General features: G+C 39.0%; 42 protein-coding genes (2 of these 42 running past the window's edge). 2 read left to right on the forward strand and 40 right to left on the reverse strand.

The annotated features are described in order from the left end of the window. From C4S54_RS01855 to C4S54_RS01920, 13 genes are all read right to left on the reverse strand, one after another. Positions 1-3,566: the 5' portion of a hypothetical protein gene (locus C4S54_RS01855; protein ID WP_103868001.1), read on the reverse strand. 3,778 nt of this gene lie to the left of the window's left edge; 3,566 of the gene's 7,344 nt are visible here — the first part of the coding sequence; its start codon is at positions 3,564-3,566; its stop codon lies off the left edge, out of view. A gap of 58 nt (positions 3,567-3,624) precedes the next feature. Continuing rightward, positions 3,625-4,548, reverse strand: a complete 924-nt coding sequence (locus tag C4S54_RS01860) for a hypothetical protein (protein ID WP_103868002.1) — start codon at positions 4,546-4,548, stop codon at positions 3,625-3,627. A gap of 1,001 nt (positions 4,549-5,549) precedes the next feature. Then, entirely contained in the window at positions 5,550-6,032 is a 483-nt protein-coding gene (locus C4S54_RS01870; protein WP_200821030.1) for an NUDIX hydrolase, read from the reverse strand. A 58-nt stretch (positions 6,033-6,090) separates the two neighbouring features. Beyond that, positions 6,091-7,434: an AAA family ATPase gene (locus C4S54_RS01875; protein ID WP_103868005.1), complete on the reverse strand. Its 1,344-nt coding sequence runs from the start codon at positions 7,432-7,434 to the stop codon at positions 6,091-6,093. 237 nt (positions 7,435-7,671) lie between these two features. Continuing rightward, positions 7,672-11,292 carry a putative Ig domain-containing protein gene (locus C4S54_RS01880; protein WP_103868006.1) on the reverse strand — a complete coding sequence of 1,207 codons (3,621 nt, stop codon included), beginning with the start codon at positions 11,290-11,292 and terminating at the stop codon, positions 7,672-7,674. A gap of 293 nt (positions 11,293-11,585) precedes the next feature. Then, complete coding sequence (locus C4S54_RS01885) at positions 11,586-12,383, reverse strand: class B sortase (protein ID WP_160110651.1); 798 nt, start codon at positions 12,381-12,383, stop codon at positions 11,586-11,588. Between the two features lie 12 nt (positions 12,384-12,395). Further along, positions 12,396-24,491, reverse strand: coding sequence for a Cna B-type domain-containing protein (locus tag C4S54_RS01890; protein WP_103868008.1), 12,096 nt, complete (start codon positions 24,489-24,491; stop codon positions 12,396-12,398). A gap of 246 nt (positions 24,492-24,737) precedes the next feature. Next, positions 24,738-25,532 (reverse strand): response regulator, encoded by a 795-nt coding sequence (locus C4S54_RS01895; protein WP_103868009.1) that lies wholly within the window; start codon positions 25,530-25,532, stop codon positions 24,738-24,740. Then, a complete protein-coding gene (locus C4S54_RS01900; protein ID WP_103868010.1) occupies positions 25,529-26,827 on the reverse strand; it encodes a sensor histidine kinase in 1,299 nt (432 codons plus the stop codon). Before C4S54_RS01900 ends, C4S54_RS01895 begins: the two co-directional genes overlap by 4 nt. A gap of 24 nt (positions 26,828-26,851) precedes the next feature. After that, on the reverse strand, positions 26,852-27,877 hold the full coding sequence (locus tag C4S54_RS01905; protein ID WP_103868011.1) for an NAD(P)H-dependent glycerol-3-phosphate dehydrogenase: 1,026 nt from the start codon (positions 27,875-27,877) through the stop codon (positions 26,852-26,854). Between the two features lie 25 nt (positions 27,878-27,902). Further along, positions 27,903-28,586, reverse strand: coding sequence for a glycerol-3-phosphate acyltransferase (locus C4S54_RS01910; RefSeq protein ID WP_103868012.1), 684 nt, complete (start codon positions 28,584-28,586; stop codon positions 27,903-27,905). Then, entirely contained in the window at positions 28,587-29,915 is a 1,329-nt protein-coding gene (der, locus tag C4S54_RS01915) for a ribosome biogenesis GTPase Der (protein WP_103868013.1), read from the reverse strand. A 9-nt stretch (positions 29,916-29,924) separates the two neighbouring features. Further along, complete coding sequence (locus C4S54_RS01920) at positions 29,925-31,283, reverse strand: DUF512 domain-containing protein (protein WP_103868014.1); 1,359 nt, start codon at positions 31,281-31,283, stop codon at positions 29,925-29,927. Between the two features lie 109 nt (positions 31,284-31,392). Between C4S54_RS01920 and C4S54_RS01925 the strand changes: the two genes are divergently transcribed. Continuing rightward, positions 31,393-32,592, forward strand: coding sequence for a ribose-phosphate pyrophosphokinase (locus C4S54_RS01925; RefSeq protein WP_022773593.1), 1,200 nt, complete (start codon positions 31,393-31,395; stop codon positions 32,590-32,592). 48 nt (positions 32,593-32,640) lie between these two features. Here the strand turns inward: C4S54_RS01925 and C4S54_RS01930 are convergent, their stop codons facing one another. From C4S54_RS01930 to pgeF, 3 genes are all read right to left on the reverse strand, one after another. After that, positions 32,641-35,094: a sensor histidine kinase gene (locus C4S54_RS01930; protein WP_103868015.1), complete on the reverse strand. Its 2,454-nt coding sequence runs from the start codon at positions 35,092-35,094 to the stop codon at positions 32,641-32,643. Further along, positions 35,088-35,789 carry a response regulator transcription factor gene (locus C4S54_RS01935; RefSeq protein WP_103868016.1) on the reverse strand — a complete coding sequence of 234 codons (702 nt, stop codon included), beginning with the start codon at positions 35,787-35,789 and terminating at the stop codon, positions 35,088-35,090. Before C4S54_RS01935 ends, C4S54_RS01930 begins: the two co-directional genes overlap by 7 nt. A gap of 90 nt (positions 35,790-35,879) precedes the next feature. Then, positions 35,880-36,749: a peptidoglycan editing factor PgeF gene (gene pgeF, locus C4S54_RS01940; RefSeq protein WP_103868017.1), complete on the reverse strand. Its 870-nt coding sequence runs from the start codon at positions 36,747-36,749 to the stop codon at positions 35,880-35,882. A gap of 181 nt (positions 36,750-36,930) precedes the next feature. Between pgeF and C4S54_RS01945 the strand changes: the two genes are divergently transcribed. Further along, positions 36,931-38,649, forward strand: coding sequence for a DUF6044 family protein (locus C4S54_RS01945; protein WP_103868018.1), 1,719 nt, complete (start codon positions 36,931-36,933; stop codon positions 38,647-38,649). A gap of 4 nt (positions 38,650-38,653) precedes the next feature. On the opposite strand, the gene C4S54_RS01950 is transcribed toward C4S54_RS01945, so the two are convergent. The 24 genes from C4S54_RS01950 to ilvA form a co-directional block, all read right to left on the reverse strand. Next, positions 38,654-39,016, reverse strand: a complete 363-nt coding sequence (locus C4S54_RS01950) for a YraN family protein (protein ID WP_103868019.1) — start codon at positions 39,014-39,016, stop codon at positions 38,654-38,656. Between the two features lie 27 nt (positions 39,017-39,043). Continuing rightward, complete coding sequence (locus C4S54_RS01955; protein WP_022773585.1) at positions 39,044-39,340, reverse strand: EscU/YscU/HrcU family type III secretion system export apparatus switch protein; 297 nt, start codon at positions 39,338-39,340, stop codon at positions 39,044-39,046. Between the two features lie 2 nt (positions 39,341-39,342). Beyond that, a complete protein-coding gene (gene fliK, locus C4S54_RS01960) occupies positions 39,343-41,055 on the reverse strand; it encodes a flagellar hook-length control protein FliK (RefSeq protein ID WP_103868020.1) in 1,713 nt (570 codons plus the stop codon). Beyond that, a complete protein-coding gene (locus C4S54_RS01965) occupies positions 41,052-41,813 on the reverse strand; it encodes a ribonuclease HII (RefSeq protein WP_103868021.1) in 762 nt (253 codons plus the stop codon). Before C4S54_RS01965 ends, fliK begins: the two co-directional genes overlap by 4 nt. Further along, complete coding sequence (gene lepB, locus C4S54_RS01970) at positions 41,813-42,346, reverse strand: signal peptidase I (protein ID WP_103868022.1); 534 nt, start codon at positions 42,344-42,346, stop codon at positions 41,813-41,815. The genes C4S54_RS01965 and lepB (C4S54_RS01970) overlap by 1 nt, the downstream gene beginning before the upstream one ends. Positions 42,347-42,370: 24 nt before the next feature. Continuing rightward, entirely contained in the window at positions 42,371-43,252 is an 882-nt protein-coding gene (ylqF, locus tag C4S54_RS01975; protein WP_103868023.1) for a ribosome biogenesis GTPase YlqF, read from the reverse strand. After that, a complete protein-coding gene (gene lepB / locus C4S54_RS01980) occupies positions 43,249-43,845 on the reverse strand; it encodes a signal peptidase I (RefSeq protein ID WP_103868024.1) in 597 nt (198 codons plus the stop codon). Before lepB (C4S54_RS01980) ends, ylqF begins: the two co-directional genes overlap by 4 nt. 78 nt (positions 43,846-43,923) lie before the next feature. Continuing rightward, a complete protein-coding gene (gene rplS / locus C4S54_RS01985; protein WP_022773578.1) occupies positions 43,924-44,274 on the reverse strand; it encodes a 50S ribosomal protein L19 in 351 nt (116 codons plus the stop codon). A gap of 149 nt (positions 44,275-44,423) precedes the next feature. Then, positions 44,424-44,849, reverse strand: a complete 426-nt coding sequence (locus C4S54_RS01990) for a cytidine deaminase (protein ID WP_103868025.1) — start codon at positions 44,847-44,849, stop codon at positions 44,424-44,426. An 8-nt stretch (positions 44,850-44,857) separates the two neighbouring features. Further along, positions 44,858-45,799 (reverse strand): ABC transporter permease, encoded by a 942-nt coding sequence (locus tag C4S54_RS01995; RefSeq protein ID WP_103868026.1) that lies wholly within the window; start codon positions 45,797-45,799, stop codon positions 44,858-44,860. Next, on the reverse strand, positions 45,799-46,929 hold the full coding sequence (locus C4S54_RS02000) for an ABC transporter permease (RefSeq protein WP_103868027.1): 1,131 nt from the start codon (positions 46,927-46,929) through the stop codon (positions 45,799-45,801). Before C4S54_RS02000 ends, C4S54_RS01995 begins: the two co-directional genes overlap by 1 nt. 1 nt (position 46,930) lies before the next feature. Next, positions 46,931-48,508, reverse strand: a complete 1,578-nt coding sequence (locus tag C4S54_RS02005) for an ABC transporter ATP-binding protein (protein WP_334293925.1) — start codon at positions 48,506-48,508, stop codon at positions 46,931-46,933. Between the two features lie 67 nt (positions 48,509-48,575). Beyond that, positions 48,576-49,793: a BMP family lipoprotein gene (locus C4S54_RS02010; protein WP_103868028.1), complete on the reverse strand. Its 1,218-nt coding sequence runs from the start codon at positions 49,791-49,793 to the stop codon at positions 48,576-48,578. 51 nt (positions 49,794-49,844) lie between these two features. Further along, entirely contained in the window at positions 49,845-50,621 is a 777-nt protein-coding gene (gene udp, locus C4S54_RS02015) for a uridine phosphorylase (RefSeq protein ID WP_022773570.1), read from the reverse strand. Between the two features lie 75 nt (positions 50,622-50,696). Next, positions 50,697-51,209 (reverse strand): ribosome maturation factor RimM, encoded by a 513-nt coding sequence (rimM, locus tag C4S54_RS02020; RefSeq protein ID WP_103868029.1) that lies wholly within the window; start codon positions 51,207-51,209, stop codon positions 50,697-50,699. 1 nt (position 51,210) lies between these two features. Beyond that, positions 51,211-52,029 (reverse strand): tRNA (guanosine(37)-N1)-methyltransferase TrmD, encoded by an 819-nt coding sequence (gene trmD, locus C4S54_RS02025; protein ID WP_103868030.1) that lies wholly within the window; start codon positions 52,027-52,029, stop codon positions 51,211-51,213. A gap of 91 nt (positions 52,030-52,120) precedes the next feature. Next, positions 52,121-52,348, reverse strand: a complete 228-nt coding sequence (locus C4S54_RS02030) for a KH domain-containing protein (RefSeq protein ID WP_022773567.1) — start codon at positions 52,346-52,348, stop codon at positions 52,121-52,123. 47 nt (positions 52,349-52,395) lie between these two features. After that, on the reverse strand, positions 52,396-52,638 hold the full coding sequence (gene rpsP, locus C4S54_RS02035; protein WP_022773565.1) for a 30S ribosomal protein S16: 243 nt from the start codon (positions 52,636-52,638) through the stop codon (positions 52,396-52,398). 83 nt (positions 52,639-52,721) lie between these two features. After that, positions 52,722-54,092, reverse strand: coding sequence for a signal recognition particle protein (gene ffh, locus C4S54_RS02040; RefSeq protein WP_103868031.1), 1,371 nt, complete (start codon positions 54,090-54,092; stop codon positions 52,722-52,724). Then, positions 54,092-54,442, reverse strand: coding sequence for a YlxM family DNA-binding protein (gene ylxM, locus C4S54_RS02045; protein WP_103868032.1), 351 nt, complete (start codon positions 54,440-54,442; stop codon positions 54,092-54,094). The genes ffh and ylxM overlap by 1 nt, the downstream gene beginning before the upstream one ends. Positions 54,443-54,533: 91 nt before the next feature. Then, positions 54,534-55,376 carry an AraC family transcriptional regulator gene (locus C4S54_RS02050; RefSeq protein ID WP_103868033.1) on the reverse strand — a complete coding sequence of 281 codons (843 nt, stop codon included), beginning with the start codon at positions 55,374-55,376 and terminating at the stop codon, positions 54,534-54,536. A gap of 4 nt (positions 55,377-55,380) precedes the next feature. Next, the gene (locus tag C4S54_RS02055; protein ID WP_103868034.1) at positions 55,381-56,469 is read right to left on the reverse strand and encodes a glycoside hydrolase family 25 protein; all 1,089 of its coding nucleotides are present in this window, start codon (positions 56,467-56,469) and stop codon (positions 55,381-55,383) included. Positions 56,470-56,471: 2 nt separating this feature from the next. After that, on the reverse strand, positions 56,472-57,350 hold the full coding sequence (locus C4S54_RS02060; protein WP_103868035.1) for a YitT family protein: 879 nt from the start codon (positions 57,348-57,350) through the stop codon (positions 56,472-56,474). Positions 57,351-57,353: 3 nt separating this feature from the next. Continuing rightward, on the reverse strand, positions 57,354-57,671 hold the 3' portion of the coding sequence (gene ilvA, locus C4S54_RS02065) for a threonine ammonia-lyase (RefSeq protein ID WP_022773557.1). It continues 909 nt past the right edge of the window; only the last 318 of its 1,227 coding nucleotides appear in the window; the start codon falls outside the window, past its right edge — the gene reads right to left on this strand; its stop codon occupies positions 57,354-57,356.

Below are 57,671 nucleotides of genomic sequence, written 5' to 3' on the forward strand. Positions count from 1 at the left end.
TCAATGATTTCTCCAATATGCTTCGAATTCTCTTCAAGATCAGCATCTGTTCCTTTTACTGTCTTGTTATTCTCATCACGCCCACCAATTCCTGTAATGAGCATAGTTCTGAGATTCTTTCGAATCTCATCTATTTCCTGCTGCAATGATGGATCTTCAGATTCTTTTTCCTCAAGTTTTATGAGTTTTTTGTAATTATCCCTGAAAATCTTTAATTCCTTACTCTTTCTTATTTCCTGAGTTTTAAGATTTTCCGGCTTATCAAACCATTTATTTATAAGATCCGAGTTACCATAACATTTTACGATAAACATCAGAACTTCTTCTTCGCCCATTCCCTTATCATTCACCTGATCAGTCTTTAGCAGATCATACAATCTTTTCATAACAAGGGCATGGTTAAAAAGAACTTCTGAATTTCCATAGGTATCTGTAATACCAGGAATAATCCCGCCTGCAGCACCTCTCTCTATAAGCGCGTCCTTAAGAACCTGTGGGAGGTCAAGCTCATCACAGTACTTGTCCACTCTTCCGCGCATTTTATCAATACGAGACTCATCAATAGTAATTGCCTTTTGTCCCTTACCGGTAACTCTTACAAGAGTCTTTCCCTGTCTTATCTCATTCAATACGTAATCATTGATCTTTAGGAATTTCAGTCTCTCAAGTCTTCCATTTTCTTTCTTGGTACTGATATCTTCTATAGCTTCTTGATCGTTATCAACTACTTCATAATCCATGAAAGTCTTGATGTTATTTAAAATTTCAGCTTCGTTTGGTGTACTTTGTAATCTGTTTTTCAGCTCATCAAATTTTCTGCTCACAAAGTCCTTACAGGATTTTTTATTTGTAATTTCCTGAAAATCCTCGATTCTTTCGACCTTAGCATATAATTCCTGTATGACAGAAAGTTTTAAAATTCTTGCTTCATCGCTCTTTAGTTTTTCTTTTTTAAGCTTTTTATCTATCTGCTTTGAAGTCAGCTTAATTGCACCATTTACGCTGATGCCGCCTTTTGCAGAAAGCTTAAATAATTTACTCTGAAAATCATCAAGCTGTTTTGCATAAAAATCAGAGTCTCCTTTCAGAGTCCCTTCATAAATTCCTCTTATAAACATGTGGGCATATATTTGCCTTGCAGCCCCGGATATTACATATTTTGTTTTTCCTTTATACGCGGAATCGTGTTTACCGGCCTTATTGCATCCCATTAGAAAATCAGACAGCTTCCCATCCAGAGTATCTTCAATAAAGCTTTTAAAAGATTCCTCTCCTTTCAATAACTCCGCATAAACTTCAGGAATATTGATGATAAAAGGCACAAATTCCTTATACTTTTCGCCATCATAATTCTCAAGGGCCTTCACACCCTTCTCATATATATCTCTTGCTTCTTTTATCTCTTTTTGATTATCAATATCCTTAATGCCTGCACCTAGAGCTTTTATCTGTAAAAGAGCTTCTTCAAAACTTATTACTCCAAATCTCTCAATATTTCTTCTTTTAGCTACAAGTCTCGTATCAGGGCTCATATCATCAGTAATATCTGTAAGACCTGACATGAACCACTTAAATTTTTGATAATATGACTCTAATTCGTTTTCATTAACGCCACCAGACAAAAGAACTTCTCTTAACTGGTCTTTTCGTTTTTCAAACCTGCTGTTTTCCAGTTTTTCCTGCTCTATCAGATCATCATTTTTGTTCTTGTAGGCCATACTATAGGGGCGGTATGGAAGATAAGTATTTTTCCCATCTCCCGATAGATGAACCAGAAATTTTTTATCCAGCTTATCTCCCAGATCATCTAAGCGCTTCTGCTCAATATTTATCTTCTTTAGCATATAAGGAAGCTTGCTCTCATCATCCCAACACTTATTTTCTCTGTATTCTCTAAGAGAATACTTTTTTCCATTATCTTTGCGTGAAATAATAGCATATAGCTCAAGCTTAAAATCACCACTTGCAAAAGCGGAATTACTGATTGCCTTTTCTTCGATTTCCGACCATTGACTTTTAGTAAGAAGCCGCCCTTTTTTCTCCATAAGATTTCTGGCTGCTTCTCTGTTCTTATGTATCCTTTCAGCAATCTTTTTTCCTTCAGTCTTCCAATCAGTATCATCCGCATTTAAGAAACTATTTGGTTTATGCTGAGTCAGCGCACCAAGCAAAACATCTCTATAGCTTTCCTCAAGTCCAAAGTCGTCCAAGAGCTTTCGAAGGCGCCTTTCAACTCTGTACTCATCCGGAGAAACATATTGCAGCATCTCCAAAAAAATGTCTGTCTGGGCAAGGACCTGATCCCTTGTTCCAAACACCCGTAAAGATCCAAGATGCTCATAGAGTTTTTCTCTCACCCTATCCCTTGTAGCATCAGAGCACCTCTTTTTAAGTTGCTGCTCTATATAATCATCAGTATCTTTCGTATGATCTTTAAAAGTGTCAAGCAAGTCCTTAAACTGCTCATCACTTTCTGCCGTTATCATCATCTCCATCGCTGAGTAGCGATAAGCATTTGCTGACTCTTTTGATATCTTTAGCGCTCCAAATATCACCTCACGTCTTTTATCGTATTTTTCAATAATCTCACTGCTCACTGTCTTATACTTGTCACATATCTCATCAACTTTTTTTATAAATTCCTGAGGCTTTAAGAAAAAATCCTCTTCATTTGTTTCCATCTCTATATGATCACTTAACTCTTCTCTAACCCAAGGCATACCAAGGGTAATATCTTTCCTCTTATCAAGGATCAGCGGAAAAGCAATCTTATTTGCAAGAAGACGATTATTTTTATCCTCCAAAAATGCGATTAAATTGTTCTTATCATCTTCAGTAGTAAGTTTTTTTCCTTCCACAAGTTTTGAAATATATGCAGTGTAATCATTCAGAGCCCAGTTTTCCAAAGATTTATCAAGTTGCTCCTTAGGAAGGTTTGAGTCAAGTAATCCTGTTTCTATTAGTTTATTGACATCTGCCGCCAAAGCATTGACTCCATAAGCTTTTTCAGCATCCTCCATTTCTTGCTGTGTATAGCCATTGCTCTTGTATTCGATCATACGTGCTTCTTTTTCATTGAGAGCACTTGCCTTTTCCTCAACAAGCCTTTCCATCTCATTGAAAATACTCTTTATTCTGAGGGCAATCTGATACCTTCGATCTCCCTTATCAAACATGTGATATCCGGAATGTGAAAATAAATATCTGTTGACAGCCTCTTTTGATCTATAAAACGTGTCAAAGAAAGACGCCCTGGTCTGACCAAGCTCTCTGTCATCATAAACTCCCTTTGAAGCAGCCAGTTTGATCAATTTATCAACTTCATTAGCCATCAGAGAAAAAGTCTCTGTCTTACTGCCTTTTTCATTTAGCAGTTGATCTCGCAGTTCTGACAGATTCATAAGATCATATTTAGCCTTCTTGGATCCCTGCTTATTTTTTACAGATGTTGTCTTATTAAAAGAATTAACTACATCCCAGGCCTCATCCTGATGCCTGTTATACAATTCCTCTGTAAGTTCTATATTAAAAACTTTTCGCTGATCATTTATATATTCGTTAGGCATTTTTATGTCTCCAAAATTTATATATCCAAAATTATCAAAAAGTTCTTACAGATGCAGATCAATATTCTTCAAAATCTTCATCCCATTCTTCTTCGTTATAAAATCTTGTATCAATCTCTTTGTTTTCCGGAAGCTGCTCTTTTCTCATTCCCTCATATACTTTTTCGCCTGTTTTTTTAGGAAACAATATCTGACATAAAGAAAGTGATCGGTCATCATGACGATCAATTAGAAACTCCGTTGAAAGATCATATTTAGCCTCTGCCAATAGAACAGTTTTTTTCATAATATGAATAAGTGTGTTCGGATCCTTATCATGACTGTGAAGAAGGTCCAGCTCTATTTTTCCTGATGGTTTTTCATGAACCAGAACTATTGCATATACTTCTTCATCATCCTCGTAATAACAGGAAACATCATTATCAAAATATTCTCTTGGCAGGAATGAAAGGTCATCACATATTCCGTGGCTCCCCTCAAATTCAAGTTCTGCGATCATGCTGCAAAAAAATCTGTCTTCTGCCTGAGAAAGAGGTTTTATATTATCGTATTGACCATCGCCGTGCTTTAAAAGCCTCTTTATGACTTCTGAAAGAGACACACTGATAACAGAACTTTCCTTTTCTTCCAAGGAAAACCCTGCCTTTTTAAGCGCATTTATTTCAATACCTTCAAGTGTGTTTGGAAGAGAATAATATGAATAGCCACACTCTGCTAAAAGAGCAGATTCCGTATATTCATCCATAAGAACATTAGCGCTTTCTTCATCCAACGCTTTCATAAATAAAATATGGCTCTTTATATCAAGTTCATCATCACCTTGCTTAAGCTCCCATACTATTCCAGCAGACGGGGCATCTTCCCACTCTTTAACACAAACAAAACCGCAGGTAAACTCTCTTTCAATGCATTCAGCAATATCAACTGGAATAAAATCCAAATAATCATATACATTTTCCTTAGTAAGGCCCGTTATCTGCATGAATACTCTCCTTTTTCCATTTCATTATCAAAAAAATATGCCGACTACTGGAACAAGTAATAATACGCATAGTAACTCATAATCATTATACTTTGTAATGCGATTATACATCACCGCTATATGGTTAATTTTTTCTTAATAAAGAATAAAGAAACGAAGTGATACTTTCTATATGCGTAAGTAATTGACTACGTACGCCACCATTGACTGAGCCTGAGGAGAACGCCCTGACCAAAGAGCCGACGGTGAGGATGATGGGAACAGTAGATATCTCGCACCGTCGGATTCAGCATTGTAGCGTTTTCCTCAGCCCCCGTCAACGGCAAGCACCTTCGGTGTGGCTAGTTTAAAGTGCCTCGCGCTCTGAATCCAGGAACAGTAGGGGTGGCTACTTTCAAGGATGTGCATGGCTATATGCTTGCCGCTCCCTATGTAATGAGAGCAGGGATGCTGTTTTGGGCATATAGTGCTTTTGAAAGCTTCCAGCCACCTCTGATTTTTACTATTTTGGGCATATAGCAGCTTTTTGCGAGGACAGCCACCCCTCATGAAGTTCAAATGGGCATATAGGCCGATTTCAAGACTCGGGCCACCCGTTAAAAAGGTGGCTGTGGCGGATAATTACCGTATATGCCCAATCGCCTGTGATAAAAAACATGGTGAGGGGTGGCTGCAAGCCTGGAATCAGGCTATGAGCCCAAAAAAGATTTTATTACGGGTGGCCAATCTAGTGAAAACTAGCTATATGCCCAAAGTAATACAGTTTAGAAATCGACGGTGCGAGATATCTACCGTTCCCATCATCCTCACCGTCGGCAGGGCTGGTAGAGCGTTTTCCTCAGGTTCAGTCAATGGTGGCGTACCCAGCCAATATATTTCTTTTACATATAAAAACCGCCAAGATAGACAGGCAAATACACCTGTCTATTTTGACGGTTATCCATCTCTTATTATAATTGTTTTTTATTGTATCTCTCTTACATACTTATTTTTCTCTGATTTCAACGCTCATCCGTCAAAAAATGCTTAACCACATTTACAGGATGCAGCAATTCTGTTCTGAAAAACTCCGGATAAAACTTAACCTGATCATCAGGTGCAATCCACTTAAGAAACTCTTCATGATCATCCTCGGTAAAACTGTTACACTCTGGCTCAAAGTCCTCAGGTACTTTCATGTAAAAAAAGAAAGATATCTCATATATCAGCTTTCCGAGATTATACTCTGCATCCCCATAAAAATAGTTTTCATTTATGAATCCAAGCCTGTCCACTTCCATGCGGACACCGGTCTCTTCATATACTTCTCGGATTACCGCTTCCTCAGCAGTTTCTCCGAACTTAATTCTGCCGCCTACAGAATACAAATACTCCGGTCTGATATTATTCCCGACCATTAGGAATTTTCCATCCTTCAGAATAATTGCTCCTACTCTGATATTTATAAGGCCATTATCACATGGCACTGTCATGTCCATACTCATATCCAAACACTCCCTCCAACAAACATATTTCAACTATATCTATCTTTATCATCTACTGTCAAAGAGAAAACTGCCTGAACACAGGAATAGCACCATATCTTCCTTCAAGATAAGCTTTGCTAAGCTTCTTGTCATATCTTTCCTTGAATCTGTCCAGAGAATAAATCTTGCTGGCATTGTCAGCATTTCTTTCAACGAACCATATCTCATCCCTACGGAAAAGACTCTGATCCATTATTGTATCTTCATGTGTAGTAAATACAAGTTGCATTCTTACACCATCATGAGCTTCCATGAAAAGTTTAAGAAAATGTTCTGTCAGCTTCGGATGCAAACTGCGCTCCAACTCATCAACAACAAATACAGTATCAGGTCTTTCTGTAAGGAGCATATCAATCAGATCAAACAATCTCTTTGTTCCATCTGATTCCTCAGAAAAATTAAAGTCAAAAACAGATTTGCCATGCTTAAGAACAAGAGTAGAAATCTCAGGTTCTTCTCCCTCCTTAATGCGAATATTAAAGAAACCGCCTTCAACTCTCCAGGTCATCTGAATGCTTGGAAGGTTACTCATCTGAAGCTGAGCTTTCAACTGCGAAAAGATTCCCTGAACAACCTCTGCGGGGATCATCTTGCCCATCTCATCTATGGTAATCTGCCTTGTTTTTATCTCGGTAATACCGGTATCAAAAGTCTGAATCAGTTTGCTTATGTTCTCCAATGATTCATCATTATAGTATGCTTCAGTATTTGAAATACCAATGTTTGGATTGATGACGATGATATTAGTCATGATCCAGCTGAAGGCTTCTACAAAAAATATCAGCTTGGAATTCTCAGGATATTTCTTTCCTCGGTTCATTTCAGTCAGGAATAATTGTGTATCCTGGCCTGCAAAGTCTTCTGAATAAACACTGAATCTACTCTTCTCAGCTGAAGAAAGCTTTACTTTTTCGCCAAGAATCGGTGCATTTCCTCCTTCTCTTAAGAACAATTGATGCGCACTGCCATCCTGCATCAATTCATACAGCCACTCCTCAGTAATCTTTCTTTGACTGAGTATTGCAGAAAAACCATAGGCATAAAAAGTATCACCCACAGTAAATTGAATTTCAAATACACTTTCACGATTTTTATTTTCCTGTCTGTTCCTGCAAAAATCATTTGCTGAACCAACAGGTAGTCCTTCCATCAAAGCAGCTTTAATAAAATTAAATACAACAACAAGATTAGATTTACCAGAAGCATTTGCTCCATATACAATTGCATTCTTCAACAATTGCGTCTGCTTGATTTTCACACGATGGCTCTTATTTCCCTGCATCTTACTGGAAGAAATCATTGATAATTCTTCCTTTTGATCAAACGATTTAAAGTTCTCTACAGATAATTTGATCAACATAATAAGCGCCTCCTTTCCAGGGTGTTCTTTAATTATAGGCTTTCTATTATAAAAATTCAATATTCAATTTGCTTATTCGGTGAATTTTTCTCTATATAGCCATGCAGAATACTAAAGAACGCCATTTCAGTCGCATTTTCACCCCTTCAGAAGATTAAAAAAGTGCTTGCTTACCTTTATTGGTAAGCAAGCACCTTCATCATAAAATTCATTATTATCTACTAATGTAAAAAATAATTATTTCTCTTCAGCCTTTAATCCGTACTTGTTGCCAAGATACATAAATCCGGCAAAATTGTTCTCGGTAAAGAGATCACTTGAATCTGCTCCTGCCGGGATGGTAAAGGATACGCGATTTCCTTTATATTCTCCATCAAGGAAGCTTACTTCAAGGCTTACATCAGGTCTTGCTGCAAGGGCATCAAATACCATCTTGTGGAAAGAGATCCATCTGTCGGTGGTTATCTTAACTGTCTCGCCTTGTTTTGCCTTTGTAATCTTGTCTACTGTGTTGGCATTGAATACGTAATATGCAGATAGTGGAACTCTCACAAGAATATCGTAGCACTCTGTACATTGATATCTAAGTTCACCATTTCTGTCTTCTGTAGCTTCAACTTTGTCCCACGCATATGTATGGGTATGAGGTCTTACAACCTTCTTTTCACTATCTTCTGCTGGTGCAGCGCCGTCCTCATATGCTATTGCATACATTGAGAACTTATTTGTATCTACATCCACAGCATCCCCTGAGCCTGTTCCTATTATTTCTGCTCCTGAGTCATGGAATCTGAAAATAGAAAACAGTCTTCCGGATTTTCGAAGTCCAGGTGGTATCGGGAACTTAACTTTTATTGGCGTTGATGTCTCTTTTATCTGATCTCTTGCCTTCTGGGCACCGTTTGCATCTGTAACTTCATATATAAGAGTAAGGTCAACAAAACTTCCGACTGTAAGGCCATTTGCTTCAGCCATTCCTTTAATGGTATCAACAGCTTCTTTTTCATCGTCTGATAAGTTTCCCTCGTCCTTACTGTCAGTATTAAGTATAAGTCTTACCGTATCACTTTCATCAACAGGAGTAACCCCTGATACTAATGCACGCACCTCAGCAGGATCATTCTCTACAGAAGTCTTTTCATCATAAGGCGCTGTACCCTCTTTATCAACAATTGTGTTTCCTGCCTGAACTGTAATTGATAATTCTTTTGACACACTGCCATATGAATTACTTGCTGTTACAGTAAATACGCTTGTTCCTGTGCTTGTCGGAGTTCCACTTATGACACCCGTATCTGATCCAAGTGCCAGACCATCAGGAAGTGATCCCGCTGTGATTGCCCAGGTAATAGGCTGCGCTCCATTTGCAGTAAGTGTCTGGTTATAGGCCTCTCCTTCTGTTGCTTCTGAAAGATCTGAAATAGATATCTCCGGAACAGTTTCACTTGGAGCTGAGCCCGTAACTGTTACCGTGCACTCTGCCTTATACTCAGTTGTTCCTACGGTAATAGTTGCTGTGATCTTGGCAGTTCCGGCTCCAACTGCAGTTACCTTACCTGTACTATCAACTTTTGCAACAGATTCACTATCTGATTTCCAGGTAATTGTTGCATCAGATGGTACTACAGTTGCTGTAATTGTTCCTGTTCCGCCCTCAGAAAGTTCCATTGTTGTTACGTCAAACTTAACTTCAGGCTTATCCGATATAGTAACATCTATAACTCCGGGTTCTGAATCAAGATGATCAGCATCAGCTATTGCCTTATACCATACGTGATATGTTCCTGCATCGGCCTTCTTAGGAATTGATGTACTCCAGCCAGAGGTAGGTGCTATAGTTGCACTGTCACTAATCGCATAGTTCATCGTTCCTCCGGTTACAGCTCTTTCAGGTTCATTTAAAAGAGTCTGCTCACTACCTGTAGCAATAAGCCCTGTTATAGCTGTTGGCTTCTGATCATCTGCTAAAATTATCTGCTTACTATCAACTGTTATTTCAACTGTTTTTCCTGCAGGAGCATCAGTTGTTGCCTTAATTCTTACAAGATATGTCCCGGCTTTCACAGGAGTAGCCGTATCCGAAGCAGTTACCCATGTAGCGCCATTATCTTCTGAGTATTCCATTGCAGAAGTTGTTCCATTTATCTTACCATCAGTTGTAGTTGCTGTACTTGCACCATCTGCTGAAAGACCTGTAGGAGCATCCGGTCTGGCTACAAGTGATACTGCAACCCAGTCACCTGCTGCAACATCATCTGTCTCTGCCCTTCTTACATAGATCTTTGGTGCATCACCATTTAACTGCTCAGTAATGCTTGCTGGAAGAGTAGTCTCTTTATCTGTACCATTTAATGAAATATCAAATCCGGTACCTGGGGTTACCTTTTCAGCAGTATAGTCAATAGTTATCCCTGCCTTTGCCTCATCTTCTGTTAAAGAATCTGCTGCTTTTTTGACTATTGTATATCCCACAGATGCAGTCACTGTTCCACTTTCGCTTGTAGATGTCTTTACACCTGTAAGTTCAAGCTCAGCAACATAATCACCTGCATTTGTAGGAGCTGCTGCAAGGGCATCTCCTGTTTTAGTATAAGTTGTTTCACTCTTTGTTGCTTTGTAGTACTTAATACCATTTTCACTAACAGACTTTCCTGTCGCAGAATTGAAATCGCTAAGCCCGGTTAAAGTAGCTGCTGCACTCTCAGTTCCACCATAGGTTGTCCTTGCAGGTTTAACGATGGTCAGGTCAACCTTATTACCTGTAAGATCGCATTCTTCATCAGTATTAGCACAAGTTGCTGTAATGACTGCGCTGCTTGCTGAATAGGTTAAACTATGGTCATGTCCTGGGAATTTTACCTTTTTTAGACTCGAATCCAATTCCCTTGCAGTTTCAGATATATCAATAGGTGTTTTGCCTGTTGTTCCTTCCGTGTCAGTCCAGCCGACACCTTTAATTGTGTTCTTAACCGGGCGATAAACTGCTTGTGTATGACCTGATGCAACTAAACTACCTCTACTTATTTCGAACAAGGTTGTGCCAAGACTATACGTCGCAGTATCAGCCGTCGCTATGATTGTTGATGAATCTGAAATACTATAAGAGTTAGGAGATGTTATGCCATAACTTTCATTACCTCTATTACCATGAGACTCTATTATAGAGTTCTCAACAATTAACTTGGTACAATCAATTCCACTACTAGAAGAATTGGTTGATTCACCGGCAGTACTTTTAATTGTGCTATTTTGTATTGTTAATGTATTACCAGAAAGGATACCAGTACTACCATTAGGCGCATCTCCTACATTAACAGTTATAGTGACACCACTAATTGTAGCCCCGCTCAAATATAAACCTTTATTGTTATATGAGGCTCCGTTTTTTATTTCCAAACTACCTGTTCCACTAATTGTTGTAGAATTATTAAAGTAAACGCCATAATTTGCTGTTTCACTACCTGTATTATCATTTAATTCCAGTTTGTTATTACCAGTTAATTCAATATCTATATTTACAGACTGAGCAAGCAACGCGTAATGTTGTAGTAGTAAATTGCCACTTGCGCCGGGCTTACTGCAACCATTGCCCTTATATTGAAAATTATTAAGCTTTAAAACTGGTCTAGTTCCAGACTCATCAAGGATAGCTGTGCCGCTAGTTACACCAGTCGTACCGGTCGTAATAGTCTTTTTAGTTTGTGTTGTAATATCTACGCCAGCAACAAATAGCTTACCTGCTGGAATTACTGCTGCCTTTACTTTAACGCTCATACTTGGCATCAGTGTTACCACAAGTATCACAGAAAGAAATATGCCCAGTACTTTTCTGAACAGATTTGAGCTTTTTGGATTCATAAAATACCCCTTTCATTTTTTATAATAAAAAACCGCCAAAACAGACAGGCTATTACACCTGTCTATTTTGACGGTTATCCATCTCTTATCTTTTCAATTAAATCATAAAGTGTGCTGTACCGTACTGTACTGTACTGTACTGTACTGTACTGTACTGTCAACGATTGTATTTCTTTGCATCATCTGGTGCAACCCCCTAAAATACATTCCATTACATGCGACATATTTATTTTATCACATTATAACGTTCTTTGCGATTATATAATATCGTTATCACGTTCTTTTTTATTGATTTAGTATGTGTTTCTTTCTTTTACCCCATATACAACCATCCTGTTATTACTGCCTGAATATTCGCAGGTACTTAGTATGATAATATCGCTTGTATCAGGAATATACATAATATCGTACATAGACTTTTCCATTGCTTTTGTATACATTTCTTTTATTTTTTCCATGGTGATGCCGCTTAATGCTGCCTCTTCATAGTCTCCTCCGAAAACCTCATCATTATCAGCAAAATAAGCAGAAAAAACATAATAGGTAATAACTTCTTTTTCTGTATATACAACAAACTCCTGATGTTCTTTGTAGTAATCTTCACTCTTATACTGAAGAAGGGGATGGAACATGCTACCATCTTTTCTGTTGTGCCCATATACTACTGTGAGCAGATTATCAAATGCAGGGGTAAAAGAACTATCAGCAAATAAAGTACCAACACTTCCCACAGATTTATCAAATCTATGATTCAGATAAAAACTGTTATCTGTCCCCTGCACAATGGGACCATCTATCTCACCATCGCAGGCGCTTATCCAGCCTACAATATCGGGATTAATTTCCTTTAGTGCAGCAAAATCAATCGGGTTAAAAGCTTTATCATCACCCGATATTTCAACTGTGCTTATTGAGGCAGCACCTGATGATGGTGCTGCCCTATAAGCTACTTTCTTTATAGCTTCATTTTGAGTTCTGTCATTCTTATAACCGATAGCATATCTGATAAGCATACTACCGGTTACAAGCATTCCTGCAAGCAGCAAAAACAATACTACTTTCAGAATCTTTTCCAGACTGTTACTTTTCATAGGATTATCCATTTAATATTTCTTCTTTCGGATTCTTAGATAAGTCGCAAGTACAGCTGCAAATGCCAGCATAAACAAAAGGAACATCGCTGATAAGGTTCCAACAGGAGTGTCATCAGCTGTTCTGACTCCTGCCTTTTGACTGCCATCTATATGATTGTTCTGATCATCATCAACTATCTGTGCATCTGTATTTATCTTCTTCGCAGTAGATACAGGCGTGCTCTTATTATCCGATGATTCTTCCTTCCTGCTGTCGGAACTGTTATCCTCATCCTTATTGCTATCTTCAGACGAATTGGAAGAAGGCGCAGGTGTAGGATTTGGCGGAGTTGGCACAGGCAGTGGTGATGGTGTAGGCTCCGGCACAGGCGTCGGTGTTGGCATTGGTCCGGGAGTTGGCTCCGGAGTTGGTGTAGGTGTCGGTGCAGGAGTAGGCGTTGGGGTTGGATCTTGTTCAGGATCCGGTGTAGGCTCTGGATCCGGTTCAGGCTCTGGTGCCACGAATGAAACCTGAATAAGAGTCTGAACAGGCATCTCATCAATGCTGCTTGCAAGAGTCACTACAACTGAACCGCTAAGAACAGTCACATGCTTAAAGGGACTGTTTTCATCTTCCAATAGAGGACTCCATGCATTAAACAGATTCTCAGAATCTGCAGTAATATTGCCATCATCGTCCTTTGTTACAGCACCGGTATAAGGTACCTGATTTCCATTTTCATCTTCATATACATATCCGGAAATCTCAACACTATGAGCGGGATTACTTAACATATCCTCATCAGTAAGCCACCAGCTGACAGTAAGAGAATCGGAATACGTGTAGCCATTATCCTCGTCTGGTCTGAACTCAACAGACATGGCTTCTTCAATATATGGTGTTTCATCATTAACATAATCGTAGGACTTGTCACCATCTTCTATAGCTGATTCATGTTCTTTATCAACTACTACGAGCTTTTTGTATGTCTTAACTTCACCGCCGGTTACAGTGTTTCCGGAATCATCTGTAGAAGTTTCTGTCACGTTCTCAACCTTCAGATAATGTGATCCACTGTCAAAAAGACTGTTCGTAAATATTACATGGCATGGAGCAGAATCTTTATCTGCAATTATTCCTGATGCAAATCCATAATATCCGCCCTTACCCGTATCTTCTTCAATATATGTAGCTTCGGTTGAACCAGTGATAGTAACACTTCTTCCTGTAGGACTATCAGAAACAGAATATATTACTTCATCACTTCCATTATTAACCTTAGTTACTTCATACCCTACATATGATGGATTTTCAGTAACTTCAAAGGTGTATCTGGAATTGATTCCAACCAAAACTGCTACCTGTCCTGCTGCCACTCTCACAATTCCATCTGTAGATTCAAGGGCTGAGCTTCGTGTATAGGCACTCGTATCTGCAAAAGCATCATTCCTAAGCTCTGAGTCTGTAATTCCGGCCACATCAGATGCACTATACAGATAGTATTTACCATTAAACGGCACCTTATTTCCATCCGGCCTTACCAGAGACACTTCAAACTTAAAGCCGTAAGTTGTAGGATTTTCAGAAATGATCTTCTCAATAATGAGACTTCCGTCATTTTCCATTGCAGTATTGGTAATGTCTGTTGTATCACCTGTTCTTACTGCAGTTGTCTCATAATAGTTTTTAAGTATGAAGCCATCACCGTAATCATAATCTGTATCTTCAGAGACTTTATAGACAATTTCCGTAGCACTTTGCGGCGCTCCGTTTCCATAAACATATCTTGGAAGTCCCTCAAATACATAGACCCAGGTATTGTCATCATCCCTTTGCTTTGGCGTATCAAGCATTATAGGATTTTCGCCATAGGGCTTAACGACTGAAACACCGCCTAAAACTTCGCTGTTAAAAGCACCAGAGTTAGTAACCACTTCCGTATCTTCAGTTACAAAGAGCCTTATCATGGATGGTCTTATGCCGTGAGAATCAGACTCGTCTTCCCAGTGCTTTATAGCAGTAACATCTTTTGTAATAAGAGTATTTGTTATTACAGTTTTATAGGTATCTGTAGTCTCATCAAAAGAAGTTACATATCCGCTCTCATCTCCTGTTGTCTCTTGAATATACTCAGATGCTGCGGATACAAGGCTGTAACCAAGCGGAACATACGGTGTTCCAGTGGAATCAGTCTCTATAAACCTGTATTCATATTTAACAGGTGAACTGCCATTATAATCTTTGTAGAGAACAAGATCATCTACAGAGCCCTTCCAGCTATTGCCTTCATTTAATTCAACTAAAGGCGCAGTATTTACATCTGCCCATGTAGTTTCATCAGCTGCTTTCCTCTGAAGCTTTGCAAATATGCTATCAGGCCTTGTCTTATACTTATTGTTGCCATCACTCCATTTCTTTTCAACAGATGCACTTCCATGAGGAGTGTTGATAATCTGCGTCTTAAGTTCCTCTGCGCCGCTGCTCTTTACATTTATCTTATCTACCTTGTCAAAAGAGCTGCCATTATAAACATAGTATTCTGTTGTAAACGAACTACCCTCTGTCTCAGAAATGTAGTAAACAATTGTCTTTCCATCTTTATTTACAAGTGGAAGATCTTCAAATGTGCTCTTCCAGTCAGGAGTACCTGTAAGAACCCTCTGCATAGCAACTGTTCCATGCTTAACAGGTAAAAGCGCATCCGGATTATCATCACCACTTGCAAAATTACCGGAATACAGATTTACAGTCACATTATTTTTATCAGCTGTATTATTCGTGTTCCAGATTTTCTCAACAGTAAGCGGATTAGTTCTTGTAATAAGGAAGTTTGTTACACTACTTGTCTGCGCTGTGTCACTTCCACCATATACATAGCTGATGTTATCAGTAGCAGTAAATTCAGATGCCTCCTTACTCTTATCCCTTGTATAGGCATTAGGAGTCACAAGCTCAGCCAGTCTGTACTGGTATTTAACAGGACTGCTGCCATCTGAAAGTTCATACAGAGGAAGATTACTTACAGTTGCCTTCCAGCTTCCAGCCTGATTAACTACTTTCGCACTCTGTCCCTCTACATTTTCCCAAGTGCCTCCTGCTCTTCTTTGAAGTGTCAGGCTTACGCTAGCAGGGCGAAGTCCATAAGCATTATTATCATCAGACCATATCTTTGTTCCTGTGATACTTGTAAGAGGAGTATTTACAATCTTATAGGCAAAAGAGCTTGTTCCACTGCTCTTTGCTGCTGCCTTTGAAACCTTTGTAAAGCCTTCCTGAGACTCTATATAATAGGCAGTATCAAATGCAGAATTTGCTGTTTCCTCTACATAGTAAACAATCTCATTTCCGGTCTTATTGTATTTAGGAAGTCCATTAAATACATGTGTGTCATTACCGAAAATTGTAACTTCACATCCCGGAACCACAGAAAGTGTGCCCGTTGTCGAATCCGCACCTGTACTTAAATTCCTTGATAAAAGCTTTACTGTTACCTCTTCTATGTCAGAAGTGCTGTTTGTATTCCAGACCTTCTGAACTGTTAATGCCTCTGCATCAGTTCTTTTTATAAGATGGTTTGTTACAGAGCTCTTTTGCTGTGAATCAGAACTTCCATCATAGCTGTATCCGTAGTCATCTGTATCAGAAAATGCTGAAACCGATGTATCTCTTGTATATGCATTAGGAGTAGATAGCTCAGCAAGTCTATACTGATACTTAACTGGACTTGTGCCATCTGATAGTGCATACAAAGGAAGACTGGCTATACTTCCTGTCCAGCTATTTGCAGCATTTAATGTTACAGTTTTCCCGGTAATAGTAGTCCAGTCACCGCTCTCTGTTTTACTCTGAAGAGTCAGAACAAGACTTGCAGGCCTTATTCCATATTTATTATTTTCATCATCCCAGACTTTGCTTCCTGTAACATTAGTAAGAGGAGTATTAACTACAACAACTCTGAAATCATCTGTGATATCGCTTGATGTATATTTAAGCGCATCTGTTGCTGTTCCTGTAGGCCAGGTTTCTCCGGTGCCTGACAGGTATTGAGTTTTGAAATTGCCGGTTGTTGTCTCTTTTACATAGTATCTTATAAGCTTACCGTCTTTATTAAACTTAGGAAGATCAGCATACTCGTACTCTGCGCCGTTACTTAATGTTATCTCTGCGATATTTGATATCTGCGTAGGTGCAGCCGTGGACGGGTCACCTCCCGTATAGTTATTACTAAAAAGAGCTACCTTTACATTACTTATTGTTGCATCTGAAGGGGCTGCATTCCAACGCTTCAATACCCTGATCGACTTATCCATAGGTACAAGTGTATTAGTCACTGTAGTAGTAAAGTTTCCATTTGTATCTTTACTTCTAGAATGAACTATAGAATATGACCCGCCGCTTGATTCCGGAAATGTGCCGGCAGTATCGGTACTACCTATTTTTGTTTCTACAACACGGTAGAGATAAGTATCACTCTCTCCAGTTCCATGGAATTTAGGAAGATTATTAAAGGTCTTACTCCATGTATCAGTGCCGGAAACAAGTTCCGAATTTGTTATTTCCTTTGTTGTTACATCTTCCCAAGTCGTTCCATTATCCTTTGAATTCTGGATTTTCACATAAATACGTGTTGGTCTAAGACCATATTTATCACTATCATCATCCCACTCTTTATTAACAGTAAGACTGACAACAGCCCTTGATGTATCAAGCTGATTAACAAGCTTCTTAGTTGGGGATGTTCCCTTGATGCTTGTTATATCTGATGGGTTGTATACCTGATAGTTACCTGCTGTTACAGTTGTACAATACCTATCACTATCTGTTTCTGTTGTGCCGTTTTTAGTCCATGTGGTAGTTTGAGCTTCATCAGCAGGCGAACTTACCTCAATAATTTTACCTGCCTTATCTACTATTCCAACTTCACGGATCCTGTACTCATAGTTTGCCCCACACGATCCATTGCTATTGGCAGTAACAGGCAGGCCGGTTAATGTTTTGGCCCACTTTGAAGATGAGCTAAGTGAATATGGACTATTATTATCATTATTATTGTACTTAGTCCAGTTTGAACTACCAGCAAGGCGATAATATACATCAAAAGTAATGGAACCTTCTCTCATTCCATAGTCGTTGCTGTAATCATCCCACATCTTTTGAATGCTAAAGGAACCCTTTAAAGAGTTCTTTAGACTACCAAGTGTAAGAATACTATCCGAGGCATTGTTACTATCCGAGGCATTGTTAGCCTTTGAATAAACTAAATCCTTGACCGTTTTATAATTTGCCTTAACAAAATCTGAATTAAGTGTCTCTTTTACGTAATATGTATAAAGATTACCATTGACAGAGTAAATCGGAGCAACGATAGGGTTACCATATTTATCCTTAAAGCTAATAGTATAAGTCCAGGTTGTTCCATCCTCTGAGGCAGTCTTTTTTATATTGTAATCAGAAGCTGTAAAATTAATTGTATCCGGATTTTCCTTTCCTGACTGTGTATTTGCAATGGCATATACTTCAAAAGAAAGTGCATCCTGAGTATCTGATACTTTAGGAAGCATTTCTTTCCATGTTGTTCCATCAAAGTTTTTAGCTTCCCATACTTTTGTAAACTGTATCTTATCAAAGCCTGTTGGATTATAGGTATTCTTAAATGTCTCTGTCTTTAAATTAGCTTCAGATGTACTTGCAAGGCTGACTCCGGAATTAGCAAATGCAACTCCCACGTATCCATTTCCGCTTATGGCAGTATTTCCAGTGGTGGCTATTCCATCTCCACCGCCTATTAATGTTACCGCATATCCCGGCATATCATCAGTAAGCTCCACTGCATAATATGCATAGAGCTTTCCGCTCGGGGCAAAAATAGGATAGTTTTCCCAGGTGATTGTTTCCTGTTCAGAGGCATCTGCATTATATGCAATCTGCTTGGTATCAAGAAGTTCAAGTGCGTCGCTATCAAGACCTGCAAAGCCAGCAGCTGCTGCTTTTGAAGATCCTTTATCTGCCTCATTAGCATCATCTGCATAGCTTCCGCTTGCATCTGTATGTCCATATCCATGGCCATCGGATTCCAGCTCTTTTCTATAGAGCCTGAAGGTTGCCTTTGCAACAACTTTCTGGTAAGTCTGCTTTTGTATATCCCAGTCTTTTATGATCTTAAATGTACGCTTGTTTGTAGCTGCATTAAGTTTGTACTGATTGGTCAGATCCGTCGTATTATCAGAATAATGCGGAATCATGATCTCAGCCGGAAGTTCATTATTTTCTCCCAAGGTGTTGTAAATAACTTCCCTTACCTTGTAGGTATACAGATACCCCAATTTGTCATACTTAGGGAACTCTGCATAAGTATCTACAGTATCATCAGTCTTATAAGTACCAAATACATACATGGACTTAAGCTTATTCAAATTCTGTGGAGACTTAGATCCATCACCACTACTGATCTCAGCGACTGCACCATTCCTATATGTTTCCATCTTTGCTTCCTGGTCCATTCCCGTAACATCAGGAACATTTTTGGAAGTATCATAGTCACTTACTCTGAATAGATAAATATAAGCCAGAGGAAGATTATCTACGAGAATTCCGTCCGGAACACCTACCCAAAGTTTTCTTCCTTCGACCTTTACGGTATCTGAAATACTTGTAAGGGTAAAACTATCCTCCTTTGTAAAGTATTTACCATCAACTACTTTTTCATCCTTTGCAATGCCGTCTTTAACAAGGAGCTGCTTTTCACTGCCAACTGTAGCGATTTCTATAACCGCGTCATTATAGTCGTTATTAGCATCATTTCTTAATGGTACCTCATAATGTTCTGTTGTATATTTGGATGTGGCATTGTTAAAGGTTTCTGTTACATAGTAAGTGTATACATTACCATTGTCATCGGCAGCAGGAAGGCCGCTAAATATAGCTTTCTGGATAAACTTATTTCCAGCTTCAACATCTTCCCATCTCTCTGTATAAGAACCTGTGTATGGAATAAGTGCACCATTTTCACCGCCGTCATAATACAGCGTATAATAAATATCAGGTCTTTCATTGCTCTTTGCATGATCATGCCAGATAACATAGAAAGAAACATCGCCTCTTTCACCTGCAGCTTTATTTTTATATTCATAGCTCTCAGACATGAGCATGGTTTTCACATCACTGTATCCAAGATCATATGTGCCATCAATAAGCCCATAGGTTGGTGTGCTGCTGTCTTTTTCTACAACATATCCCGTAGTTGTAGTATCTTTTGTGGCATTTATATTTAGCTCTGTCTTTACAACGCTTGCTGAATCAGGCTCATTCCCGTCTTCATCACATAAAGTTTCACTTGCCTGAGGATTTCCCGTGCATATGAACTCTTTTACGCTGTATATATAGTTATTTCCATTCTCATCATATGCAGGATAATACTTGTCGCTATTTTTAAATGAAACAGTAAGTGCATCACCGCTTGTAAGAGTTGTCTTTCCATCATCTGAATATGTAGGAATATCTATAAATGCGACTTCCTTTTCGGTATCATTAACTTCTCTGAAAAGAGCAACTCTAAGGAAATCACCTCTTTTTCCAAGAACATTTGCAGAATCTTCCCATGTCTTCTTAAATGTAAAAGTTCTGCTTCCTACTCTTGTATTGGTGATCGTAAAGTTTGTACCTGTATCATTTCTGACAATACCGACTTTATAACCTGGTTTTACTGTATTACCGGCATCTTCAATAGCAGTTATGACTCCGCCTGTTATGGAATTATTTGAATATGTAGGCTTTTCTACAGTTCTGCTATAACCGTCAATAAGGCTTATACTAAGGTGATTTTTAATAGCCTGAGCTGCATTTTCATCTGACCCTTCAGCCTTAAAATCATTGCCATCAACCCAGATGTAATTTTCATAGTCTCTGGCAGCTGACAAAGTCAGTTTATAAGGCTTTGAAGTATCTCCACCTTCATAAACCTGTGTAAATTCTCCGGCATCATCATAAGTACCAAAATAAACTGTGATATTTGATCTCTGTGATGTATCTGAATCATCCTTCCAGATCTTGCTAACGTCTATTCTTGTTTTGGACGTCTGGGAACCGGTATAGTTTCTAACTGACAGATCTATTCTCTTACCGGTAACAGTCTTGTCATATTCTTTTCCGTAATGGAAGCCTTCTTCTGTCGCTATATTCCCTTCAGTCATTGTATATACATACTGCTGTCCGTCTTCTGTGTAGGCAGGAACTATCAGGTCCTCTGTCTTCCAGGTCCAGTATGCACTTCCACTTGTTGGTGTGATTTTATTTATAGCAAAGCTATGTTCTTCATCAGTATCAGTTTCGTTATAATGAATTGTGAAAGTTCCGGAAGTTGCACTGGTTGAGTCAGGCTTTTGTAATATGACTGTGGCATAAACTGAGGCACTGCCACCATCTACTGCTCTATAAAGTGTTAAAGGCACATTTCCTGTCTTATCATCTTCTGTTTCAATTCCCCAGCTGCCGCTCCAGGATTTAGTCATGGAAAGCTTTTTTGTTCCATAAAGCTTATTTACAATTGTTGCCTGGGCCGACTCGACTCCATCTTCTACAGTTGCTTCATAGGTTGAGACCGCTTTATAGGTATAATCTCCAAGTGTATAGATTGCACTGTATTTGCCGGATGTATTATCATCAGCTTCCCAATCAGAGGTAAACTGCGCGTCCACGCTGCTTCCGGAAGTAACTGAGGACTCAACAACTCTGTATTCATATTTTTTACCTAGCTTGTCATATAATTCCTGGGCAGCAAAAGATCCCGACACTTTCTTCTTGCTTGAAGAAAATCCCGAAAGAGTTTTGGTATCAACATCTACCCATCCTGTGCTTTCTTTTCTCTGAAGAGTAAATGTACAGTTAGAGCCCACATAGTCACTTATTGCTGATACATTCCAATGCTTGGTGACAGCAGGAGAAATCTTGGCATTTCTGACATTACATACGCTTCCATTATTTAGGGCAACAGTATCAGAAGACTCTCCCGCAAAAGAGCCTTGTCCATTGTAATAAACTGTTTTATAAAGCTCCGACTTTGAAACTTCTGTCACATAATAATTATAGGTGTAACCCATTTCATCAAATTTGGGGAACTTTATGGCACTGCCTGCAAAGTCTTCAAATGAAAACGTTATCTCACTTGAATTTGCATGTTCCTGACCTAATGAAAATGAATACTGTTTTGCATTGTAAGTAACAGGAGCGCCATCTGAAAGGCTTCCGTTACTTGGATATCTCCACAAATAGAATGTTATGCCTTTTGAAATTGCAAGTGCTCTTCTATCTATGCTGTCCTGATCGCTGTCACCATCGTCGCACCATATCTTCTTAAAGGTGAATGTGGCATCGCCTATGGCTGTGGCATATATCTTTTGACCCGGAAGGCACTTGTCAGTTTCAGTACTGTCAACGCCATTGTCATAAGTATATTTAAAGGCAGCATCTGAAGTTGTCGTCATAACAGTATAGTAAAGGATCGCATCACCGCTGCTATAAAGCGGAAGCCCTGTAATACTGTAAGACCACACTGTCTTTCCTTCTGAATCAGTAGTCTTTGTCCATTCAATTGAAAAACCTGATGTAACTTCTTCTACAGCATTGCTTCCCACTACTCTATATAGATGCATAGTTGTAGTAGCGTCACTAAAAAGCGTATTTTGAGGAAGTGTTGGAACAGCGGCCTCTCCTGCTTCTCCAACACGCCAGGTTATTGTTCCTGTTATGCTGTTAGTAAATACAAGACTTACTTTATCTTCGCCACTTTCAGATATGTTTAGATATCCGTCAGAATTTAAACCGCTTATCTGATAGTAAGCCTTCTTTCCATCATAAAATTCATCTGAAAGCTTGATGTACCAGTCATATTTGGTCGTTCCATCTGACATGTACATAGGAAGCTTGGAATAAGATATGCTCCAGCTAAATGGGCCACCAACTACCGTTGGAACATTTGATCCCGGTGATACTAAAATAGGGGAAGAGGCTGTTACTTTTTCATATGTATCACCATTTTTGTAATACAGCTCCACGGCAGCAGCTATTGTAGCCTCATTTCCATCAATTGATGTACTCGTTGTGAAAGGTCTTAGATCCGCATAGTTTCTGTTATCCTGCCAGTCCACGGTAAATAACGGATTTACAAGAGCCAAAATCTTATTTTCAATACTTATGGTTGACGTTGACCATGTAGCGTCATTTATATCCCTTTCAGGAGTAAGCACAAAATATGTGTCACTTCCTATAAGGCCTTTAGAAACAGAATATCCATCAGCGGTTTCAATCTGAATACCATAAAAGCCTGAAGGTATGGAATACTGTCCATTACCTTCAGGTGCTGCACCGCTTCCTTTATCTACATAAACAGGGATATCGGTAAAAGAAAAGTCAACAGAAGCTGTTGTATTGCCGCTTCCATCATCAATAATTCCATTTACAGTCTGCTCCTTGGAGGATATCAAAATAACTTCAGAAGACAGTTCAGAATCTTCCTTTTTTATATCTTTCCCTTCAATATTTCCGTAGAGCTTTAATGTGACCTTTGACTCATTTCCAACTATAAGCGAAGCATCAGAAAAGACTACGTGAACATTCTGAGAAAATGTCTTTCCAGGTGCAAATTCAACATCATAGGTGGTCGGAGCTGCTTTTAAAACAGTAAATCCATATGGAGAAAAGCTGTCAGTTTCAAATTGTACATTTCCCTCAGTATCCACTTCCGTATCAATTATTTCTTTTTCATTTTCTTCTTTTACATGTATAAGCCTAAAATCGTCTGCTTTAAGACTATCTGTATCAACATTCTCAGGAGGCGTAATAGTAACCTTTACAGTATCATCTAGTTCAATCTCTTCTCCGTCCAAAACTACAGAAATATCAACCGCATAAACAACTTCTCTCTCATTTTCTGCAAAGAGATCTTTTGCTTCATCCATTGATATTTCGGATACTACAAGTTCTGCTCCTACAGGAAGAGTTCCTTCAACCTTAACTCCGCCATTTTCCAGAACCATGTACTCAAAGACTATCTCTTTCTCATTTATAATAACTGAGATAACAGGAGCATCTGTATCTAAGATGTACTCATCAGGAAATACAGGTACATATTTATATTCTGCGCCTGCTTTTTCAGAATCGAACCTATCAAAAGAACTGTTTTCTTTATCCAGTTCCCATGTAATGCCTTCTATAGTTACGTCTTCCTCTACAGTAAGTGTTTGTTTTACAAGTTTATAAAAGCCTTCCTCGTCTTCAAATATTTCTTCTTCAGCTTCTATTTCAGTAAGGTCATTATCATCTATGGTGCTATCTAATGAGCTCTCATCACTATTTTCTAAATCTGAAATATCAGAAGCTGCATAGACTTTTAGAACAGGAAAAAGCCTGTTAAGCATTGCAGAATCCTGTCCTTCATCTGTGCCACTTGATTCATCGCCTTCATTGTTTACATCTTCATTACTTTCTTCGTTCTCATCATTCTGAGACTCATCTATATCCTCATTGCTTAAATCACTTGCTTCTTCATCATCTGTCTGACCAGGTTCAATTGCCTCATCCTTATTACCTTCAGTATCATCATTTGGATCCTCAGATGTATTCTCAGTTTCTGGATCTATTTCAGGAACGCTGTCTGTATTTACATCTTCAGTCTGCTGACTCTTTTCTTCACTATTTCCGTCATCTCCTGCAACGCTTCCTTCAGATGCACTGTCTGTGCTGGCTTCAGTACTTGCACTGTTTGCTGATTCTTCATCCTCGATTTCTGAAGATGAAGCCGATGCACTCTCATCTACAGACATACCGCTGCTTGCAGCTGAAGATGCCTCAGTTGCTGACTTTTCCGTCTTTTCAACTCTTACCTTTATTTCCTGCTCTTCTTCATAAGACACAGTGACATTTAGTGCATCCGGGAAAGATAATTCATTTTCTTCAGCACCAAATTTAAGAGTCTGATGTAATACCTCTTCATCAAGCTCTTCAATCTTTATGATTTTCTTTTTTTCTTCTTTTGCTTCACCTTCAGCAAAAACCCTAAGGTCCACGCTGCTAAGAAAAAGCACTGCACTAAGCGTAATAGCAATTCCTCTTGATAATAGATTTCTTCTCATAAGCACTTCCTCATAAAAAACAAAAAGCCATAGAAAACACACCTACTCCCGTATGCTTTCTATGAGCAATAAAAATCTTGTAAAATAAGCGCGACTGCGCTATATATATAGTTTTCCCCTCACCAATATGTTATCAACTCAACTGTCACTCAAATGTCACAAAACAGGAACAAAATATCACGAATCTCTAAAATTACAATAAAAAAAGCCTGAAAAATTCAGGCTTTAATGTGTTATATTTGCGCTCTATGCCTTAAATACTAGGGTTGCAAGAGTTTTTTCTGCCCAGGAATATTGGGACATATATTCGCCACGAAAGGCGTTGATAGCTGCCGGGTTGCCTTGGATATAGGCGTAATAATCGCAGTCAATCTTGCTGGAGTCGATACCAATGACGCCGTATTTTCTAAGTACTATGTCGTTGCAGCCCAGATCCGTGAGGGTTTTGTTAAGATCACTTATCATGTTTTGGAGATAGGATTTGTGTTCTGATGCCTTATGATCATCTTCCCATAACTTATCCTGTAATTCTCCTATAGAACACATTCCTCCATGGTCTATTAGATAAGCGCACATCTCTTTTGTCTTGTTGTAATGAAACATCACAGGAAGCTCGTCCACATAGAGTTCAAAGGATCCAAAGCACCGTGCTTTTATTCTGCCTTCCCACTTTAGTTCCTGAGGATAACGCAGATTATCAATTTCAGTCAGGATCATATCTTTTGTGATTGGTTTCATCAGGTAACCGCTTACCCTTAGTTTTGTAAACGCTTCCTGGATGTATTCATTGTATCCGGTTGTAAAAATAATATTGATCCTTGGGTTTACTTCCTTCTTGAGCTGTTTTGCCAGTTCTAACCCATTTACCTTAGGCATTTCAATATCCAGAAACGCAACTGCAGGATTGCAATGCAGTGCCATACTTAAAGCCTCACTGCTATTTTGTGTAGAGAATATCTCCGCGTCAGGAAGTGCTTGCTTTATTGCTTTGCATAGCCCTCTAAGGGCGATTTCCTCATTGTCTACTGCCAGTATTTTCATTTCCCTTCCCCCTCAATTGGAATAATAATGGTAGCAGTTGTTCCTTCACCTAATTTACTATCTATCAACAGTTTTCCGTTGCAAAGGCTTTTTAATCTGTAGGAAGCACTGTATACTCCTACATGTTTTCTCGTATCATTTTTTCTCTCAGTCTTTAGTTCTAATGATGGCTCAAAACCTACACCATTGTCAGCAACTATTATATTTATGTTTTTTAGATCTTTTTTTACAAATATACTGATTGTCCCACCGTCAGGATTCTTTTCAATGCCATGTCGCACTGCATTTTCGACAAGTGCCTGAAGTGCAAGTGGCGGAATCATAAAATCTTTTGTCTCTACCTCCAATATTGTTTCAAGCTTATCTCCAAAACGGATTTTTTCTATTGCAAGGTAATTTTTTACATGCTCCAGCTCATCTTCAAAAGGAATAAGTCTGTGACTATCTAAATCCACCATGCTTGTCCTTAGATAACTTGAAAACATAGCTATTGCCTTTTGCGCTTCTTCAGCAGAACTGTCACAAAGTACATAGATAGTATTTAAAACGTTGTAGATAAAATGAGGTTTCATCCTGCTCATAAGAAGATCTGTCCTGATCTCAGACAGCTCAATTTCCTGCTGTTTAATTAGCAGTTCTTTTTCCAGCTGAACAAATATCTGAATTACCACTAAAGTAAGTGTTACCATTAGAGGCATAAGGATTATATCTTTAAAAAAGCCTCTTAATAATGAACCAAAAAGAGGTCCCGCAATAAAAACAGCAAAAGCAAAAATTTCACCTTTATTAAAGGTCTTTATCCTGCTAATAAATATTCCGATCATGATAGCCGTAATGAGATATCCTCCAAACTGGCCTATATAGTACAAAGGTCCCGGAGTCAGGGAATCTGCATTTTGCGTATATATACCACCTGTAAATCCTGTAATAAACCAAAATTCACCCATCACAATGCCTATCATGACAGCTGCTTTAGCCCATACACTTGCCTTATAAACGGCCGGTCTGTCATAAAGATCAAGATATAAAGTAAAGTGACCTATTATCATGAAGTATGAAAAATCACTAATGCCTGAAACCAACGCTTCAAGCATAAACTTATCTTCTGAATATGACAAAAGCAGGTAGTTATCCAAACTACCTGCCACTAACATCAAAACATCAAAAGAAAGCATAAGGTAAAAGACCTTCACGCTCCTTTCAACATTACGAAAACCATGCATAAGATTACCGACCAAAACCAGTGACATGATAATCGCTGTATAAAACTGAAGATAAGCATTTATATATGCCATAAAAAGCCCCCAGATACTTAAATGCTACCAATCCAGTGAATTGTTCTCTATCTTCTTATCTCTAAGCATCAGGTCATTAAGGGCATCCCCCGGTGCTTTATTGTTAAACAATATGTCATTTACTGCCTGTACGATAGGCATCTCCACTTCATACTTCTGAGCCAGCTTAAGAGCAGCTCTGGCGCTATATACTCCCTCTACAACCATATGAACTTCGTCCATGGCTTCCTGATAGGATTTCCCCTGTCCAATAAGAATTCCTGCTCTTCTGTTTCTGGAATGCATTGAAGCACAGGTAACAACCAGGTCACCAATTCCTGAAAGTCCGCTAAAGGTCTCAAACTTTCCGCCCATGGCCATTCCAAGACGCCCAATCTCGGCAATTCCTCTTGTGATAAGGGCAGCCTTGGCATTGTCACCAAGTCCATATCCATCAGCCATTCCTGCAGCAAGGGCAATAACATTTTTGAGAGCTGCACCAATTTCTATTCCCAGCATATCAGGGCTTATATATACCCTGAAAACATTATTCATAAATACGTTCTGTACATATCTTGCAATATCTTTTTCAAAAGCTCCAACAACAATTGATGTTGGAAGTCCCTTTCCAACTTCTTCTGCATGAGAAGGACCTGATAAAACACATACATCACATCCCGGGATTTCATCAAGGATAACATCTGACATGACCATAAGTGTGTCATCCTCAATTCCCTTTGTACAGTTGACTATTATCTGCTTATGCTCATCGTCACCTGTTATAAAAGGCTTCATAAGCTTTACTGTCTCACGTAAATGTGCAGATGGAACAACTAAAACTAAAAGATCTTTATTCTCTACTGCTGTCTTTATGTCTGAAGTATAAACAACGCTTTCAGGGAGTTTGACTCCAGGAAGTTTGTCTTCATTACCATGATAATTCTTAAGTTTTTCTACTGTAGCCTCACTTCGCGACCATACAGTAACACTATGTCCATTATTTGCTAAAAGATACGCAAGTGCTATTCCCCAGCTACCTGCTCCTATGACACCAATTTGCCTATTGTCCAAGTCTTATCTCCCATTAAGTCTTAAATTAGTCCACTTTATTCTTTTTAAATACATATGTTTTGCGCTCCTGACCATTTATGAGCTTTTTAATATTTCCTCTGTGCTGATAAAAAGCAAGCAATGTCAAAAGAGCAACTATAATATAAACTTCAATAAGAGCACCCTGTGGTGCAAAAAACAGCCCCATCTGTCCATAGATGATCGTTGTAACAAGAAGTGCAGAATAATAGAACAAACTGCAGACTGAAACAATATGGAACAGATTAAACGGCAGGAAGAATGAAATAAGTCCCATTATAAGGAAAAGAATATTGAACTGAATGCTGAGATAAACAGTAAATCCTGCAGTACATGCGATTCCCTTGCCGCCCTTAAATTTAAGGAAAAATGGAAAATCATGTCCAAGTACAGTTCCTGCAGCAGTATAAGCCATAAATAATATTATATATTCAGGATTGGATCTTCCAAAAATAAGATAAGTAATTAATATGGCTGCCATACATTTGAGCATGTCACCTAAAAGAACTACAGCACCTGCCTTTGGTCCAAGTACTCTTAATGTATTGGTGGTTCCGGCGTTACCCGAACCAACTTTTCTAATATCTACGCCTTTAAGTCTTCCATAAAAAACAGCTGTCTGTATCATTCCAAAAACATATCCAATGATAATGCAGACGATTCTCGCCCCAACTAAACCTGCTGTGGTCATTTATTTATCCTCTTTTCTCTCCCTTATAATAAATCTCAAAGGAGTTCCCTTGAATCCAAAGGCTTCTCTGATCTGGTTTTCAATATATCTGGTATAACTAAAATGCATAAGCTTTTTGTCATTAACAAATATAACAAATGTTGGTGGCTTTACAGAAGCCTGTGTGATGTAGTAAAGCTTTAATATCTTACCCTTGTCACTCGGTGGCTGCTGCATTACAACTGCCTGAGTCATGATCTCATTGAGAACACCAGTTGCAACTCTGAGTGAATGATTCTCACTTACGATATCAATAAGATCATAGAGCTTTACAAGTCGCTGACCGGTCTCTGCAGAAATAAAGATGATCTCTGCATAGTTCATAAATGATAGAGTATTTCTGATATCCTTTGTGAACTCTTTTACAGAGTGGTTATCCTTTTCAATAAGATCCCACTTATTAACCGCAATGATTACAGCCTTACCACTTTCATGAGCTATTCCGGCGATCTTGGCATCCTGCTCTGTTACGCCTTCCTCTGCATTAATAACAAGGATTGCTATATCAGCTCTTTCAACGGCTCCGACAGTTCTGACGATCATATAATGCTCAAGCTCGTCTTTTACCTTATTTTTCCTGCGCAATCCCGCTGTATCAATAAATGTATATTTTTTGCCGTTATATTTAACTTCTGTATCGATAGCATCACGCGTTGTTCCTGCAATATCAGATACAATAAGTCTGTTCTCGCCTATGAGTTTGTTGATAATAGATGACTTACCAACGTTAGGCTTACCAATGATCGCTATCTTGGTTGTGTCATCATCTTCATCATTTGTTGAGTCCTTGCTGAAATGACTTACAACTTCTTCAAGAAGATCACCTATTCCCTGCTTATTAACCGCTGAAATAGGGAAAGGTTCTCCGATTCCAAGATTGTAAAACTCATAAACATCAAGGGAATCCCTGTTGAAGTTATCTACCTTATTTACACACAAAACTACAGGCTTTGCCGATCTTCTGAGCATATCTGCTACTTTTGAATCAGAGTCAGTAAGTCCCTGCTTAACATCTACCATAAAAATGATAACATCTGCTGTATCAATGGCAATCTGTGCCTGATCTCTCATCTGTGAGAGAATGATGTCCTTGGAATCAGGCTCGATACCACCTGTATCAATAAGTGTGAAGCTGTGATTAAGCCATTCAACATCCTGATATATTCTGTCTCTGGTAACGCCGGGTGTATCCTGAACAATAGCAATCCTGCTACCTGCCAGAGCGTTAAAAAGTGTTGATTTTCCAACGTTTGGGCGGCCAACTACCGCAACAATATTTTTCTTACTCATAATTATCCTTTATAAAAGTTCATCTTCCGGAATATCAAATAATATTGAAACAAGGTCGTGACCATCGCACTTTGATATTCCAACTTTAGTGTTTAGTTTTTCCTCAATGTCGCAGATTCTCACGTCATCAAGAAGATAGTCCTCTCCGCTTCTAAGAAGGTTTTCAGGAAGAAAAAGCTCGCTTCCAAGCTCTTTTCCCTTGAGCTGATTTATGATGTCTGTTCCGGTAAGAAGACCTGAAACGGTAATCCTCTCGCCAAAAAACTCGTTAATTATCTCATAAACATGCACTTTAAGTCCAGTACAAATGCTCATTGCCTTTTCTGCCATGTCCCTGATGCATGGATATACCAGTCTTCCTGTGGCAATCGATATCTCTCTGTTTAGGCCATCAAGGTGCGTCTTATGTTCTGAAACAGCCTTTTCAAGCGCCTCTTCATACTCATCTATAAGAAGCCTCATCATTCCAACGCCATTTTCAAGCTGAATATAGCCGTCATATCTTTCTGCTTCAGGGAAATCTCTTCCTGCAAGGAAGTACCACTCATCGCTTGCATGAATAAAATGCATCCCATATTCATTATAAATCTTCTTTTGCCAGCTTTCTATAAGATCAATGACCTCTCCGGCATCCTGACTGTTAAAGGGTTCAAGCGGATAAAGCCCGTCTCTGTATTTGGAAAGTCCAACCGGAACTACTGATACACTTTGAAGGTTCGGTATATATTTGGACATGTCAGAAATGGATCTCTCAAGTTCTTTTCCATCATTGACACCCTTACAAAGAACTATCTGACCATTTATCTCTATTCCTGTACCCGGAGCGCATAATCTGTCTACTTTCTTAAGTGCTTCACCGGCGAATCTGTTGCCAAGCATCTTGCATCTAAGTTCAGGATTAGTAGTCTGAAAAGAAATGTTGATAGGAGAAAGATGATATTTTAATATTCTGTCAATATCTGCATCAGACATGTTGGTAAGTGTTACGTAATTGCCCTGAAGGAAAGACAGTCTTGAGTCATCATCCTTGAAATATAATGTTTTCCTCATGCCCTTTGGCATCTGATCAATAAAGCAAAAAATACACTTATTACTACAGGACCTGTAATCATCCATGAGTCCATTTTCAAACTCAATTCCAAGGTCTTCATCAAAATCCTTATCAATATCTAAAAGCCACTGCTCGCCATTTGGTTTCTCAATAAGTACATCCAGATGTTCATCCTGAACAAGGTACTGAAAATCAAAAATATCCTCAATTACCTGATCATTAATTTTCAAGAGCTTATCGCCCGGTTCAATATTTAATTCCTGTGCTATGCTTCCCTCATCGACGCTGCCGATAAGGTGTCCTATATTCTTCTTCATGCCCTGTATTATACCATCTTGTCCTTGACGTGTCAGCACCATAGATGTTAAAACAGTAAATGTAGAACTATGTTCTAATATAAATATTTCAAAGAAGGAAGCGAAAAATATGCCAGATTTTAGAAAACTGGAAGGTACTATTCCGGTTGCACCTCTTAATCTAATTGTAATGGATTCAGCCAAAGAACTTGGTGACAGCGTCAATCGTTATATCTCAGAGTTCAGACATGAACTTTACAAAATGCCTGAGAACGATCCCGCTTTTCACGGCTATGTAAAAGACAATTACAAAATCGATATCAACCTTGACAGATTCAACAGTGGTGAAGCTAAGGCTACTATCAAGGAAAGTGTTCGAGGAAATGACGTTTACATTCTTACTGATGTATGCAATTACAGCATAACTTATAAAATGTACAATTACGTCAACCACAAATCTCCTGATGATCATTATCAGGATCTTAAACGTGTTATTGGTGCAATTACTGGCAAAGCAAAAAGAATAAATGTTATCATGCCATTCCTTTATGAAGGACGTCAGCACAAAAGAAACGGTATGGAATCATTAGATGCTGCTCAGATGTTTGCTGAGCTCCATGATATGGGTATCTCAAACTTTATTACCTTTGATGCCCATGACCCAAGAATATCAAACGCCAAGCCTCTTGGTGGATTTGATAACTTCCTTGCTTCATATCAGTTTATGAAGGCTCTTTTATCTCACATCGATGACCTTGTTGTTGATAAGGATCACCTCACTGTCATAAGCCCTGATGAGGGAGCTCTTGACAGAGCCGTTTATTTTGCAAACGTAATCGGCGCTGATACAGGTATGTTCTATAAGAGACGTGATTATGCTCACGTTGTTAACGGAACTAACCCAATTGTTGCTCACGAATTCCTTGGTTCTGATATTTCAGGCCGCGATGTTATCATCATCGATGACATGATATCTTCAGGATCAAGTATGATAGATACTGCCAAGCAGCTTAAGAACATGGGAGCTAAAAGGGTATTCATCTGCACCACTTTCGGTCTTTTCACAGACGGAATGAGCAAGTTTGATGACGGCTACGAAAAAGGATACTTTGACGCAGTTATTACTACAAATCTCACTTACATGAATGAGGAAGTTACCTCCAGAGAATATATATTCATCGCAGATATGGGTAAATTCCTTGCAACTATCATTGATTTCCTTAATCACGACGCATCTATGGCTACAGTTAATATGCCAACAGACAAGATCCATGAGATTGTCGGCAAATACAACTCAGGATGCAAAACTCCAACTGAGCTTTTCGACTAAATATATAAAAATTGTGCCCATAACTTAAATGTTATGGGCACTTATTTTTTATTCTGCTATATCAAATCCAATTATTACTTTAAAAAGGTCTCCGTCAAGCCTTATATCAAAGGTTCCTCCCTGAGCAATAGTAAGGTTCTTGGCAATTGAAAGTCCAAGTCCGCTTCCTTCAGTTGTCCTTGACTCATCCCCTCTTATAAACTTCTTGGTAAGTTCATCAGCACTTACATTAAGCTCTTTGGCAGAGATGTTCTTGATTGAGAAGAAAGCTTTCTTTTTGCCATCCTCATCCTCTGAGGTGTACATCTCCAGATATACTCTGGTTCCTGACAGGGCATACTTACAGGTATTGTTAAAGAGATTCTCCAAAACCCTCCAAAGGTGCCTTGCGTCAGCAACTATTGATATGTTTTTCTCCTGTGCTTTAAAAATAGGGGTGAGACCACTCTTTTCAAACTTCTCGAAGAATTCGCCTATCGTCTGATTTATCAGTTCAACAAAATCTATCTTCGAGAGCTCAATGCTTATATTTCCCGAACTGATCTTTGAAGCCTCAACCAGATCTTCTGTAAGTTTTTTTAGTTTTTGAGATTTCTGATCCAGTATATTTACGTACTCGATCACTCTCTCATTGCCTATATCTTCCCTCTTTATAAGATCCACATAGTTGATTATGGAAGTCAGCGGAGTCTTGATGTCGTGTGATACGTTTGTTATAAGATCTGCTTTTAGCTTTTCATCCTTCATACTGGTGTCTACAGCTTTTTCAATTCCTTCACCGATGGAATTAACTGCATCTGCCAGAGCTATGTTATCTGAATGAAGTGCTGAAACATCGACCTTTGACTTAACGTCGCCATTTTTAATCTTCTCTATTACCTTGATGATACGGTCTCTGTCAAGGTTTTGTCTGTACAGGTAAATACCAATAAGTATGTCTAAAAATGCTGCAATAACTATTCCTGCAAGGCCTATCTTAAACAGACACAGATTAATAACCACAAAGAATATATATGGAATCCAGGTTCTTATGATCACATTTCCGTTATCAGTAGTTGTGAGAATCAGATTCTTTGCCCCAATAATGATCATTCTTAGGATAGAATCCTTCCAAAGAGACTTCTCTTTTACCTTATCCGCAATACCATAAATAAGTCCCAGAAAACCAACATTAAATACAAATGCACCAAGGGCCGCATATACAGGGAAGTTCTCAAGCCGAACCATCTTCATGTAACTCATCTGTGTTATGACAGAGGCCAGTACAAAAGCACCAAAAGGAGCCACCATTATTATAATATTCTTAAGACAGGCTATCTCTGTCTTTATTGTCTTTCCATTTACAACTACAGGTGTCTTAAGAGTTATTATAAACAGAAGTATATACATAAATGCCGCAACAAAGCACAATATCAAGATTTGTGTCCTATAAGGCATATATTTTGCAAAGCTGCTCTTTCCCTGATAAAAATCATCGCTGCATGGGTAGCCTAAAGTATCTACAGCCACGTAAACCTTTATCTGATCAGGATACGCATAGCTATATGTTTTAAGAAGGCTTCTTACCACGTTTTCTTTTATAAGAGTGTTGGTCTCGTACTTAAGCTCATATGGGCAGTAATATATGTATCTGCCATAGCCTTCAAATACACTCTTTATATCTATTCCGGTTGTCTCTCCAGAAAGCTCGGAAACATTGGTAAACACAGATGTACTGCCACTTACTGTTCTGGAAATATAGTACCTTAAGTTACTTGACTGATATCCATAATATGAAAGGAGCTTTCCATATTCCTCGAAGTTAGATAAAAGCGTTCCCGCAGCCTCCTCGACATTGCTGCACAAAAGGCTGTACTCTTCCCAGTTTGATACAAGGTCCTCGATATTTTTCCCATCTACAGTCTGATACCTTGAAACAAGGATATTGTGGGTTCCTCCTGAAGGGACAGAATTGCCTGAAACTGTAAATTCAACACTGTTATCAGAAAGGCCTGAACTAAGATAGGAATTCATACCACCTGACATAAGATTATTCTTAAGGTGTGTGTATGTAGTTGTGGCGCTTAAAAATGAGCTGCTCTCTTCTTCTGTGAAATTCCTTGTTTCATAAGTAAAGCCGCTCTGGGCCCACTTTAAAAGATCTGATACTGTATAAACAGCAGTGACGTAGTCTCCCGGAAGCGTAGTTCCTCTGTTCACATAGGCAGTTACATCAATTGTCTTTTCACTGTCATACTCCCCTGCTGTTTCTAACTGGCTTCTGATAGCTATGAGCCTTATGACATCAGCAAGGTTATTGCCAAGGATGTTGTTAAAAAGGTATGAATCCTCATAAGCTCTGTTTCTGTCTGATTCATACAAGGTATAGGAATAATCTCCCCTGGCACCTGTAATGATTATGCTGGTTCCTGCAAATATAAAAACAAGCGAAAAGGCTATAAATGCCGCAAGAACATGCTGGATCAATGTAAGAATTTTAAAATTAATTGGCTTTTTTAACATGGTTCCTCATCTTCAATCTTGTATCCCACACCCCACACAACCTTGAGGTACCTTGGATCTCTTGGATTGATCTCTATTTTTTCTCTGATATGTCTGATATGGACAGCTATTGTATTGTCTGCAGCAAAAGAACCGGTATCCTGCCAGATGCTCTGGTAGATCTGATTGATAGAATATACTTTGCCCTTATTTTTCACAAGGAACTCTAAAATGTTATATTCGATAGGCGTAAGTCTTATCCTTTCGCCATCAACAAAACATTCCTTGGAGTTGTCGTCAATGACAAGGCCACCGGTCTTATAGATGTTTTCTTTATCTTCCATGCTTCCAAGAGTTGTGTATCGTCTTAAGTTGGACTTGACTCTTGCAACCAGCTCCAGAGGATTAAAGGGCTTTGTGACATAATCATCGGCGCCGATGTTAAGACCCAATATCTTATCAGAATCCTCTGACTTGGCAGACAGGAATATCACAGGAATAGAGCTGAATTTTCTAAGCTCCATCACCATTCTCATCCCATCCATTTTGGGCATCATTATGTCTACAATTGCCAGTGATATCTTTGTTTTCCTAATGATATCAAGTGCCTCTACCCCATCATAGGCCTTATATATTCTGAAGTCCTCCTGTGAAAGATAGATCTCGATCGCATCAACTATTTCTTTGTCATCATCGCAAACTAAAATGTTTTCCATGCTCTGCTCCATATCTTATAATTCTATTAAATCAGAAAATTCTTAAGATTTACCTACGAAAATTCTTAAGATTTCTTAAGAATTTAACGGTTAATCGTTAATAGTTAAAAAAGCCATGAGATTTCCGCGCTTTTCGCCATGTACCCTGTGTGAAAATAAAAGCTCAGGATTACACTTTGTACATATATCTGTGACAATTATATTTTTATCCGGCACTCCTGCCTTTAACAGAGAAAGCTTTATGGCATTCCACAGATATAATCTGTATTTGTTATTGGGATAAGGCACTAAAATCTTATTATCCTCAAGTTCTTTTTCCGTATAAGCCTTGGCAAATTCCAAAGCCACGTCTTCACCTATCTCATAACATTCACCGCATATTGACGGCCCTATTGCACATACACAGTCACAAGGCTCAGTTCCATATGTAGCACTCATTTTCTCAATTGCTTTTTTGCCAATTTCTCCCTGTGTCCCCTTCCAACCTGAATGGACAAGACCGATAGCTCTTTTTACAGGGTCAACAATATAAATTGGCGGACAGTCTGCATGAAACGTACCAAGAATTATACCCGGGACATTTGTGATCAGTCCGTCTATATCAGTGTAGTCTCTGACTCTTGCAGGTCCTTTTCCCCTGTCGCCTTCTGTGACAACTCTTATATTGGTAGTGTGTGTCTGGAAAGTACACACGAAGTCATCTAAGGTTTTGCCATGCCCTAAAACTTCCGCTATCCTTCTATAATTCTCATCCACGCATTCCTTGTCATCACCACGTGTATAGCTCAAGTTCATGGTAGCGTAGTCGCCTTTTGAGACTCCGCCTATCCTGGTAGAAAAAAGATGATCCACAAAGCCCAGTTTTTCAATATCAGGAAAAACAATATATTTCACACCGTTTTTTTCTCTTATCTGAGTAGTTACTTTTTTTCCATATCTGATCAATGTCTTATCTGTCATTTTTCTTCCTCATTTAGTATCTATCGTATTTACCCACTTTATCATAATTTAATAAACTCTTCCATACATGCAAGACGCCTTACTTTCATACCTTAGTGCCGCCCTCTCAACTGTAAATGATTCAAAAGCTATGATATAATTTTCCTTGATTCTTAATTACAACATATATCTTGAGGAGAACATGAAAAAAGTCAAAGCAAACTGGTATTGGGGAATTGTCATCCTTATTACTGCTATCGAACTTATAACATTCGTTATTGCAGGAAAAAATCACACATATATTGGTGTTCACGATAATCTTGATATTCACATCGCAGATTACCAGATCTTAAAACTAAATAATGCTTTCTTTTCGCATAATGTTACCGTACCTTTGCTTGGAGGAATTGATAGAAACTTTCTCCTTTCAGAGTTTTATTTATATGCTGTTTTATATATGCTTTTTCCTAATTTCACAGCGTATATTATCGGTTACTTTTTAAAGATCTTCATAGCAACTTTCTCCGGAATTCTTCTTGGAAAAGATGTTTTAAAGGACAATTATAAGAAATATGAATGGGCTATAGTTCTTGGCAGCTTTATATATGGACTGCTTCCGCTTTATCCCGCTTTTTCTTTTGCCTTTGCTTCTATCCCTCTGCTCATCTATCTTATAAGAAAGGTTATGACAGAAAAAAAGGCTAAGTATTATATACTTCTTTTTCTCTATCCTACTTTGTCATATTTCACATTCTTTGGGCCATTCATAATCGGATATATCTTTATCTATTTCCTATACAGATTGATAAAGGATAAAAAGATAAATGCCCCGCTTATCATTAGCATGGTTCTTATTTCGATTTCTTTCATACTTATCGAATACAGACTTTTTCTCCTTATCTTTGCAGGCAATGAGCAGACAATAAGGGATGAGATGGTCATTGAGAATTTCAGTTTTGGTCAGATTCTTTTAACCATAAAGGATGTGTTTGTAAATAACATGTTCCACTGCGATGACCTTCACAGGTTTGTGGCAATGCCAATTGTGATCATCTCCTTTTTCGTGATCAATTTCCTGCACATTAAGGATAAAGATTATAAAAAACTACTTACAGATCCATTTAATCTTGTTCTCTATTTTATAGTTTTTAACTGCATAATTTATGGTCTATACTACTGCAAACCTATAAGAAGTCTTTTTGAGATCATTTTTTCACCTCTAAAGGGCTGGCAGTTTAACAGAACATTATTCTTTAATCCATTTTTATGGTATTTGGAGATAGTCATAATTACTATCAGATTATCAGGCCGTTTTAAGAAGCTTCCAATTATCGTAATAAGCCTTGTACTTCTCTCTGTTTTAGGCACTCAGTCTTTATATAATGACTTTTTTAACACTGTATATGTCAACGCCTGGCAGCTCATAAAAAACGACAAGTCAGAAACCCTTTCATACGGTGAGTTCTATTCATCTGACTTATTCGAGAGCATCAAAGAAGATATTGATTATGATGGCGAGTACGCTGTTGCCTATGGTTTCCACCCGGCAGTATTGTCATATAACGGAATATCTACTCTTGATGGATGCCTTAGTTACTACTATCAGTCCTATAAGGATTCTTTTAGAAACATTATTGCTCCGGCCCTTGAAGAGTCAGCCTTTGCCAGGGAATATTTCGATGAATGGGGAGCTAGAGCCTATATTTATTCAGGAACTGTAGATTCCATCTGGTCTCCTGTAAGAACAAAGGATGTCACAGACAAAAGACTTTTAATTGATGTGGAATCGTTCAAAAATCTAAATGGAAAGTATATTTTTTCAAGAATAGAAATAAGTAACGCAGATGACCTTGGCATAAAGCTTGTAGGTCAATATGAAAGTGAGACTTCTCCATATACAATATGGCTATACAGTATTTAAAGTTTTAAATGTACTCAAAGGCATCTTTATACCACTTTATCTTACATGCACCTTCTTCTCCGCTAATGGCTATCACATCATATCTCACAGGTGCATCTTCAGGAATGTGGTTAAAAGAAATATAAAACCTCGATACATTACATATCTGTTTTTGTTTTGCAAAACCAACGGCGGCCTCCGGGCCGCCATATTTATTGTCTTTTCTGTATTTTACTTCGATAAAACTATAATATCCTTCATCAAATGCAACAATATCTATTTCACCACATCTTACTCTGAAATTTCTTTTTAAGATCTTAATATTTTGGCTCTTAAGATAGTCACAAGCTATATCTTCATACCAAGAGCCTGTTGTTCTTTTATTCACTTGTTTTTTAGTTCCTTTTATAATTCATTATTTTCTTGAGCGATCTTTTGCCTTTATCTTGTCCATGGCATCAACAAAGACCAGAATCTCAGCAACTACTTCATAAAGCTCAGGAGGTATCATCTCTCCTATTTCCAGTTTTGACAGCGTCTCTGCAAGTTTATCATCTTCATGAACAGGAATTTTATTCTCTTTTGCCTGCTCTATGATCTTTTCAGCAAGAGCTCCCTTTCCTGAAGCGATGACTTTTGGCGCTCCGTCTTCGTTAGGATCGTAGGCAAGAGCTACGGCAGTCTTTTGTTTTTCTCTTTTCTCATCAGCCATTTTTATGCCCTCGCATCAAAAGATGTTGTGGATAATATAGGTGTTCTTGCAACATCAAACATCTCATCAACCGCTGCATCCTCGCCGTCTATATCATCCTGAAGTTTAAGAGTTACATTCATGGAATAGCCACGTTTTTCAAGTCTCTCATTCAAAATATGAATATTATCATTGATAAGATCCAGTATTGAATCATCTGCCACATAAAAGTTTGTAGTAACCTTTTTTTCAAGCATTTTTACATAGACATCAATAGGTCCTAGATTATCCATATCAAGATGAAGCACCGCACTGACAGATCCGTCTTCGCTCATTTTCCTGTTCTTGTTCCTATAGACATATAAATCTCCGTGCACGTTCTGTCCCGCCATCTGAAGCGGAAGCTGAACATATTGAAACATCTGATTCAGCTGATTCATAAAGTCCAGATTATTAGAAAGGTTATTAAGGGACTGACCAAGCTTTGATTCAGCAAGTCCTGTGTTATTCACCGTTTCAGCAAGATGTTTCACCTGATTATTGAGCCTCTGATACAAATTCTGGATATTTTCTTTATCCTCAACCTCCGATGGCTTCAAAAGCCATTGCTCCGAGATATTGCTTTTTATGATCTTGTTATATTCATCACTTGAAAAGAGCTTTTTCCATGCTGCATTTTCAACAACATTGGTAAGGTCAGCCCCTTCAAAGCTCTTTGCAAGTTCATTTAAAAGAGCTTTTGAATCAGATGATGTTATCAGTTTTTCAATATTCTTATCCGAAACACCAAGATTTTTTAGCGTATCAATGAACTCATCAGAAACAGCCTTATTGTTTATAGCTGCCTCTTCTTTTAAGGCACCCGGATCCTTATTTAAGTTTTCCAAGGCAAGAGTCAGATCTTTATTGATATTTCCGCTTTTATCAAGAATTTCTTTTCCTGTATCGAGGGCGCCCTGTATAGATCCATTTTCTGCTTCAGCCTCTCCAGTGACTTCTTTAGCTGCTTGCGAAACGCCATCCATCTCCTGCCCTATATTGTTTTCTGCATTTTCCTGCCCGAAGAGCTTTAATACAGAGCCATACAAATTCAGGGCTTTAGCCTCTTCACCACCTGCTACAAGCGCATTATATGTGTCAGGCAGAGATTCAATTATATCTTCCATCTCATTTACTACCTGATGCTCATAGTTCTTGTAGCTTTCAAAACCATTTATGTTGTTTTCATTTATTGGGATATTCAGGCTCTTCATCTCAACCAAAGTTGAAACAGATGAATCAGAGAACAAGTTTAGATTCTTGCTCATTTCCTGCAAAGATGCTTTATCGATAGGAAGACCGGCTTCCATCATGTCTTTTACCATCTGAACATTTTCAGGGGTAGTCTCAAGTCCGGCAGCTGTCAAAGCCTTAATAGTGCTCTGCATGGCTGCTGTATTCTCAAAGAGGGGCATGATCGTAACCGCCCTTGAACTTAGACCTTTTACCGCAAACTGCAGTGACTGACCTTCTCTAAGGTCCATTCCTTCCTGCAGCCTGGCAGATATTTCATTGCCGGATACATTTATATTTACGAGCTTTCCATCAGGGGTATCATTTACAGACACAACAGTTCCCTGAATGACAGCACCATTTTTCAGGTTTAAAGCCTCTCCCTGTTCCTGTGGGACCTGGAGGCTGCTACCATTCAGAACTATAGGCTGATTTGATTGTGATACACTGGAAATACCACTCATACGAAATTACCTATAAACGACCTTCTGTGTATTGGACAAGGACCATATTTCTTAAGTGCTTCAATGTGGTCCTGACTTCCATAACCTTTATTGGAATCAAAGAAATACTCAGGATACTTTTTGGCTTCCTCTTTCATCATTCTGTCCCTTGTAACCTTTGCCACTATGCTGGCTGCAGCTATAGAGATACTCTTTGCATCGCCCTTGATGATGGATACCTGATTGTATTCATCAAGGCCATCAAGGTGAACTGCATCGATCAAAAGAGTTGCCGGTTTAACTTTGAGGTTCTTTACAGCCATGACCATAGCTTCTTTTGTAGCATTAAGGATATTTATTTCATCAATTCTCTCAGGAGAATTACATCCAATGCTGACTGCTAGAGCCTTTTCCATGATTACATCGTAAAGCTCTTCTCTCTTTTTTTCGGATAATTTCTTTGAATCATTAACATACAAAATATCACAATCGGGAGGAAGCACAACAGCTGCTGTATAGACAGGTCCTGCAAGAGGGCCTCTTCCCACTTCATCAATTCCGCAAATGGGCCCTAAATGAGCATATTCTTTCTCATATTTTTTCATCTCTTCTATACGGGCCATTTCTTTTTCGAGGGCTTTTAATTTCTTTTCCGCTGATTCTACAAGCTTTTTTACGCCTGCCCTCTCATCAGATGAGTATTCCTCGATAAAAGAAACATACTCTTCCCTTGTTGCTGCAAGCTGCAGCGCTGCCTTAATATCTGTCATTGAACCCATTAGTTTATGCTCCCGAATTTAGAAAATGGAAAAATGCGAATGAAGGCTCTGCCTGTAATATCAGCTTTATTGATACTACCAACAGAAATATCCCTGCTATCCATGCTGTGATTTCTGTTATCACCCATAACGAAATACTCGTCTTCACCAAGGACTACTTCCGTCTCAGCCCTGCCCGGATCAAGTATAACTTCTGCGCCATAGCCTTCCTTTAAGATCTCACCGTCCACATATATGTTTCCATCATAGTCAATCCTGATACTCTCGCCCGGAAGACCAATGATTCTTTTGATAAAGAACTGATCGTTGCCGTACTGATACGGGAACACTATGATATCGTACCTCTTAGGTGAACTGAATCTGTAAGATACCTTCTCAATAAGAAGCGAATCTCCGTCCTGAAGCGTTGGTTCCATAGACTGGCCACTTACTTCAGTCCTTTGCATAACAAAGGTAATAAATAGAAATGTCAAAAGAAAAATGACTGCTAAATAGATTATTGTGCTTAATAGTTCTTTAAGAAACTTCTTCATAACATTCGCCCATCGTATTATAGTTTATTGTTCATCTGGTCTTTCAAGAGATATTTTGCCAAGTCTTCCGTTTCTAAAATCATCCAGAAGAAGCGCTGCCGCTCTTGAGATATCCGGGTTACCACCTGCAAGAAGGCACTTTCTGTTTATGGCAATTGCTGATAAAACTCTGCTTGCAGGAGTAGAATATTGATCCTCTTCAAGTTCAGATAGCTGCTCTTTGGTAATACCGTATTTTTCAAAAATAGCTTCCGGATAGAACTTTTCAAGCTTCTTTATCAGTTCACAGGCAAGCTCAGCAATGTCGAGATTCTCATCATTCATTGAACCAATAAGTGCAAGTCTAAGCCCCACCTGCTCATCCTCGAACTTGGGCCACAGGATACCGGGAGTATCTAGAAGCTGCATACTCTTACTAAGTGTGATCCACTGTTTACCCTTTGTAACTCCGGGCTTATTGCCTGTTTTTGCAGAAGCCTTTCCTGCAAGCTTATTTATGAATGTTGACTTACCAACATTTGGAATACCGGCAACCATCGCTCTTATAGGTCTGCCTACGATTCCTCTCTTCTTATCTCTTTCTATCTTTTCAGCACAGGCTTTCTGAACAAGGTCCTTAACTTTACCGGCCTCATTACCTGTTTTGGAATTCATCTCCATTACAAACAGGCCCTGTTTTTCATAATACTCTTTCCATTTTTTAGTCACCTGATTATCAGCCAGATCAGACTTATTTAAAACTATAAGTCTGAACTTGTTTTTACCAAGCTCATCAATATCAGGATTTCTGGAAGCCGCCGGAATCCTGGCGTCAACCACTTCAATTATAATATCGATCAGTTTAATGTTTTCCTGCATCATTCTGATTGCTTTCGTCATATGACCAGGATACCATTGCAAATTCATTCTAAAATAAAACCTCCGCTGTTATCATTACCAGCAAGTTTAAACCACACTTTACCAATTATCATATTAGTCTTAACAATACCAATATTGGCACTTCTCGAGTCTTCACTACTATTTCTGTTGTCTCCAAGGACAAAATATTCGCCGCTTCCAAGCTTGATCTCATTAGCAGCTATCCCTGCATCTTCCATTTTATCATATATTTCGCCGGTATCTTCAGTTTTTTCACCGTTTACATATAAATAGCCATCAATAATCTGAACTTTGTCGCCGGAAGAAGCTACAACTCTTTTAACATAGTAATGTGAGTTTGCGTTGCCATTTGGTAAAAAAGCTATGATATCTCCTGTAGAAGGACGCAATATCTTAAACTCAAGTCTGTTAACTAAAACCACCTGCCCATTTGCAAGGGTTGGGGTCATAGAATCTCCAATATTAGTGACCTGCATTCCAAATGCTACCACGAATACAAATGCAAAAAAGACCGCTATTACTGTAACAAAAAGCCATGAAAAGATTTCGTGAAGCATTTTAGGAGTAATTATCTTTTTCTTGGGATTTAGGTAGAGATTTCTTTTTTTCTTCCTGAACATAGTCATCCTCTGTCTGGCTTTGAATGTAAGTAAAGAAAAAGGCAATTACTAAAAAGTAACTGCCTTTTAACTAACAACTTATCTGGTAACAAGTTCCTTAACTTTTGCCTTCTTACCTGTGAGACCCTTAAGGTAGTTAAGCTTAGCTCTTCTAACCTTACCTCTTCTGATAACCTCAACCTTCTCAACGATAGGTGAGTGAAGTGGCCAAGTCTTCTCAACGCCAACACCGTAAGACTCTTTTCTTACTGTGAATGTTGTACGGTTGCTGCCGCCCTGGATCTTCTTAACAGTTCCTTCGAAAACCTGTACTCTTTCACGGTTTCCTTCTTTGATCTTAGCGTGTACTCTTACAGTATCACCAGTGTTGAACTGAGGTGCGTTAGCATTCAGCTGCTCCTTCTCGAGCTCTTCGATAATTGTACTCATATCTTTTCTCCTATTCTATGGACGTTCTTAATATGTAATATTACAGAATCAGATGAATTTCCGACTCTAAATCATAACAGAGGACCGTCTGATTTTCACAACGTACTATAATATAACACAAAATATGTTAATCCGTCAACAAATGATTCTTATCTTTTGATGAGATTTGTAGGTCCAAATCTGTCTGGCAGGATTTCAGGTAATGTATATACCCTGTATTCCTCAGTTGATTTTGCAACAATAACAATAAACTCATCATCACAGAACTCGCTCATTACCTGTCTGCAAACTCCACATGGAGGACAGTATTCAAGCTCTGTTGCATCTGCAGGTCCTCCCACAATTGCTATTGCTTTAAAAGTGAGCACACCCTCACTTACCGCCTTGAAAAAAGCTGTTCTCTCTGCGCAATTGGTAGGTGTATAAGAAGCATTTTCTATATTGCATCCTGTAAATATCCTGTCATCAGCACTAAGAAGCGCTGCTCCAACATTGAAGTGAGAATATGGAGTATAAGAAAAATTTCTCATATCCAAAGCTTTTTCTATTAATTCTTTAATTTGTGTTTCATTCATATAAAAAATCACCTTGATCCCTTGTCGTAAGGAATTCCTTCTGCCTTAGGTGCTCTTGAGTTTGCAGATGTAAATGCAAGTACCGCAAGAGAAATAATATAAGGCATCATATTATATACAGAGCTCGGAATATTGAGCGCTGCCAAAAAATCAAATCCTGAATAAACGTTGGAAAGGGCTCTGAAGAATCCGAACAACAAAGCTGCAAGTCCAATGTTAAGAGGCTTCCACTGTCCAAAGATCATAACCGCAAGGGCAAGGAATCCGAAACCAGCAACACCGTTTTCAAACTTCCACTCACTTACTCCGGCTGTGATGTAGACAATACCACCGATTCCAGCAAGCATTCCTGAAATAAGAACGCCAGCCCAGCGCATTGTATAAACATTGATTCCGACACTGTCAGCAGCCTGAGGATGCTCACCGCAGGCCATAAGTCTTAAGCCAAATCTTGTCTTATAGAGAATAACATAAGCTGCTATAAGAGCTATAAGAGCCACAAGCATAAACCAGTTGAACTGAAAACTGCCAATATTGACAACAAGAGCCTTTTTAGAAGCTACATACTGAACAGTTGATGATACGTTGTCAGGATTTTCAGCAATGTTGATAGTCTTGACAATAACTGTTGCTGCAGCTGCCGCAAGCATGTTAAGAGCAGTTCCTACCAGTGTCTGGTCTGCCTTGAAATTGATGCAGGCAAAAGCCAAAAGTACAGAATAAAGCACTCCGCACACAGTCGATGTCAAAAGTACAGTAAGAACAATAACAATTGCAGGAAGCGTGGGTGAAATAACCTTTAATGTAAGGGCTCCGCCTAAAGCGCCCATTACCATTATTCCTTCAAGTCCCAGGTTTATAACACCTGAATGCTCTGAAAAACATCCACCAAGAGCAACCAGGATAAGTACTGATGAAAAAAGTAATGTGTATTGAAGAAGTAATACCATTATTTATTACCTCCTTCTTTCTTTTCCTTGCCGGCTCTTATTCTGCTGTTTAAGAAAAACTTAAAGAAGAGAACAAATCCGCAGAGGTAGATGATTATTGAAGATATAAAATCTGAAATCTGTGATGGATAAACGTTCTTATCAAGATATGAACCACCACTTGTAATGTGCTGAATAAAGTATGATGCAAAAATTGTTCCTATAGGATCAAGTCCGCCAAGGAATGTTGCAGCAATACCATTAAAGCCCATTCCCGGAACAGATGACTGTGTTACAGACCACTGCTCATATCCTGTAAGGAAAAGGAATGCAGCTCCAAGACCTGCAAGACCACCGCCGATGAAAAGAGTAAGAATAACATTCTTCTTCTCTTTCATTCCGCTGTATTTAGCAGCATCCTTTGCAATACCTGTCGCCTTGATCTCATATCCAAATACAGTCATGCTCAAAACAACCTTTAAAATGATTGCAATGATCACAGCTAAAGGAATAGCAATTGTAACATACTTATTGTTTGAAAAGAGCTTCTCAAGTCCAAGTGAAGGAATGATAGCCGAAGGATTAGTATTTGCAAGTGAAAGTGTGTAAGGGCTTGATACCTCTTTTACTCCACCAAGAAGCATATTAACTGTGTAGAGTCCAATCCAGTTAAGCATGATTCCTGAAATAACCTCATTAACATTGAGATATGCCTTTAATACTCCAACGATAATTCCAAAAATACCACCGGCAACAAGTGCTGCCAAAATACATACATACCATGGAAGACCAAAGCCAAGTGCAAAATAAAGTGAAGCTCCTGCACCGGCAACGTACTGGCCTGCAGCTCCAATGTTAAACAGTCCAGCCTGATAGCAGAACTGAATAGATAAAGCGCACATAAGAAGTGGTGCTGCCTTTACAAGTGTGTTACCAAGGTATTTGAGCGCTGCCGCCTTTGATGGATATGTGAAATAGTTCTTTATAATTGTGATAATAGCTTCTGTAGCACCAACAGGGTTAATGATAAGAAGGGCAATGTATCCTATCAATAGTCCTATAACTATACAAAGTAATGACGCAGTTATAGACTGGACTGCCGGCTTTGAGAAAAAGCTTTCTTTTTCAATTTTTCTGTTATTTCCAGCCATTTTAAGCCCCAGCCTCCTTTCTCTTTGCTCCTGCCATGTAAAGTCCGAGTTCCTCAGGAGTTGTCTTCTTTGGATCAAACTCTCCTACTATCTCGCCTTCGTACATAACAAGTATTCTGTCTGATATACTCATAACTTCTTCCAATTCAAGAGAAACCAAAAGAACTGCGTGTCCCTCATCTCTTCTGGCAATAAGCTGCTTGTGGATATATTCGATAGCACCTACATCAAGACCTCTGGTAGGCTGAACCGCGATCAGAAGATCCGGATCCTTATCGATTTCTCTGGCAATAATTGCTTTCTGCTGGTTACCACCTGACATACTTCTGGCTATTGTAGGTGCTCCCTGACCTGATCTGATATCATACTGCTCAATCAGCTTATCAGCATAATTATTGATTTCCTTCTTTTTCAGGAACCCATACTTTGTGCTAAATTGTGGCTCAAAGTACCTCTGAAGCACAAGATTATAAGCAAGAGAATAATCCATAACAAGGCCATGTTTGTGTCTGTCTTCCGGAATATGACTCATTCCGCTAAGAGATCTCTCTCTGATAGATGCATGAGAAATGTCTTTTCCTGAAAGCGTGATCTTACCGGAAGTAATATTTTCAAGACCTGATAAACCATAAACAAGTTCTGTCTGACCGTTGCCATCAATTCCGGCTATACATACGATTTCTCCTGACCTGACATCAAAAGAAACATTTTTAACTGCATTGTTATGGTGAAGTTTGGAAGGAACAGTCATATTCTCAACATGAAGAATAACATCACCGGGTGTCTTATCTTCCTTTGTTGCGACAAGCTGTACATCTCTACCGATCATCATACGGCTGAGCTCTTCCTGATTAGTGTCAGCAATATTAACAGTTCCAATGTACTTACCACGTCTAAGTACACTGCATCTGTCTGCAACAGACATGATCTCAGCAAGCTTGTGAGAAATAAAGAGAATTGACTTACCCTCTTTTGCAAGATTTCTCATGATCTGCATAAGTTCATCAATTTCTGCAGGAGTTAAAACAGCTGTAGGCTCATCAAAAATAAGAATCTCATTATCTCTGTAGAGCATCTTAAGAATTTCAGTTCTCTGCTGCATTCCTACGGTAATATCCTCAATCTTTGCATCAGGATCTACCTTAAGACCATATTTGTCAGAAAGCTCCAAGATTCTCTTTCTTGCTACATCTTTCTGTAAGAATCCATGTTTTGTTGTCTCCACCCCAAGGATGATGTTATCAAGAACAGTAAAGCACTGAACAAGTTTGAAGTGCTGATGAACCATTCCTATTCCAAGGTCATTGGCATCATTAGGATTGTTGATAGTAACAACCTTACCATCCTTTTTAATTGTCCCCTCTTCTGCCTGATAAAGGCCGAACAAAACGCTCATGAGTGTTGACTTACCAGCACCATTTTCCCCTAAAAGAGCGTGTATTTCACCTTTTTTGAGCTGAATAGTAACATTGTCGTTCGCAATTATTCCAGGGAAACGCTTTGTTATATTTAGCATTTCAATAGCATACGCGCTTTCTAAAGCCACCTTCTTTTTCCTCCTACCAATATTTATCACCATTTGACTGGTAAAAAGAGACCGAAAGTTTTGAGGCTTCCGGTCCCTGAACTTCATACTGAAGTAATTATTACTTAATATTGCCCTGGAAGTTGATCTTTACATTCTCTGCTGTAGGCTCAGCTGCTGTTGTATCGTTAGATACTGTTACAGCGCCGCTTACCATATCAGCAACGAGCTTCTTGTAATCATCAACTGTGAAAGATTCTGTCCAAATTGTTGTATCTTCTGGAAGACCAACATAGTTAAGTGATGTGTCATCGCCAGAAACAAGACCAAGGTTAAGAATCTTGCCGGCATAAGAATCCCACTGACCATCTCTGATAGCAGCAAGAAGTGTGTTAACTGTAGCCTGAAGGCCCTTCATAGCTGAAGTAACAGTCATACCTGCTTCAAACATTCCATCGATAGTCTTTGACTGGTCAACGTCAACACCGATAACTTTTCCGCCAACCTTGCCTGCAGCCTCACCAGCAGATGTGAAGATACCGCCACCACAAGCGAATACTACCTGTGTGCCGCCCTGATACCATGTATCCATAGCAGCTGTGATATCTGAATCACCGTAGAACTGGTTACCATATGCATAGTTGATAGAAACGTCAGCGCCAAGCTCCTTTGCAGCAGCGTCAGCACCCTGAACGAAGCCGTAGCCATAACGGATAACAGCAGGAACAGCCATACCGCCAAGGAAACCAAGCTGTGTATAGCCCATCTTTACTGCAGCATAACCAGCCATGTATCCAGGAAGCTCTTCCTGATATACTGCTGAGAATACGTTAGGATATGTCTCTGAATTGAAATCAGATCCATCACCTTCAAGATCATACTCAGAAACATCAAGAGCAACAAACTTAACGTCTGGGTACATGTCAGCTGTCTCAACGATAGCTTCTGCAAATGCATAACCAGGCATTACGATTACGTTGTAACCATCAGATACAGCCTTATCGATCATAGCAACTCTCTCTGCTGTTGAGTCGCCTTCTGGCTTGTAGTAAGTGAACTCAGCATTGTTTGCCTCAGCAAATGCCTTACAAGCCTCATAAGTTGACTGGTTGAAAGACTGGTCTGTGATATCGCCGTAGTCTGTTACCATAGCGATCATCATCTTGTCACCAGCTTCTGTTGTCTCAGCTGCTGTTTCAGCTGCTGGCTCAGTAGCCTGTGTTTCCTGAGTAGCCTCAGTTGTCTCAGTAGTCTCTGTTGTTGCAGCTGTCTGTCCGCAAGCTACAAGTGAAGAAACCATTGTTGCAGCCATAAGTACTGCTAAAAATTTCTTTTTCATAATCGTCCTCCATTTTTTGATTAATGAAAACATTTATTGATAAACCCCTTTTCAGGTTTTATCCGAGGCAATGAGTCTTCTAATGGCCTCTATTGTTGTGCTGTACACTTTATCCATTTCGTGTACCTGAGGATTAGAAAGACCTTTCTTAGCTCGCTCCTGGTTGGCGACAACGAGTAAAACCGCACCAGTACGAAGTCTTAAATAACTACCTACTATAAATAATGTTGAGCTTTCCATTTCAGAACAAAGAGCTCCACACTTGATCCATGCATCCCACTTGTATAAAAGCTCAGGGCCAACAGGTTTTGTCTCAGGCTCATGCTGTCCAAAGAAAGAATCCTTGCACTGTGCAACACCTACGTGGTAATTGGCTCCTGCCTTTTTAGCTCCCTCAACCAATGCATTTACAACTTCAAAAGAAGCAACAGCCGGATACTCGATTGGAGCATATTCCTTAGATGTGCCTTCAGCTCTTATAGCTCCTGACGCTATAACTATATCCCCTCCGATCACATCATCCTGCATTCCACCGGATGTACCCATTCTGATAAATGTATCTGCGCCGCACTTTGCAAGCTCTTCGATACATATCGCTGTAGAAGCTCCACCGATACCATGGGAAATAACACTTACCTTTTCTCCGTCAAGATATCCTGTGTAGCAGTTATATTCTCTGTTATAAGCAACAAATTTGGGATTATCCAATAACTTGGAAATAGACTCACAACGTCCAGGATCCCCGGTAAGAATAACATATCTTCCTACATCTCCCGGAGCAACGTGTGTATGATATTGGTACCCCGCACCTTCTGTATAATCAACCATTACTTTTCCTCACATTCCTAGTAAAAAACTAACACCTATAATTATAGTTTATTTAACAATAAAAGTCATCAGGATTTACATAAGTCCATCCATAACATGTATAATGATTCTTTTTTTCGTTATATCTATCTCTTTTATACAGTCCTTTATAGCAGGAATATAGACATTCTCGCCGCCGTCTGCCCTTTTCATCTCATATACATCATTGGCACCGGTCTGAATAACATCCGTCACGCTCCCCAAAACGTTGCCTTCCTCATCGACTATATCAAGGCCAATAAGATCAGCACAGTAATACTCCCCGGGATTAAGTTTCAGAGCATCTTTTCTCTCGATTGTAAGCTCGCAGCCTTTAAATTTTTCAACTTCGTTTATATTGTTGAACTGTTTGAATTTAACAATGACAAATTTCTTGAAAAATCTTGCACTCTGAACATCGAGTTCTATCTCTTCACCTCTACTTGTATGAAGAGTTACCTTTTTAAGCTTCTTAAATCTGTTCGGATCTTCAGTTGTAGGAAATACATTGACTTCCCCTGCAAGTCCATGCGTTGATGCAATTACACCAACCTGAAATGTTTCTGTCATATTATTCTCCATCTTTATTATCAACATTACTATCAGCTACAACATTACCACTTACTTCAGGTTCTTCTGCAGCTTTACGTCTTCTTCTCTTCTTTTTCTCTGGCTTTGGAGGATTTTCTAAAAGCCACTTTTCATACAGATCAGGCCGTCTTTCTTTTGTCCTTATAACAGACTGCTCAAGTCTCCATTCGTCAACCTTCTTGTGGTCTCCTGACAAAAGAATCGGTGGCACTTTTTTGCCCATCCATTCCTCCGGTCTTGAATACTGAGGATACTCAAGAAGATTATTGTGAAAGCTCTCTGTAAGGGCAGACTCATCATTATTGAGTACACCGGGAACCAGCCTTGAGATTGCATCGATCATGACCATAGCTGGAAGCTCGCCGCCTGTTAAAACATAATCTCCGATTGAAATATAGTCAGTAACAATCTCTTCCAAAACTCTCTCATCTACGCCCTCATAATGGCCGCATAAAAAAACAAGATCCTCCTCTTTTGAGAGCTCCTGAGCTTTTTGCTGGTTAAATACGCTTCCCTGAGGAGTAACGTAAATGACCCTTGGAGGCTTCCCACCGTTTTGGATGATCTTGTTTTTGATATCTATAAAACAATCATAAATAGGCTGTGCCTGCATAAGCATACCAGCACCGCCACCATATGTATAATCGTCAACCTTGTGATGTTTGAGATCATTAGAATAATCTCTGATATTTACAGCATTAAAAGAAATATATCCCTTATTCTCAGCTCTTCCTGTAATGCTACTTGAAAGAGAACTCTGAATCATTTCGGGAAACAATGTCATGATGTGAAAATTCATCTTATATCCTACTAAAAAATACAAGCATAAATGCTTATTTTAAATTTGAGCCGAATTGGTATGTTACCAATTCGACTCAACATTATTTGGCTTAAACTATCTCCACGTCTACCTTAAGGTTTTCTCTGGTAGAAGCAGCCTTTACAACAGCTCTGATTGCCTTAGCAATACGTCCCTGCTTGCCAATTACCTTGCCCATGTCTGAAGGTGCAACATGAAGCTCGATCATAATATTACGCCCCTCTGCCTTCTCAGTCACAACGACTTCTTCAGGATTATCAACGAGCGATTTTGCGATTACTTCAACTAACTCTTTCATTGATTAACCTCCGGCACAAGTAATTAAAATTTATAATTCAAGTTTTATTACTTGATACCAGCCTGCTTAAGAAGCTTTGCAACAGACTCTGTAGGCTGTGCACCGTTTGAAAGCCACTTCTTAGCAAGTTCTTCGTTGAACTTTACTGTGCTAGGATCTGTGTTAGGATCGTATGTTCCGATCTCCTCGATGAACTTACCCTGTACAGGGAACTTTGAATCAGAAACGATGATTCTGTAGAAAGGAACCTTCTTCTTACCAATTCTCTTTAATCTGATCTTTACTGCCATTTTAAATTTCCTCCGTAAAATGAATAAAAAATTAAATAATATTGTATTTATATGGATAAACCAGCTATTTGCTGAATCACATATCAAAAGAACTTATTACCACCGAAGCCTCCGAAAGGATTGCCAAATTTACCAAATCCTCTCTTGCCGCCCATAAGACCGGGCATCTGCTTCATCATTTTCTGCATCTGTTCAAACTGCTTTATAAAGCGGTTTACAGCTGCAATATCGTTACCTGATCCCTTAGCAATCCTGAACTTTCTCTGTGGAGTCATAAGCTTAGGATTCCTGCGTTCTTCAGGGGTCATTGAAAGGACAATAGCTTCAATCCTTGCAAGCTGTTTCTCATCAGGGAGCTGATCATCGCTTATCTTGCCCATTCCAGGAAGCATTCCCATTATGGAAGCAAGTCCTCCCATATTGCGCATCTGCTTCATGCTCTCAAGATACATTTCGAAGTCGATCTTGCCCTTCTTCATCTTGGAGACCATCTCGCGGTCTTTTTCAGCATCACGCTCTGCGTTAGCCTCAACAGCCTTGTCGATAAGGCTCAGCACGTCTCCCATTCCAAGGATACGGCTTGCCATACGGTCCGGATAGAACTGTTCAAGGTCAGATAACTTCTCGCCCATACCAACGAACAGAATAGGCTTTCCTGTAACTGCCTTGGTTGAAAGAGCTGCACCACCTCGTGAGTCACCATCCATCTTAGAAAGGATGATTCCGTTAATGCCTACCTTTTCATTGAACTGTTCAGCAACGTTAACCGCTTCCTGACCAGTCATGGCATCTACTACAAGGAGTGTGTGATGCACTGTAACAGCATCCTTAATATCACGCAGTTCTTTCATCATCGCTTCATCAATCTGAAGACGACCTGCTGTATCTAAAATCACAACATTATGGCCATGCTCTTTTGCATAGTCCATTGCGGATTTAGCAATTTTAACCGGGCTAACATCTGTGCCCATTGAAAAGAAATCAACTTCCTGCTTTTTAGCATTGACCTCAAGCTGATCAATAGCTGCAGGTCTGTAAATATCACAGGCTACAAGCAGCGGTTTTCTTTTGCCCTTAAGTTTTCCGGCAAGTTTAGCTGCGGTAGTTGTTTTACCAGCACCCTGAAGACCACACATCATGATAACAGTGATATACTTGCTATCCTGAAGCATAAGCTCTGTTGTCTCAGAGCCCATGAGCTTGGTCATCTCTTCATTGACAATCTTGATGACCATCTGAGCAGGATTCAGTCCGTTTAGAACTTCCTCGCCGATTGCTCTCTCCTGAACTGAAGAAACAAACTGTTTAACAACCTTAAAGTTAACGTCTGCCTCTAAAAGAGCCATTTTAACTTCTTTTAAAGCAGCTTTTACATCATCTTCAGTTAAAGCTCCCTTGCTCCTAAGCCCCTTAAAGGCATCCTGCAATTTATCGGTAAGACTTTCAAAAGCCATTAGTTATTAAGCTCCTCTAAAATTCTGTCGGAAATACTACCCAGCCTCTTTCGAAGCTCCTCATCTGACATATCTCCATTATGATCAGAAACGCTTTTTAGCTCTTTAGCACTCTCCTTGATAGCCTCAAACCTTCGAATCATGTGAAGCTTATCCTCGTATCCCTGCAAAGTCTTGGTACATCTCTTGATAAGATCATGTACTCCCTGTTTGCTGATACCGTGCTCATCTGCAATCTCAGTAAGTGACATATCATCGTATACAGCAGCTTCATAGACCTGTCTCTGATGATCAGTCAAAAGCTCGCCATAAAAATCATATAGAAGACCCTGTTCTACGATTTTCTCCATGATATACCTCTTCCTAAAAATCAACAATGTCTATAATATATAAAAAGAAAAGAGGTGTCAAGTATTTTTTCTTGACACCTATATTTTACACCTATATTTTAAGTTCCGAAGGAAGTACTCCAAGCTGAAGTTTAAATGCCCTGCTAAAAGATGAGTAATCCTTAAAGCCCGCTTCAAGACAGGCGCTGGTTGCAGGCATCCCTGACATTATAAGTGTCCTGGCAAAGAGAATACGCTTTTCAGAAACATACTGATGAACTGAGTAGCCTGTCTCCTGCTTAAACACACGCATCATATGATATTTGCTCATATAAAAGTGGTCAGAAAGCCTCTCAATAGTAAGATCCTTTGAAAGGTTTTTATTGATATACTCTATGATATCAATAACCTTTCTGTTATAGCGTGCTTCCTGGGTAAATCCGAGTTCTTCTGATATGCAGGCCTTATTAAACTCGATCAAAGCTCGCAGCACATCTATTCCTGTAGAAAGCTTACCTGCATATTCTTTATCTTCCACTTTAAGGTCTTCTTCTATTTTCTTAAAGGCATCATATATCTTAGTGCTGATATTCGCAGGGAATCTGACAACGCAGCTCTCTATTTCTTTTGCTTTGATAAAAGCATCTAAAAGCCCATATTTCTCAAGAAAATCATGGTTGAGATAAAGAATTATCCTGTCATATTTCTTCTTCCCATCGCCCTCCGCGCAAACAGGCTTATGTATATCAAACCTGTTTACAAGCACAAAATCGAAGGGCAAAAGTTCATACTCTCGCCCTTCGATAATATATTTCACATTTCCATTCAGTATCAGAATGAGCTTATCAAAATCGTGGTAATGAAAAGGTATATCTATGTTCTCACTATCACATATATGGAAGAATTTATAATCTTCGTTTAGATAGCCCTTCTGTTCGTAATCTTTTGTGTCCATATGATCAGTAATCTGTTATACAAATATTAAGGTCAACGTTGCCTGTTATTCCATCAACACTTCCAGTGGATGTATACTGCCACATATCAAAGTGATATGGATAATAAAGTGGTGTTCCGTAGTAAGCGATCCAAATATCGTAGTCATCTACATCCACAGCATCCATGAGAAGCGTAAATGACTTAACATTGCCATAGATCATTGGCTTATAGCCTGCTTTTTTAACAGCCTCGCAGAAAACTTTTGCAACCTCTTCATATGAATCACTTGAAAGATTAACTGTTCTGGCTGAATCAGAGTCAGCTGACTCAATATCGATAACAACAGGATACTTGATCTCGTATGGTTCGATCATATCAAGCATCATCTGTACTTCTTCAAGGGCCTCTGTTTCATTCAGTGCCTGTGAATAAAAGTAAACGCCAACGTCTATGCCATTTTTCGTGGCACCCTTTATATTATCTTCAAAGTAATCATCCTGAAGGAGCTTACCTTCTGTGGTGCCTCTGAATCCTGACCTTATGATAGCAAAATCAATTCCCGCATCAGAAACCTTTTTCCAGTCTATATCGCCTTGGAATCTTGATACATCGACACCTGTCTTAGTGGTAATGTTATCATCATCCCCAACATACTGAAGGTATCCCTTATCATCAAATTCAAAGTCATCTTCATCAAAAGGATGATGCTCAATCTCATCAGTAATAGGAAAGAAATAGTATCTTCCATCACTGGCAACAACTATCTGTTCAGGGAAAAGAGACCTGATAGTGGAGGTGGTGCCTTCACCTGCTTCAAGTTTGCTCTGGATCATACCTTTGATTGATTTCTCAGTTTCATCAGCAGCAACCTTTTTCGCCTCGTCAACAAGGATCTGTGTCTCAACTTCTGTGTAATATCCCTCGTTGTTCAGGGCTTCAAGCTCGCTCCTTACAGCCTCTTCCTCTCTTTTAAGCATCGCATTTTTTATCAGAAGCGCAATGCTAAAAGACAGCGCCAAAAGCGCTACAAGGCTTAAGAATATTATAGATATAATATTATGAGTGTTCCTGACACCCCTTCTCTCACGAAATTCCCCAGATGAACTATTCATACTCAAATTCTCTCGTCAAAATAACTTTTATAGCCTTCGCCATAAATCTCACTTGCACTTGAGATGATCATAAATGCATTCGGATCCTCGTCTCTTACTATATCTTCAGCAAGAGGTGAAAGTCTCTTCTTTATGGCACACATGATAACTTTTTTGTCTTCCCCGCTGTATGCGCCCTTGGCAAAAACATGAGTGGCACCGATATCCAGCTCTTCGAGAAGTCTTTTGGTTATCTCATCAGGCCTGTCAGAAATAATATAAATAAGCTTAGCTTCGTCTCTTCCATACAAAACAAGATCAAGAACATAAGAAGTGACCATAACCGACATGAAGGAATACAAGGATGCAGCAAAGTCACCAAATACTATACCCGCTATAAGAAGTACTACAATATCTGTCAAAAGATATAGCATTCCCGTTTTGATATGCGGATACTTGATTCTTAATAATTTAATTATAACATCGGTACCGCCAGTTGTGGCATGACATTTAAAAATCAGGCCGATTGCAATACCAAGGGCCGCACTACCAAAGGATGCCCCAAGGAATACATCATGAATGATGTATCCCGAAAAGAAGTTAGTACAGATATCCGTAACCCAGGAAATCACGGCAGTTGCATAGATGGTTGAAATAGTGAACCTAATACCGAATTTCCAGATAGAAAGGATCAGAATAGGTATATTCATGATCAAAAACCACAAACCGGTACCCATCGGCACCACTCTGTTAAGCACGATAGCAAGACCTGTAAGTCCTCCGGGTGCTATGTTGTTTGGATCAACCAAAAGGCTTGTTGCAGCTCCATAAATGATAGATCCGATTGTTATCAGAATATACTCTGCTATTCTTCTTAATTTCTTTGATCTTATTCTATTCATTACTTAAATATTTGTCCTTACAATTCTTGGTTTATAGCCGTTGTCATTGAGTGCATCAATGATCTGCTGTTTGTGCTCGCTTCCAAAAGCTTCAAGAGTGATCCTGAGCTCAACAGCTGCATTTCTGTTAATAGAAACAAACTGATTGTGCTCCAGTTTGATAACATTTCCTTTTACATCAGCAATTACGCCTGAAACTCTGGAGAGTTCTCCCGGCTTATCAGGAAGAAGTACAGAAACGGTAAAGATTCTGTCTCTCATAATAAGTCCCTGCTGTACAACAGAAGACATTGTAATAATATCCATGTTACCGCCGGATAA

The sequence above is a fragment of the Butyrivibrio sp. Su6 genome (assembly GCF_900108105.1).
Classification (GTDB): domain Bacteria; phylum Bacillota; class Clostridia; order Lachnospirales; family Lachnospiraceae; genus Butyrivibrio.

Excerpts from the sequence above, each read along its gene's own strand:
- C4S54_RS02060 (WP_103868035.1), bottom strand. The coding sequence starts at position 57,350 with ATGAATAGAATAAGATCAAAGAAATTAAGAAGAATAGCAGAGTATATT.
- C4S54_RS02055 (WP_103868034.1), bottom strand. The coding sequence starts at position 56,469 with ATGAATAGTTCATCTGGGGAATTTCGTGAGAGAAGGGGTGTCAGGAAC.
- rpsP (WP_022773565.1), bottom strand. The coding sequence starts at position 52,638 with ATGGCAGTAAAGATCAGATTAAAGAGAATTGGTAAGAAGAAGGTTCCT.
- C4S54_RS01875 (WP_103868005.1), bottom strand. The coding sequence starts at position 7,434 with ATGTTGATCAAATTATCTGTAGAGAACTTTAAATCGTTTGATCAAAAG.
- trmD (WP_103868030.1), bottom strand. The coding sequence starts at position 52,029 with ATGAATTTTCACATCATGACATTGTTTCCCGAAATGATTCAGAGTTCT.
- C4S54_RS02030 (WP_022773567.1), bottom strand. The coding sequence starts at position 52,348 with ATGAAAGAGTTAGTTGAAGTAATCGCAAAATCGCTCGTTGATAATCCT.
- C4S54_RS01880 (WP_103868006.1), bottom strand. The coding sequence starts at position 11,292 with ATGAATCCAAAAAGCTCAAATCTGTTCAGAAAAGTACTGGGCATATTT.
- C4S54_RS01955 (WP_022773585.1), bottom strand. The coding sequence starts at position 39,340 with ATGGCTGATGAGAAAAGAGAAAAACAAAAGACTGCCGTAGCTCTTGCC.
- lepB (WP_103868024.1), bottom strand. The coding sequence starts at position 43,845 with ATGTTCAGGAAGAAAAAAAGAAATCTCTACCTAAATCCCAAGAAAAAG.
- C4S54_RS01890 (WP_103868008.1), bottom strand. The coding sequence starts at position 24,491 with ATGAGAAGAAATCTATTATCAAGAGGAATTGCTATTACGCTTAGTGCA.
- ylqF (WP_103868023.1), bottom strand. The coding sequence starts at position 43,252 with ATGAATTTGCAATGGTATCCTGGTCATATGACGAAAGCAATCAGAATG.
- C4S54_RS02010 (WP_103868028.1), bottom strand. The coding sequence starts at position 49,793 with ATGAAAAAGAAATTTTTAGCAGTACTTATGGCTGCAACAATGGTTTCT.
- lepB (WP_103868022.1), bottom strand. The coding sequence starts at position 42,346 with ATGAAGAAGTTTCTTAAAGAACTATTAAGCACAATAATCTATTTAGCA.
- der (WP_103868013.1), bottom strand. The coding sequence starts at position 29,915 with ATGAGTAAGAAAAATATTGTTGCGGTAGTTGGCCGCCCAAACGTTGGA.
- C4S54_RS02050 (WP_103868033.1), bottom strand. The coding sequence starts at position 55,376 with ATGGACACAAAAGATTACGAACAGAAGGGCTATCTAAACGAAGATTAT.
- C4S54_RS01900 (WP_103868010.1), bottom strand. The coding sequence starts at position 26,827 with ATGGCATATATAAATGCTTATCTTCAGTTTTATACAGCGATTATCATG.
- C4S54_RS01920 (WP_103868014.1), bottom strand. The coding sequence starts at position 31,283 with ATGAAGAAGAATATAGGACACCTTATCGGCAGCGTCGATGAGGGAAGC.
- ylxM (WP_103868032.1), bottom strand. The coding sequence starts at position 54,442 with ATGGAGAAAATCGTAGAACAGGGTCTTCTATATGATTTTTATGGCGAG.
- rimM (WP_103868029.1), bottom strand. The coding sequence starts at position 51,209 with ATGACAGAAACATTTCAGGTTGGTGTAATTGCATCAACGCATGGACTT.
- C4S54_RS01925 (WP_022773593.1), top strand. The coding sequence starts at position 31,393 with ATGCCAGATTTTAGAAAACTGGAAGGTACTATTCCGGTTGCACCTCTT.
- rplS (WP_022773578.1), bottom strand. The coding sequence starts at position 44,274 with ATGAGTACAATTATCGAAGAGCTCGAGAAGGAGCAGCTGAATGCTAAC.
- C4S54_RS01910 (WP_103868012.1), bottom strand. The coding sequence starts at position 28,586 with ATGACCACAGCAGGTTTAGTTGGGGCGAGAATCGTCTGCATTATCATT.
- pgeF (WP_103868017.1), bottom strand. The coding sequence starts at position 36,749 with ATGACAGATAAGACATTGATCAGATATGGAAAAAAAGTAACTACTCAG.
- C4S54_RS01965 (WP_103868021.1), bottom strand. The coding sequence starts at position 41,813 with ATGGGTTCAATGACAGATATTAAGGCAGCGCTGCAGCTTGCAGCAACA.
- C4S54_RS02000 (WP_103868027.1), bottom strand. The coding sequence starts at position 46,929 with ATGGCTGGAAATAACAGAAAAATTGAAAAAGAAAGCTTTTTCTCAAAG.
- C4S54_RS01930 (WP_103868015.1), bottom strand. The coding sequence starts at position 35,094 with ATGTTAAAAAAGCCAATTAATTTTAAAATTCTTACATTGATCCAGCAT.
- C4S54_RS01885 (WP_160110651.1), bottom strand. The coding sequence starts at position 12,383 with ATGAAAAGTAACAGTCTGGAAAAGATTCTGAAAGTAGTATTGTTTTTG.
- fliK (WP_103868020.1), bottom strand. The coding sequence starts at position 41,055 with ATGAGTGGTATTTCCAGTGTATCACAATCAAATCAGCCTATAGTTCTG.
- ffh (WP_103868031.1), bottom strand. The coding sequence starts at position 54,092 with ATGGCTTTTGAAAGTCTTACCGATAAATTGCAGGATGCCTTTAAGGGG.
- C4S54_RS01895 (WP_103868009.1), bottom strand. The coding sequence starts at position 25,532 with ATGAAAATACTGGCAGTAGACAATGAGGAAATCGCCCTTAGAGGGCTA.
- C4S54_RS01995 (WP_103868026.1), bottom strand. The coding sequence starts at position 45,799 with ATGGTATTACTTCTTCAATACACATTACTTTTTTCATCAGTACTTATC.
- C4S54_RS01935 (WP_103868016.1), bottom strand. The coding sequence starts at position 35,789 with ATGGAAAACATTTTAGTTTGCGATGATGACAAAGAAATAGTTGATGCG.
- C4S54_RS01870 (WP_200821030.1), bottom strand. The coding sequence starts at position 6,032 with ATGAGTATGGACATGACAGTGCCATGTGATAATGGCCTTATAAATATC.
- C4S54_RS01945 (WP_103868018.1), top strand. The coding sequence starts at position 36,931 with ATGAAAAAAGTCAAAGCAAACTGGTATTGGGGAATTGTCATCCTTATT.
- C4S54_RS01860 (WP_103868002.1), bottom strand. The coding sequence starts at position 4,548 with ATGCAGATAACGGGCCTTACTAAGGAAAATGTATATGATTATTTGGAT.
- C4S54_RS01990 (WP_103868025.1), bottom strand. The coding sequence starts at position 44,849 with ATGAATGAAACACAAATTAAAGAATTAATAGAAAAAGCTTTGGATATG.
- udp (WP_022773570.1), bottom strand. The coding sequence starts at position 50,621 with ATGGTTGATTATACAGAAGGTGCGGGGTACCAATATCATACACACGTT.
- C4S54_RS02005 (WP_334293925.1), bottom strand. The coding sequence starts at position 48,508 with ATGGTGATAAATATTGGTAGGAGGAAAAAGAAGGTGGCTTTAGAAAGC.